This is a genomic window from Mesorhizobium denitrificans (assembly GCF_003403035.1).
Taxonomy (GTDB): domain Bacteria; phylum Pseudomonadota; class Alphaproteobacteria; order Rhizobiales; family Rhizobiaceae; genus Mesorhizobium_G; species Mesorhizobium_G denitrificans.
In genome coordinates, this window is sequence record NZ_QURN01000018.1 from 1 (window position 1) to 55,542 (window position 55,542).

The 55,542-nt window shown below is 62.8% G+C and carries 58 protein-coding genes and 3 pseudogenes; 37 read left to right on the plus strand and 24 right to left on the minus strand.

Annotated features, from left to right (window positions below):
- Positions 1-156 precede the first annotated feature (156 nt).
- Positions 157-597: a MarR family winged helix-turn-helix transcriptional regulator gene (locus DY251_RS18845; RefSeq protein ID WP_116625466.1), complete on the minus strand. Its 441-nt coding sequence runs from the start codon at positions 595-597 to the stop codon at positions 157-159.
- A 71-nt stretch (positions 598-668) separates the two neighbouring features.
- Here DY251_RS18845 and DY251_RS18850 point away from each other — a divergent pair, with 71 nt between their 5' ends.
- The 10 genes from DY251_RS18850 (at position 669) to DY251_RS18890 (ending at position 9,494) form a co-directional block, all read left to right on the plus strand.
- Positions 669-1,184 (plus strand): SgcJ/EcaC family oxidoreductase, encoded by a 516-nt coding sequence (locus DY251_RS18850; protein ID WP_116625509.1) that lies wholly within the window; start codon positions 669-671, stop codon positions 1,182-1,184.
- Positions 1,094-1,321, plus strand: a complete 228-nt coding sequence (locus DY251_RS18855) for an Rnf-Nqr domain containing protein (RefSeq protein ID WP_116625467.1) — start codon at positions 1,094-1,096, stop codon at positions 1,319-1,321. Before DY251_RS18850 ends, DY251_RS18855 begins: the two co-directional genes overlap by 91 nt.
- Positions 1,318-2,535, plus strand: coding sequence for an NADH:ubiquinone reductase (Na(+)-transporting) subunit F (gene nqrF / locus DY251_RS18860; protein WP_116625468.1), 1,218 nt, complete (start codon positions 1,318-1,320; stop codon positions 2,533-2,535). The genes DY251_RS18855 and nqrF overlap by 4 nt, the downstream gene beginning before the upstream one ends.
- A 4-nt stretch (positions 2,536-2,539) precedes the next feature.
- Positions 2,540-3,529, plus strand: coding sequence for an FAD:protein FMN transferase (locus DY251_RS18865; protein ID WP_116625510.1), 990 nt, complete (start codon positions 2,540-2,542; stop codon positions 3,527-3,529).
- A 9-nt stretch (positions 3,530-3,538) separates the two neighbouring features.
- Positions 3,539-3,706 carry a hypothetical protein gene (locus tag DY251_RS21675; RefSeq protein WP_199498878.1) on the plus strand — a complete coding sequence of 56 codons (168 nt, stop codon included), beginning with the start codon at positions 3,539-3,541 and terminating at the stop codon, positions 3,704-3,706.
- On the plus strand, positions 3,703-4,119 hold the full coding sequence (locus tag DY251_RS18870; RefSeq protein WP_116625469.1) for a CBS domain-containing protein: 417 nt from the start codon (positions 3,703-3,705) through the stop codon (positions 4,117-4,119). The genes DY251_RS21675 and DY251_RS18870 overlap by 4 nt, the downstream gene beginning before the upstream one ends.
- A gap of 202 nt (positions 4,120-4,321) precedes the next feature.
- Positions 4,322-4,717, plus strand: a complete 396-nt coding sequence (locus DY251_RS18875; protein ID WP_116625470.1) for a cupin domain-containing protein — start codon at positions 4,322-4,324, stop codon at positions 4,715-4,717.
- 257 nt (positions 4,718-4,974) lie between these two features.
- Positions 4,975-6,167, plus strand: a protein-coding gene (locus tag DY251_RS18880; RefSeq protein ID WP_245416038.1) for an IS3 family transposase whose coding sequence is annotated in 2 segments (ribosomal slippage) — positions 4,975-5,239 and positions 5,239-6,167 — 1,194 coding nt in all. Because the reading frame shifts where the segments join, the coding sequence is not laid out codon by codon here.
- 93 nt (positions 6,168-6,260) lie between these two features.
- The gene (locus DY251_RS18885) at positions 6,261-8,252 is read left to right on the plus strand and encodes a heavy metal translocating P-type ATPase (protein WP_116625471.1); all 1,992 of its coding nucleotides are present in this window, start codon (positions 6,261-6,263) and stop codon (positions 8,250-8,252) included.
- 306 nt (positions 8,253-8,558) lie between these two features.
- Positions 8,559-9,494, plus strand: a complete 936-nt coding sequence (locus DY251_RS18890; RefSeq protein ID WP_116625472.1) for an IS110 family transposase — start codon at positions 8,559-8,561, stop codon at positions 9,492-9,494.
- Positions 9,495-9,551: 57 nt separating this feature from the next.
- On the opposite strand, the gene DY251_RS18895 is transcribed toward DY251_RS18890, so the two are convergent.
- Positions 9,552-9,962, minus strand: coding sequence for a cupin domain-containing protein (locus DY251_RS18895; protein WP_116625473.1), 411 nt, complete (start codon positions 9,960-9,962; stop codon positions 9,552-9,554).
- A 100-nt stretch (positions 9,963-10,062) separates the two neighbouring features.
- Between DY251_RS18895 and DY251_RS18900 the strand changes: the two genes are divergently transcribed.
- Complete coding sequence (locus DY251_RS18900; RefSeq protein WP_116625474.1) at positions 10,063-10,956, plus strand: LysR family transcriptional regulator; 894 nt, start codon at positions 10,063-10,065, stop codon at positions 10,954-10,956.
- Positions 10,957-11,016: 60 nt separating this feature from the next.
- Here the strand turns inward: DY251_RS18900 and DY251_RS18905 are convergent, their stop codons facing one another.
- From DY251_RS18905 to DY251_RS18915, 4 genes and pseudogenes are all read right to left on the minus strand, one after another.
- Positions 11,017-11,661 (minus strand): DUF924 family protein, encoded by a 645-nt coding sequence (locus DY251_RS18905; RefSeq protein ID WP_199498879.1) that lies wholly within the window; start codon positions 11,659-11,661, stop codon positions 11,017-11,019.
- Positions 11,662-11,749: 88 nt separating this feature from the next.
- On the minus strand, positions 11,750-12,640 hold the full coding sequence (locus DY251_RS21905) for a heavy metal translocating P-type ATPase (protein ID WP_281004484.1): 891 nt from the start codon (positions 12,638-12,640) through the stop codon (positions 11,750-11,752).
- Positions 12,641-12,725: 85 nt separating this feature from the next.
- A pseudogene (locus DY251_RS21910) lies at positions 12,726-13,673 on the minus strand (heavy metal translocating P-type ATPase); the annotation flags it as partial.
- A 95-nt stretch (positions 13,674-13,768) separates the two neighbouring features.
- Positions 13,769-13,999: a heavy-metal-associated domain-containing protein gene (locus DY251_RS18915; RefSeq protein WP_116625476.1), complete on the minus strand. Its 231-nt coding sequence runs from the start codon at positions 13,997-13,999 to the stop codon at positions 13,769-13,771.
- Positions 14,000-14,095: 96 nt separating this feature from the next.
- On the opposite strand from DY251_RS18915, the gene DY251_RS18920 reads away from it, so the two are divergent.
- On the plus strand, positions 14,096-14,992 hold the full coding sequence (locus DY251_RS18920) for a LysR family transcriptional regulator (protein ID WP_116625477.1): 897 nt from the start codon (positions 14,096-14,098) through the stop codon (positions 14,990-14,992).
- Between the two features lie 297 nt (positions 14,993-15,289).
- On the opposite strand, the gene chrA is transcribed toward DY251_RS18920, so the two are convergent.
- The gene (chrA, locus tag DY251_RS18925) at positions 15,290-16,489 is read right to left on the minus strand and encodes a chromate efflux transporter (protein ID WP_116625478.1); all 1,200 of its coding nucleotides are present in this window, start codon (positions 16,487-16,489) and stop codon (positions 15,290-15,292) included.
- A 185-nt stretch (positions 16,490-16,674) separates the two neighbouring features.
- On the opposite strand from chrA, the gene DY251_RS18930 reads away from it, so the two are divergent.
- The 5 genes from DY251_RS18930 (at position 16,675) to arsH (ending at position 19,476) form a co-directional block, all read left to right on the plus strand.
- Complete coding sequence (locus DY251_RS18930; RefSeq protein WP_116625511.1) at positions 16,675-17,007, plus strand: ArsR/SmtB family transcription factor; 333 nt, start codon at positions 16,675-16,677, stop codon at positions 17,005-17,007.
- A 13-nt stretch (positions 17,008-17,020) separates the two neighbouring features.
- On the plus strand, positions 17,021-17,530 hold the full coding sequence (locus tag DY251_RS18935; protein WP_116625479.1) for an arsenate reductase ArsC: 510 nt from the start codon (positions 17,021-17,023) through the stop codon (positions 17,528-17,530).
- Positions 17,531-17,535: 5 nt separating this feature from the next.
- The gene (locus tag DY251_RS18940; protein ID WP_116625480.1) at positions 17,536-18,225 is read left to right on the plus strand and encodes an aquaporin; all 690 of its coding nucleotides are present in this window, start codon (positions 17,536-17,538) and stop codon (positions 18,223-18,225) included.
- The gene (gene arsC / locus DY251_RS18945) at positions 18,222-18,644 is read left to right on the plus strand and encodes an arsenate reductase (glutaredoxin) (protein WP_116625481.1); all 423 of its coding nucleotides are present in this window, start codon (positions 18,222-18,224) and stop codon (positions 18,642-18,644) included. Before DY251_RS18940 ends, arsC begins: the two co-directional genes overlap by 4 nt.
- A gap of 100 nt (positions 18,645-18,744) precedes the next feature.
- Positions 18,745-19,476: an arsenical resistance protein ArsH gene (gene arsH / locus DY251_RS18950; protein ID WP_116625512.1), complete on the plus strand. Its 732-nt coding sequence runs from the start codon at positions 18,745-18,747 to the stop codon at positions 19,474-19,476.
- Between the two features lie 34 nt (positions 19,477-19,510).
- Here arsH and DY251_RS21825 read toward each other — a convergent pair whose 3' ends face one another.
- On the minus strand, positions 19,511-19,615 hold the full coding sequence (locus tag DY251_RS21825) for a TetR/AcrR family transcriptional regulator C-terminal ligand-binding domain-containing protein (protein ID WP_245416039.1): 105 nt from the start codon (positions 19,613-19,615) through the stop codon (positions 19,511-19,513).
- 155 nt (positions 19,616-19,770) lie between these two features.
- On the opposite strand from DY251_RS21825, the gene DY251_RS18955 reads away from it, so the two are divergent.
- The 10 genes from DY251_RS18955 (at position 19,771) to DY251_RS19000 (ending at position 30,321) form a co-directional block, all read left to right on the plus strand.
- The gene (locus DY251_RS18955; RefSeq protein ID WP_116625513.1) at positions 19,771-20,097 is read left to right on the plus strand and encodes a c-type cytochrome; all 327 of its coding nucleotides are present in this window, start codon (positions 19,771-19,773) and stop codon (positions 20,095-20,097) included.
- 90 nt (positions 20,098-20,187) lie between these two features.
- Positions 20,188-20,634: a universal stress protein gene (locus DY251_RS18960; RefSeq protein ID WP_116625482.1), complete on the plus strand. Its 447-nt coding sequence runs from the start codon at positions 20,188-20,190 to the stop codon at positions 20,632-20,634.
- Between the two features lie 83 nt (positions 20,635-20,717).
- A complete protein-coding gene (locus DY251_RS18965) occupies positions 20,718-21,839 on the plus strand; it encodes a baeRF11 domain-containing protein (protein ID WP_116625483.1) in 1,122 nt (373 codons plus the stop codon).
- Positions 21,840-21,884: 45 nt separating this feature from the next.
- Positions 21,885-22,727, plus strand: a complete 843-nt coding sequence (locus DY251_RS18970) for a universal stress protein (RefSeq protein WP_116625484.1) — start codon at positions 21,885-21,887, stop codon at positions 22,725-22,727.
- 274 nt (positions 22,728-23,001) lie between these two features.
- On the plus strand, positions 23,002-23,697 hold the full coding sequence (locus DY251_RS18975) for a VIT1/CCC1 transporter family protein (RefSeq protein ID WP_116625485.1): 696 nt from the start codon (positions 23,002-23,004) through the stop codon (positions 23,695-23,697).
- Positions 23,698-23,699: 2 nt separating this feature from the next.
- Positions 23,700-25,679, plus strand: a complete 1,980-nt coding sequence (locus DY251_RS18980) for a heavy metal translocating P-type ATPase (RefSeq protein ID WP_116625514.1) — start codon at positions 23,700-23,702, stop codon at positions 25,677-25,679.
- 71 nt (positions 25,680-25,750) lie between these two features.
- Complete coding sequence (locus tag DY251_RS18985) at positions 25,751-27,109, plus strand: MBL fold metallo-hydrolase RNA specificity domain-containing protein (RefSeq protein ID WP_116625515.1); 1,359 nt, start codon at positions 25,751-25,753, stop codon at positions 27,107-27,109.
- Between the two features lie 72 nt (positions 27,110-27,181).
- Positions 27,182-27,595 (plus strand): hypothetical protein, encoded by a 414-nt coding sequence (locus tag DY251_RS18990; protein ID WP_245416040.1) that lies wholly within the window; start codon positions 27,182-27,184, stop codon positions 27,593-27,595.
- 36 nt (positions 27,596-27,631) lie between these two features.
- Positions 27,632-27,871 (plus strand): HP1242/YdcH family protein, encoded by a 240-nt coding sequence (locus DY251_RS18995; RefSeq protein ID WP_116625486.1) that lies wholly within the window; start codon positions 27,632-27,634, stop codon positions 27,869-27,871.
- A 95-nt stretch (positions 27,872-27,966) separates the two neighbouring features.
- Positions 27,967-30,321 (plus strand): phosphoketolase family protein, encoded by a 2,355-nt coding sequence (locus DY251_RS19000; protein WP_116625487.1) that lies wholly within the window; start codon positions 27,967-27,969, stop codon positions 30,319-30,321.
- Between the two features lie 18 nt (positions 30,322-30,339).
- Here the strand turns inward: DY251_RS19000 and DY251_RS19005 are convergent, their stop codons facing one another.
- The 4 genes from DY251_RS19005 to DY251_RS19020 all read right to left on the minus strand — a co-directional run bounded on the left by DY251_RS19005 (position 30,340) and on the right by DY251_RS19020 (position 35,743).
- Positions 30,340-32,127, minus strand: a complete 1,788-nt coding sequence (locus tag DY251_RS19005) for an acetate/propionate family kinase (protein ID WP_116625488.1) — start codon at positions 32,125-32,127, stop codon at positions 30,340-30,342.
- 156 nt (positions 32,128-32,283) lie between these two features.
- Positions 32,284-33,543: an MgtC/SapB family protein gene (locus DY251_RS19010; protein WP_116625489.1), complete on the minus strand. Its 1,260-nt coding sequence runs from the start codon at positions 33,541-33,543 to the stop codon at positions 32,284-32,286.
- A 215-nt stretch (positions 33,544-33,758) separates the two neighbouring features.
- A complete protein-coding gene (locus DY251_RS19015; RefSeq protein WP_116625490.1) occupies positions 33,759-35,087 on the minus strand; it encodes a sensor histidine kinase in 1,329 nt (442 codons plus the stop codon).
- A complete protein-coding gene (locus DY251_RS19020) occupies positions 35,084-35,743 on the minus strand; it encodes a response regulator transcription factor (RefSeq protein WP_116625491.1) in 660 nt (219 codons plus the stop codon). The genes DY251_RS19015 and DY251_RS19020 overlap by 4 nt, the downstream gene beginning before the upstream one ends.
- 142 nt (positions 35,744-35,885) lie before the next feature.
- Here DY251_RS19020 and DY251_RS19025 point away from each other — a divergent pair, with 142 nt between their 5' ends.
- The 5 genes from DY251_RS19025 to DY251_RS19045 all read left to right on the plus strand — a co-directional run bounded on the left by DY251_RS19025 (position 35,886) and on the right by DY251_RS19045 (position 40,640).
- Entirely contained in the window at positions 35,886-36,266 is a 381-nt protein-coding gene (locus DY251_RS19025) for a PepSY domain-containing protein (protein ID WP_116625492.1), read from the plus strand.
- Positions 36,267-36,351: 85 nt separating this feature from the next.
- Complete coding sequence (locus tag DY251_RS19030; protein WP_245416041.1) at positions 36,352-36,777, plus strand: cytochrome b; 426 nt, start codon at positions 36,352-36,354, stop codon at positions 36,775-36,777.
- A 226-nt stretch (positions 36,778-37,003) separates the two neighbouring features.
- Positions 37,004-37,474 carry a DUF2271 domain-containing protein gene (locus DY251_RS19035; protein WP_116625493.1) on the plus strand — a complete coding sequence of 157 codons (471 nt, stop codon included), beginning with the start codon at positions 37,004-37,006 and terminating at the stop codon, positions 37,472-37,474.
- Positions 37,475-37,486: 12 nt separating this feature from the next.
- The gene (locus DY251_RS19040; protein ID WP_116625517.1) at positions 37,487-39,694 is read left to right on the plus strand and encodes a PepSY domain-containing protein; all 2,208 of its coding nucleotides are present in this window, start codon (positions 37,487-37,489) and stop codon (positions 39,692-39,694) included.
- Complete coding sequence (locus tag DY251_RS19045; protein WP_116625494.1) at positions 39,675-40,640, plus strand: FAD:protein FMN transferase; 966 nt, start codon at positions 39,675-39,677, stop codon at positions 40,638-40,640. Before DY251_RS19040 ends, DY251_RS19045 begins: the two co-directional genes overlap by 20 nt.
- 213 nt (positions 40,641-40,853) lie before the next feature.
- On the opposite strand, the gene DY251_RS19050 is transcribed toward DY251_RS19045, so the two are convergent.
- From DY251_RS19050 to DY251_RS19070, 5 genes are read right to left on the minus strand one after another with little or no spacing between them, the layout of a single operon-like run.
- A complete protein-coding gene (locus DY251_RS19050) occupies positions 40,854-41,228 on the minus strand; it encodes a hypothetical protein (RefSeq protein ID WP_116625495.1) in 375 nt (124 codons plus the stop codon).
- Between the two features lie 14 nt (positions 41,229-41,242).
- The gene (locus DY251_RS19055) at positions 41,243-41,935 is read right to left on the minus strand and encodes an ABC transporter ATP-binding protein (RefSeq protein ID WP_116625496.1); all 693 of its coding nucleotides are present in this window, start codon (positions 41,933-41,935) and stop codon (positions 41,243-41,245) included.
- 1 nt (position 41,936) lies between these two features.
- Complete coding sequence (locus DY251_RS19060; RefSeq protein WP_116625497.1) at positions 41,937-43,070, minus strand: ABC transporter permease; 1,134 nt, start codon at positions 43,068-43,070, stop codon at positions 41,937-41,939.
- Positions 43,067-44,218, minus strand: a complete 1,152-nt coding sequence (locus tag DY251_RS19065) for an efflux RND transporter periplasmic adaptor subunit (protein ID WP_116625498.1) — start codon at positions 44,216-44,218, stop codon at positions 43,067-43,069. The genes DY251_RS19060 and DY251_RS19065 overlap by 4 nt, the downstream gene beginning before the upstream one ends.
- A gap of 3 nt (positions 44,219-44,221) precedes the next feature.
- Entirely contained in the window at positions 44,222-44,812 is a 591-nt protein-coding gene (locus DY251_RS19070; RefSeq protein WP_116625499.1) for a TetR/AcrR family transcriptional regulator, read from the minus strand.
- Between the two features lie 501 nt (positions 44,813-45,313).
- Between DY251_RS19070 and DY251_RS19075 the strand changes: the two genes are divergently transcribed.
- The 3 genes and pseudogenes from DY251_RS19075 to DY251_RS19085 form a co-directional block, all read left to right on the plus strand.
- Complete coding sequence (locus DY251_RS19075) at positions 45,314-45,865, plus strand: plasmid pRiA4b ORF-3 family protein (RefSeq protein ID WP_116625500.1); 552 nt, start codon at positions 45,314-45,316, stop codon at positions 45,863-45,865.
- A gap of 153 nt (positions 45,866-46,018) precedes the next feature.
- Positions 46,019-47,320, plus strand: a complete 1,302-nt coding sequence (locus DY251_RS19080; RefSeq protein ID WP_245416042.1) for an ISKra4 family transposase — start codon at positions 46,019-46,021, stop codon at positions 47,318-47,320.
- Between the two features lie 19 nt (positions 47,321-47,339).
- Positions 47,340-48,332: pseudogene (locus tag DY251_RS19085) on the plus strand (Tn3 family transposase); the annotation flags it as partial.
- Positions 48,333-48,674: 342 nt separating this feature from the next.
- Here the strand turns inward: DY251_RS19085 and DY251_RS19095 are convergent.
- Positions 48,675-48,926, minus strand: a pseudogene (locus tag DY251_RS19095) (Lrp/AsnC family transcriptional regulator); the annotation flags it as partial.
- A gap of 300 nt (positions 48,927-49,226) precedes the next feature.
- On the minus strand, positions 49,227-49,892 hold the full coding sequence (ric, locus tag DY251_RS19100; RefSeq protein WP_116625503.1) for an iron-sulfur cluster repair di-iron protein: 666 nt from the start codon (positions 49,890-49,892) through the stop codon (positions 49,227-49,229).
- Positions 49,893-50,079: 187 nt separating this feature from the next.
- Here ric and DY251_RS19105 point away from each other — a divergent pair, with 187 nt between their 5' ends.
- Complete coding sequence (locus tag DY251_RS19105; protein WP_116625504.1) at positions 50,080-50,541, plus strand: hemerythrin domain-containing protein; 462 nt, start codon at positions 50,080-50,082, stop codon at positions 50,539-50,541.
- 62 nt (positions 50,542-50,603) lie between these two features.
- Here the strand turns inward: DY251_RS19105 and DY251_RS19110 are convergent, their stop codons facing one another.
- The 3 genes from DY251_RS19110 to DY251_RS19120 are packed head-to-tail and all read right to left on the minus strand — an operon-like array spanning position 50,604 to position 53,491.
- Entirely contained in the window at positions 50,604-51,707 is a 1,104-nt protein-coding gene (locus DY251_RS19110) for an NnrS family protein (protein ID WP_116625505.1), read from the minus strand.
- Positions 51,708-51,741: 34 nt separating this feature from the next.
- Positions 51,742-52,275: a molybdopterin adenylyltransferase gene (gene mog, locus DY251_RS19115; protein ID WP_116625506.1), complete on the minus strand. Its 534-nt coding sequence runs from the start codon at positions 52,273-52,275 to the stop codon at positions 51,742-51,744.
- Positions 52,276-52,297: 22 nt separating this feature from the next.
- A complete protein-coding gene (locus DY251_RS19120) occupies positions 52,298-53,491 on the minus strand; it encodes a cytochrome P450 (RefSeq protein WP_116625518.1) in 1,194 nt (397 codons plus the stop codon).
- Between the two features lie 260 nt (positions 53,492-53,751).
- On the opposite strand from DY251_RS19120, the gene DY251_RS21505 reads away from it, so the two are divergent.
- Complete coding sequence (locus DY251_RS21505; RefSeq protein ID WP_158553282.1) at positions 53,752-54,045, plus strand: hypothetical protein; 294 nt, start codon at positions 53,752-53,754, stop codon at positions 54,043-54,045.
- Positions 54,046-54,072: 27 nt separating this feature from the next.
- Here the strand turns inward: DY251_RS21505 and DY251_RS19130 are convergent, their stop codons facing one another.
- Together DY251_RS19130 and DY251_RS19135 are read right to left on the minus strand one after the other, a co-directional pair.
- Positions 54,073-54,432, minus strand: a complete 360-nt coding sequence (locus DY251_RS19130; protein WP_037094324.1) for a hypothetical protein — start codon at positions 54,430-54,432, stop codon at positions 54,073-54,075.
- A gap of 164 nt (positions 54,433-54,596) precedes the next feature.
- Positions 54,597-55,451: a ferritin-like domain-containing protein gene (locus DY251_RS19135; RefSeq protein ID WP_037094322.1), complete on the minus strand. Its 855-nt coding sequence runs from the start codon at positions 55,449-55,451 to the stop codon at positions 54,597-54,599.
- Positions 55,452-55,542 lie beyond the last annotated feature (91 nt).

Genomic DNA, 55,542 nt, shown 5'->3' on the forward strand with positions numbered 1-55,542 from the left:
CTGTTTGTCCATCCTAACCGATGCCTACTTAGCACCGGCGGAGCGGGAGCCTTCCATCCCATCGATTTCGCACTGCTCTTGTTCTGACCCCTACTTGCCGGGATCAAGCCTGCACGAGAGAACGTGGACTGACAGCCCAGTACCTTCGCTTGACCATCAACGCATTCTCGGCTGCATTGCATCTTTTGAGGCGATACTCTGCAGAGCGGCGCGCAGTACCTGATAGGCCGGCTCCCCCAAAAGCTCACGATATCGACTTTCGATCCCCTCGTTGAATTCGTGAACGATCTGTATGACCTGGCGCGCCTTCGGAGCAGCGATGATGAGCTTGGCACGCCTGTCGGTCGGGTCCGGTGCGCGCTCGACATAACCGAGGCGTTCCAGTTCATCGATCAGTTCGCCCATCGCCGCCTTGCCCATGCTTGCCCGCTCGGCGAGCACGCTGGGACGCGTTCCTTCTTCCTCAATATTGGCAAAGACAGCGCCATGCTTCGACCGGATAGCCGGGTGGCCGCGCAGGTGAAGGGTCTGGGTGAGCGCATGCGCGGAAGCCTGATAGGCATAAAGCAGAAGCGATTGCGTGTAAGGCGTTGCCATGTTTCCAATTCGGTCCATTCGCTATATAGTACGGCATCCATACCATATAGTCGGAGACAAGGAGACTTAAGATGTCACCGGACTCAGATGCTGGACAAGCCACGCAACAGATCGTCGATGCGTTCGTCGCCGCCTGGAATACCCATGACGCCGAGGCCTTTGCCGCCATCTTTGCAGATGACGCCGATTTCACCAACGTGTTCGGGATGAAAGCAAGGGGCCGCGCATCGATCGAGCAGTTTCACAGGCCCATATTCGAGACGATGTTCAAGGACAGCCATCTGGAAGTTATGGACACGCAAGTACGCCCCATCCGGCCCGACGTGATTGCGCTCGACATGCACTGGAGCATGTTGCGCGCTCGCGACCCAGTGGGGAACGAATGGCCAAAGCGGCACGGGCTAATCAGCGTGGTGGTTGCGCGCGAACAGGACGCCTGGACAGTCGTGGTGATGCACAATATGGACCTGCCAGAGGATGGTATGGCTGAAGCTCAGTGCGAGTTGCATCGGCCGAGCGGCGCTACGATTTTGCAGAGGCGGCAGTCTACGGTGTCGGTAGCGGAGCGGGCTTCGCGCTGGCGGTGATCATGATCGCCGCGCTGCGCACACGGCTCGCCTATGCCGACCTGCCGGCCAGCCTGCGCGGGCTGGGCATGGCCTTCATCCTCGCCGGCATGATGTCGCTCGGTTTTGCGACCTTCGCGCAGATGGCGGCGCCATGACCGAGATTGTGCTGGGTTCAATCCTCGTTATAGCGCTGGTTGTTGGCATGGCGGCGGCGCTGATCGCGGCGCGCGGCAGGCTACTGCCGCAAGGCGCGGTGCGCGTGACCGTCAATGGAGGCAAAATTATCGAGGCCGGACGGGGCGATGAGCTCCTGTCGATCTTGCACAACGCAGGCATCGCTATACCGGCGGCCTGCGGCGGCAAAGGTACATGCGGTCTCTGCCGCGTGACGGTGACAGGCGATAGCGGCGAGTTGCAGGCGACGGAGCGCGGCCTGCTTTCGCCCGCCGAGCGACGCGACAATGTGCGGCTCTCCTGCCAGACGCGGCTGCGCGGGCCGGTCGAGGTGATTGTCCCGGACGATGTTCTGGCGGCCGAATCCTTTCCATGCCGGATCATCTCCAACCGCATGATGGCGCCGCTGATCCGTGAGCTGGTGCTCGAGCTTCCCGACGGTCGCGACTTCGCATTCCGTGCCGGCGGTTTCGCGCAGTTGACCGCGCCCGCCTACGAGCTCGATTTCGCGTCGATCGAGGTCGATCCAGTTCATGAACAGGCGTGGCGCATCGCCGGCTGGCCGGCGCTGAGATCGGTTTCCACGGGACCGGTGACGCGCGCCTATTCGATCGCCAACCGGTCCGACGATGTGGGCCGTATTGTCTTCAATATCCGGCTTGCCGTGCCACCCGCCGGCCGCGAGCACGACATCCCGCCCGGCACCGTTTCTTCCTATTTGTTCTCGCTGAAGCCGGGAGACACAGTTGAGGCCGGCGGCCCGTTCGGCGAGTTCCACGTCCAGCCGACGGAGCGCGAGATGGTGTTCATTGGCGGCGGCGTCGGAATGGCGCCGCTGCGCTCCATGATCCACGAGCAGATCGGGCTCGGCACCAAACGGCGTATGTCCTATTTCTACGGCGCGCGCACGGTCGGCGACCTGTTCTATGTCGAAGAATTCGAGGCAATCGCCCATGCGAATCCGAACTTCACATGGACACCGGCGCTGTCCGATCCCGCGCCGTCCGACCGCTGGACCGGCGCGACGGGGTTCGTGCACGACACGGTACGTAAGGCACTTGCCAACCATCCTGCACCCGACGAGTGCGAATATTACCTGTGCGGCCCGCCGGTGATGATCTCGGCCGTGCTCGCCATGCTCGACCGGCTGGGCGTGGAGCCGCATTCCATCTACAATGACGATTTCGGAGGCTGATGCCATGCGCGCCAGATCCCGCACTATCCATCGACGCGACGTTCTTACCCTCGGCGCCGCCGCGCTGCTGGTCGCCCGACCGGCGGTTGCGCTGGGAGCCGCGCCTGTGGTCGGACTCCCCGGCGACGCCTTTGGCACCGGCTGGCGCGTCACGCTTCCGGCGGGCGCGGATACTTCCCGCCTGAGGGCGCGGCTGGCCGCCTTGCTGGAGGATGTTGACCTTTCATTCTCACCCTGGCGGGCAGACAGCACCATCGCCCGGTTCAATGCCGGAGGAGAAGGCAGGTTCGCGGCTGGCGCTGAGATCGTCGAGGTGACTCGCGCGGCGCTGCGAATCGCCGAAGCGAGCGGCGGGCGCTTCGATCCCACTGTGGGGCCGCTCGTCGCTCGCTGGGGCTTCGGCCCGATCCGCAAGGGGGAAACCCCGCCCGATGGCTGGCGTCAGATCCGTGCGGAAGGCGACAGCCTTTCCAGGCGGAAGGGCGGCCTGACGCTCGACCTGTGCGGCATTGCCAAGGGTCATGCGCTCGACCGCATGGTCGCGCTGCTCGAAGAGGCCGGGCATGGCGACTTCCTCATCGACCTCGGCGGCGAGCTCGCCGCGCGGGGCCGGCATCCGTCGGGACGGGACTGGCATGTCGGCATCGAGGATCCGCGGCCTGACACGGACGACATGGCGGACGTGCTGCGGCTCGCCGACATGGCGGTGGCCACCTCCGGCGACAGGGCCAACAGCTATGCGGTCGGCGGCCGGCGCTACAGCCACATCATCGACCCCGCGACCGGCGAGCCGGTGGCGAGCGCTCTCGCCTCGGTTGCGGTCCTGATGCCGACCGCGCGGGAAGCGGACGGCTGGGCGACGGCGCTTATGGCGGCAGGCGAGGGCGGGCCGGAACTGGCAACCGGACTTGGCATTCCAGCTCTCTTCCTGTTCCGCGACGGCGAGCGCCTGCGCCGCGTCGCGACCGGCACGTTCGAACGACACCTGGCCTGAGGCGCTGAGATGGAAATCATTCTTGCAATCGCGATTGTCAGCCTTTCGGCAGGCGGCCTCGCGGTCGGTCTCATGATGGGGCGCGGCGCGCCGCGCATGGGTTGCGACGGCCTCGCCTGCATCGGCGGGACGCGCTGCCACGATTGTCCCAACCGCGACCGGGAAGGGCAGGCATGAACCCAGACACGATGATCGAGCGCGTCATGCGCACGGACTTTCCCAGCTTTTCGCCGCAAACGCCGATACGCGAGGCGGTCGCCATGCTGGCACGCCGCCATACGCCCGCCGCGCCGGTGATCGACGCCTCCGGCGCGCTTGTCGGCATCCTGACCGAGAAGGACTGTTTTCGGCCGATGCTCAACGCCAGCTACTATCAGCAATGGGACGGCAGCGTCGCCGACCATATGAGCCGCGACGTCCGCACGCTGCCGGTCGACCTCGACTTCGTGTCGGCGGCGGAGGAGTTCCTCGCCCGGTCGCACCGCGTCTATCCGGTGATGCGCGACAGCGAGGTCGCGGGCTTGCTGCACCGCTCGGACCTGCTCGAAGCGATCCTCTCTGCCTCGGAATTCGGCCCGCGGCCTTCATGAGCGGTATGCCGTCTCGGTAATGGAGTCGCATCGGCAGCTTTCACAAACTTTCAAGAATGCGGACGTTCATAGGCTCGCCTCGCTATCTTTTGAACCGGAACGGCCAGGTTTCTCCCATCGACGCGCTGCGCTTGACCCAGATCATGGTAGCGGTTCCAATGCGCTGCTTGGCTGCGGGAGTTCCAACAGGAAGGATCGAAGAATGAAGGGCTTTGTAGACGACATCGAAGCGTTGACCGAGGAGAACACCGACTTTCGGCGGGTGCTCTACACCGGCGCGAAGTTACAGCTTGTACTGATGGCGCTCCAGCCGGGCGAGGAAATCGGCGAGGAAGTTCATGAGGATCGGGACCAGTTCTTCCGTGTCGAGAAGGGGAAGGGTGAAATCGTCATCGACGGTGTAACGACCAGGATCAAGTCCGACATAGCGATGATCGTCCCCGCCGGTGCTCGCCACAACGTCAGGAACACAGGCGACAAGGCGCTGCGTCTTTATACGCTGTATGCCCCACCGGAGCATCTGGATGGCACTGTCCATGCCACAAAGGCCGATGCTGATGCATCGGACGAGCACTTTGACGGCAAGACCACGGAGTAGAAATTCTATCAAGTTGGCGAGGCAAGCGCGTTGCCTCGCTCAACTTGTCACCGTCTTCTCACTCATGCTGATGGAACACGTCCCGGCGTTGGCCGATAATGCAGCTACTCGCGGAGCTGCCATTGTCGACGAATGGTGTCGCATGTGCCATCAGCGTGCCACCGACAAACCCGACCGCGACATTGGTCTTCCCCCAGAAAGTTGGTCCGGTCTGAGAGTTAGAGTTTCGGCTATTTTGGGTTCGAAAGGAGCACGGAATGGCACGGAGGAATTATACAGCCGAGCAGATCATCGGGCTATTGCGGGAAGCGGAGGTTCGGCTTTCACAGGGTGAGAAGACCGGTGCAATCTGCCGAGGCTTGGGAATATCGGAGCAGAGCTATTATCGCTGGCGTCGTGAATATGGCGGTCTGAAGGTCACGCAGGCAGCACGGCTGAAGGCGCTGGAGAAGGAGAACGCCCGGCTGCGGAAGGCGGTGTCCAATCTGACGCTGGATGCCCTGATCCTGAAAGAGGTGATTGAGGGAAAGTACTGAGCCCTTCGCGACGCCGTGCTGGCGTTGCCCATGCCTGTGCGGCTCTCGGTGTATCCGAGCGCCGTGCATGCCAGGTGATTGGCCAGCACCGTTCGACCCAGCGCCGATGTTTACAGCCACGATCCGATGAGAAGCGCCTGACGGCAGATATTGTTCGCCTGGCTTCGAGTTATGGTCGTTATGGCTATCGCCGCATCACAGCCCTGCTACGGCAGGAGGGCTGGACGGTGAATGCCAAACGGGTTGAGCGCATCTGGCGTCGCGAGGGGCTGAAGGTTCCCACTAAACAACCGAAAAAAGGCCGTTTGTGGCTGAACGACGGATCGTGTGTGCGGTTGCGGCCGTACTATCGCGGCCATGTCTGGAGCTACGACTTCGTCGCCGATCGCACCCACGACGGCAAGGCCTTCCGGATGTTGACGGTGATCGACGAGTACAGCCGCGAGTGTCTGGCGATACATGTCCAGCGACAGATCAAAAGCGACGATATCCTGGCCGTGCTGACCGAATTGTTCGCAAAGCATCGTCCACCGGCGCATATCCGCTCGGACAATGGCGCCGAATTTACCGCGACTGCCGTCCGGGACTGGCTCGGCAGGATCGGCGTGAAGACACTCTACATCGAACCGGGTTCACCGTGGGAAAATGGCTATTGCGAGAGCTTCAATGGCAAGCTGCGTGATGAGCTGCTCAATGGCGAGATCTTCTACACCCTCAAGGAGGCGCAAATCCTGATCGAGAACTGGCGCCAGCATTACAACACCATCAGGCCGCACAGCTCGATCGGCTATGTTCCGCCAGCCCCGCCAGCCATCTTGCCTCCTGCCGCCACCCTGCTCTACCCTCCACCCAGGCCAGCCAATCTCGGCGACCACAACCGCCGGAACTCTAATCTAGCCGGTGGACCTCCCTAGTGGGGCAGGCCAATCTCTGATCCGGCTTTGCCGGATAGGATAGTTGTTCCCGGCGGGTTTGGTCGACATTTTGTGAGGCGGAGTGATACCGAAGTGCAGCGACTTTCCATCGATTCATCGATCGTCCTGACCGCCGCGACCGTTCTGGGCCTTGCGATCGCCCTTGTCGGCAACTGGTTTCTGGACGGCAATGCGAGCTGTATCGGCTTCGGGACGGCTCTCGCCTATCTGGCGGGTGGGGTTCCGACCGGCTGGCGGGCGCTAAAGGCCTTGTGGAACGAGCGTACTCTCGACATCGACCTGTTGATGATCGTCGCGGCAATAGCCGCCGCCGCCGTCGGAGCGGCGATCGAGGGCGCGGTCCTGCTGGCGCTGTTCAGCCTGTCGACGACACTGGAGGAACGCGCCATGGGGCGGGCGCGACGTGCGATCGAAGCGTTGATGGCGCTGCGTCCGGAAACGGCATTCCGAAAATCCGCGGACGGCGCGGTGGAGGAGGTGCCGGCGTCGTCATTGAGCGTTGACGATATCGTGGTTCTCCGCCCCGGCGCGCGGGTTCCCGCCGACGGAACCATCATGGCCGGGCGCGGCGCGCTGGACGAGTCGACCATTACGGGCGAATCCATGCCCGTCAGCAAGGAGCCCGGCGGCAAGGTCTTTGAGGCGACCGTCAACCTCGACGGCGTGCTCGAGGTGCAGGTCACGAAATCGCTCGAACACAGCACCGTGGCGCGAATGATCGCGCTGGTGACGGAAGCCCAGGCGGCCAAGGCTCCATCGGAACGCTTCAGCGCCTGGTTCGGCCAGCGCTATACGATTGCGGTGCTGGTGGGAGCCGTTGTCGCCCTTGGCGTTTTCTACTGGCTCGGGCAGGATTGGGAGACCGCGCTCTACCGCGCCGCGACATTGCTGGTCGCCGCAAGCCCGTGCGCCATCGTGATTTCGGTGCCTGCCGCTATCCTGTCGGCCCTGTCGGCCGCCGCGCGTGGCGGTGTGCTGTTCAAGGGCGGGGCCGCGCTGGAGACGCTGGCCGCCGTCGACATATTCGCCTTCGACAAGACCGGAACCTTGACTACGGGCCGTGCTGAAGTGACCGGGATCGTTGCCGTCGACGGAAACGAGACGGATTTCCTGACGGCGCTTGCGAGCGTTGAAGCGCATTCCGAGCATCATATCGCCGATGCGCTCCGGCGCGAAGCCGCGCGGCGCGAGCTGGAACTTCACGATGTTCATGATGTGAAGGCAATCCCGAGCGCCGGCATCGTCGGGCGGGATGCCGGTGGACCGGTCTGGGTCGGCAACCGGCGCATGGCACAGATGATGGGAGCCTCGCTCGATCATGACGATTTTCAGGCGTTGCAGGACAGCGCCGAGACCGTCGTCTATCTCGGGCGTGAAGCGCGCGTTCTTGGCGCCGTCAGCGTAGCCGACACATTGCGCGACACTTCTGCCAACGCCTTTGCCGCCTTGCGTGAGAGCGGCGTCAAGACCATCGCCATGATGACGGGCGACCGTCAGCCTGTTGCGTTGCGCATCGGCGAGGCGTTGGGGCTGAAGCCGGACGAAATCCATGCCGACATGCTGCCGGAAGACAAGGTACGCCTCGTCGGCGAGATGGCGCGGGACAGAAGAATCGCCTTTGTCGGCGATGGGGTGAACGATGCGGCTGCGCTGGCGCGCGCCGATGTCGGCATCGCTATGGGGGCGGCTGGTTCGGACGTCGCCCTTCAGGCCGCCGACGTCGCGTTGCTGTCGGAAGATATGGAACGGCTCGCGGCCGCGCACCGCCTTGCCCGGCGCACCGCGTCGATCATTCGCCAGAATCTTGTATTCGCCATCGGGGCGATGCTGATCCTTGTCACCGGAGCGGCCTTCTTCGAACTGCCGTTGCCGTTGGCGGTGCTGGGTCATGAGGGCGGCACGGTCCTCGTCGTTCTCAACGGGCTGAGGCTGCTCAACGATCCGATCCGCAAAGGACGGGGGTCTGCTCCGGAACGCATGACTCCGGAACAGGCCGCACGTCATGAACATTCGCCCGCTCAGGATCGGGTTGCCATTGACCCGCTGCGCGCGCGGACGGGCTAAAGCGCGTCGCGATCTTCCAGATTCGCTCCATGCGCCTTAGCCCTTTGTTTTTGCGCATGTCTTTGTCCCGAAACCGGTTCCCACTTTCGGGAGACATGCTTGTCTTATGACTTTCGTTGCCGAACTGGCGAGAAAGGGAACCGCTGTGAGAGGGTTGCCGCCCTCCCTCAGCGGCGAGGGTCGGATCGTTGACATGCGGACCGTTTGACGGGTCGAGCTAGAGTAGGATCGCCCTCGTCTTTCTCTTGAGGCCTGAACGGATACCCGGAGTTCGGCTCCGAACGACAAGCACAGGACAAGCGAAAGATGACCAACGATACCATCGGCGTCGACATCTCGAAAGATCATCTCGACGCCCACCGCATGAGCGACAGCGCGAGCCGCCGCTTCGCCAATGACAGTGTCGGCCACAGAGCTTTCATCGGCTGGCTGGGACAGCCCGACGCGCGCATCGTCTATGAGCCGACTGGTCCCTATCATCGGGCCTTCGAGCAGAGGCTGGCAGAGGCGGGATTGGCGCTGGTCAAGGTCAACCCGCGTCAGGCAAGGCGATTTGCCGAAGCCACCGGCACGCTCGCCAAGACCGATAGGCTGGACGCGGCCATGCTGGCGCGTATGGCCGCCCTCCTCGACCTCGAGGCACGGCCGGCGCGCAGCCCGGTTCTCAACGATCTCAAGGACATGCACATGGCCCGCGAGGCGCTGGTGAAGAACCGCACGGCAGCGAGGAACCGGGCAAAGAACCTGACCCTGGCCATCCTCAAGCGCCACAATGGCGAACAACTCAGGCGAATCGAACGTCAGATTGCCGCGATCGAGAAGGAGATCATGGCGCTCATAAAGACCTATCCGGACCTCGCCCGCCGCTTCGCCATCCTCGTGACAATCCCAGGCGTCTCGGCTATCACCGCCTTCGCCCTCCTCATCGACATGCCCGAACTCGGCACGCTCCAGAGCGGCCAGGCCGCCTCCCTCGCGGGCCTTGCTCCCGTCGCCCGGCAATCCGGGAACTGGACCGGCCGCGCCTTCATCCGCGGCGGCCGGGCCAATGTCCGGCAGGCGCTGTACATGCCGGCTCTCGTTGCCATGCGTTTCAACCCCGACCTCAAGGCAAAATACAACCAGCTCAAAGCAGCAGGAAAAGCCTCAAAACTCGCAATCACCGCAATCATGCGAAAACTCATCGTCCTCGCTAACGCTCTGCTCAGGGACCGTCGGAAATGGACCGCATCACTTACTTGACCAACACGGATACTCTAGCTGTCCCGGGAATGCCGGACCCCCCGCATCGGAAATGCTCTATTCGCTTACCGGATCGGCGAAGGGTGTGTCGGGCGCGCAGACGTAGAAAATCGCCATCCGCGCCGGCACGTCGCCCCTGTTGAACCCCGTCATCTTGATGCCGGCAGGCTCGACAAGAACGTCTCCCGCTGTGACCGCCACGGGTTCGCGCCCGTCCAGTTCCAGCGTGAAGGTGCCTTCCAGCATATAGACGGTGACCGGAAAGCGGTGCGAATGACGGGGCGTGACTTCACCGGGAAGCAGGGTTGAGGCAAGCACCCGAACCTCCTGTTCCGGCAGCGTCGGCATACCCTGAACCACCTCGCGGTGAAGCGGGGTCAGCTTCGCCATTCCGCTTTCCTGAGCGCTGCGTGTCAGCCCGACGGTCAGGCCCGCGATCATGGTTTTGACATCGCTTTTGGTGTGCATGGCCGTTCTCCCGGATTGATCGGAAGAATTTAGCTGGGCCGGACAGTGTCCGGCAGCAGAGAATCTGCAAAACCGGCGCGCAAAAGTGCATAATGGCCCGATGTTCGACTGGAACGACCTGCGCCATCTTATCGCCGTCTCGCGTCATGGCAGCACCCTTGCCGCCGCGAAAGCGCTTGGCGTCAACCAGTCCACGGTCCATCGCAGATTGACCGAACTGGAAAGCCGGATCGGCCTGACGCTGGTGAAGCGCCAGACCACCGGCTATCGGCTGTCCGAACTGGGCGAGGCCCTGATCGACAATGTTTTCGCCGTGGAAGCCGCTATCGGCGTTCTGGAGCGCCAGGTTCAGGCGCTGAAGCATGATCTCAGGGGCGTGATCCGTCTGACCTGCCCGGAGCCGACCGTCTCGCGCATTGCTGCCACGGGTCTGCTCGACCGCTTCTACGAACGCTATCCCGGGCTTTCAGTCGAGTTCGTCACCAGCGACCGTTATCTCGACATTGCCAAGGGCGAGGCAGATGTCGCGTTCCGCTCGGGCGAGCCGAACGATGACAGTCTGATCGGCCGCAAGATATGCGATTCCGTCTGGGCGATCTATGCCAGCAAGAGCTACATCCAGCAGCACGGGCGACCCGCCAGCATTGCCGATCTGGTCGATCATGCCATGATCGGCTTCGATGGGATCATGCAGAACCACCGGGCGGCGAAATGGCTGCCAGTGGCGGTGCCCAATGCGCGGGTGGTCAACCGCAGCAACAGCATGCTGGGCACGCTATCGGCGGTGAAGGCGGGCATAGGCGTTGCGCCGCTGCCCACCACGCTCGGCGACGCGGAGGAAACGCTGGTGCAGGTCCTGCCGCCGGTGGAGGAACTCACCCGGGGCTGGTATCTCCTGACCCACTCCGACCTGCGCAAGACACCGCGCATCGCCGCCTTTGTCGATCATGTGCTGGGCGATATCCCCGCGCTGAGGACGGCATTGATCGGATAACGGCCTTCCGAAGTAGCCGCGTCGTCAGGGGGCATCCCCGGCGACATATGCATCGGCCGTTCAGCGAAACGCTTTCCGATGCGGAAACTCGCCCTTGGCGATATATGCCTCTTCTTCGGCGGTCGATGTGCGGCCGAGCACCATGTTACGATGCGGATGCCGGCCGAACGCGGCAATAATTTTACGAACGTCGCTGGCCTGTTCGACCAGCGCTGCATAGATGGGCCGCAGCGAGATCGGAGCTTCCGCCGCTATTTTCCTGCGCAAGCCGATCAGGAGATCCAGGCGCTGCAAATGGTCCGGGCCTTCGCAATGACCGAGCGGCAAGCCAAACACCACCTGGAACCACGGCGTTTCCAAAGACGAATAATGCCCGTTCGCAAGGCCCTCTGTCACCAGCGTCAGCGCGCGGGGATCTTGTGCATAGGCGCGCGCGCTGTCTCGCCAGACGGAGCGTGAGAACTGGTCGAGGATGACGATCAGCGCCAGCCGTCCATGCGGGTCCAGCGCCCAGTGATCGAGCGCGCCGGCGGCCTTTCCGGCAAGATCGGCAAAGCGGGCCACGATCAACTCATCGGCACCACCTTGCATCCTCCAGAACCAATGTGCACGGTGCGTCTGCGCATCGACATTCAGCGCGCGCCGCTCAGGGAACCAGAAGTCGAGAACCTCGTCCCATTCCTGGGGGTTCTTGTTCGGCTTCACATCAAACTCCGCTTCCAAAATTCCGGGCAATTAATTTCGTAACATGAAACCAGCGCCGATGAGACAGGGGTTTTTGCCCCGACCGCTTCTAAGCGGCAACGCGTTCAGCGGCCTGCTCGATGGCTGTCCTTTGCCTTTCGGCACCGGGAACGCGCAGCAGGCGCATGCCGTTTAGGATGACGATCAGCACCGACAGCTGGTGGACCAGCATGCCGCCGGCCATGTGGATCGAGCCGGTATAAACGCCAACCAACAGGCCCAGCACAGTCAGCACCGCGATGACCAGGTTCTGGCGCATATTGGCCAGCGTGGCGCGCGAGATCTCCATTGCCTCGGCGATCTTGCCCAGATCGTCGGTCATCAGCGCGATGTCCGCCGTCTCGATGGCGATGTCGCTGCCGCTGGCGCCCATGGCGATGCTGATATCGGCAGCCGCCAGCGCCGGGGCGTCGTTGATGCCGTCACCAACCATCGCCACACGCAAACCCTCGGCCCGCATGACCCTGATCTGCTCGAGCTTGTGGTCGGGCATCATGGCGGCGTGGACCTCATCCACGCCGACGGCGGCGGCGATCGCTTCGGCTGCCGGGCGCTGGTCGCCGGTCAGCATCACCACCCGGTTGACACCCAGCGCATGCAGCCGGTCGATCATCGGCCTGGCGCTGGGACGCGGCATGTCGGCCAGTCCCAGCAGGCCGGCGACCCGGCCATCATGGGCCACGATCACCACCGTGCGGCCAAGCCCATGCAGGCGGGCAATGCCAGCCTTGACCTCAGCATCGAAGGCGATGCCGAGATGGTCGAACAGCCGGTGGCTGCCGACGGCGATCTGCGCGCCGTTGTGGCGGGCAATCAGGCCCATCCCGGCGATTTCCTCCAGTGCCTCGGCGGTGGGCAAATGGCCTTCCGCGCGTGCGGCCTCGATGATCGGGCGGCCAAGCGGGTGGTTGGAGCCGGTTTCGGCAATCGCCGCCCACAAGCAGCACGTCCTGCCTGCTCTGACCCGCCAGCGCCACGATCTCGGCCAGACGCGGCTGGCCTTCGGTCAGCGTGCCGGTCTTGTCAAGCGCCAGCGCGGTGATGCGCCCGGCATTTTCCAGATGCTCGCCACCCTTGATCAGGATGCCGGCGCGCGCCGCCCGCCCGATCCCGGCCACCACGGAGACGGGCGTCGAGATGACCAGCGCACCGGGGCAGCTGACCACGAGCAGCGTCAGCGCCAGTTCGATGTCGCGCGTGACGATGTAGCTGACGACCGCCATCACGAACACGCCCGGCGTATACCAGCGCCCAAAACTTTCGATCATCCGCTGGGCCGGGGCCTTGGCCTCCTGCGCCTCCTCGACGCGGCTGATGATACGGGCCAGCGTGGTATCGGCGCCGACGCCGGTGGCGCGCAGATGCAACAAGCCGTTTTCGGCCAATGTTCCGGCAAAGACGCGCGAGCCGGGCGCCTTTTCCGCCGGGATCGGCTCGCCGGTGATGGCCGCCTCATTGACCGCGGCGGTGCCCTCGATCACCTCGCCATCGACCGGCAGGCGCTGGCCGGCCTTCACCAGAACCGTTTCGCCCAGCACCACCTCATGGGCGGCGACCTCGACCGACTGGCCATCGCGCAGCACGGTTGCGGTGACTGGGGCGGCGTCGAGCAGCGCCTTCAGCGCCCCACGGGTGCGGCTCATGGTGCGCGATTCCAGCCACGCCCCCAGCATGAACAGGAAGGTGACGGCGGCGGATTCCCAGTGATTGTCGATGAACAGCGCGCCGATGGCGGCGACGATGACCAGCATCTCGATGCTGAGATGGCGCAATCGCAGCGATGCCCAAGCGCGCAGCGCGATGTCATATCCGGCCAGCAGGGCGGCAATCGTCATCAGCGGCGCCCAGGGGGCGGCCAGCTCAAAACCATAAAATGCGATCAACGCGGCCGCAATGAACAGGCCGCTGACGATGGTCAGCCATTTGCGCCGGTCGGCAGGATTTCGGTAGACGGCGAGCAACCGGGAAAACATATGTCGTCTCTTTCACGAGCAAGACCCCGCCGCCGGCGCGACGGGGTTCAGGATGAGGGACTGCCATGCGTGGGAAGCAGGCAGGGCGATCGGGATCAGAATGCCGATGGCCTGGCGACGTAGCCCACCTTGGCGACCGAATTGATCAGCGCGGCCACGTCGGTGAGCGCCGGATCGTGCTCGACCTCGATGCGGCCGCTGGAGAATTTCACCTCGGCCCTGGTCACGCCCGGCAGCGCCAGCAGCGACTTTTCGATCTTAGGCACGCAACTGGGGCAGGACAGCTCATCGCTGCGCAGCAGGGTCTGGATGGGTGTTGCGGTCATGGTTTGCTCCTTTCGGTTGATCGTGGTTGCTTCTGAGATAGAGATAGGTGCACGATCGGCGCACAGGGATTGGCAAAACCCGAAAGGTCGACTTGCATGAATGCACAGGTTGCGAATTGGGATGATTTGCGGGTGTTTCTTGCGGTGGCGCGAACCGGGAGCCTGTCGGGCGCGGCGCGCAGTCTGAGCGTCAACCATTCCACGGTGTTTCGCCGGATTGCCGGCTTCGAGGCGGCGCTGGGGGTGCGGCTGTTCGAGCGGCTACCGAACGGCTATGCTCTGACACCGGCGGGTGAGGAAACGCTGGGCATCGTCGAACGGATCGAAGCCGATGTCGCCATGCTAGACCGCACCGTCACCGGCCAGGATTTGCGGCTGAGCGGCACGGTGCGCATCACCGCCATCGACATGCTGGCATTCTGGCTGCTGCCGGATCATCTGGCGCGGTTCCACGCCGCCTATCCGGGCATCGAGATTGAAATGGTGGTCGGCAACGAGGCGCTGAACCTGTCGCGGCGTGAAACCGACATCGCCTTGCGGATCGGCAATACGCCGCCCGAAACGCTGGTGGGGAGGCAAGTCGGGCGGTTGGATTTCGCCATCTATGGCGCGCTGGCCTATTGTGCGGCCCGCCCCGACATGGATCTGACGCAGCAGGATTGGATCGGGCTGGACAATGCCCACGCGCCACTGGCCCGCCGTTTCGAGACGTTCCTGCCGGGGGTGCGGCCGGTCATCCGTTCCAATTCGGTCGCCTGCACCGTACGGCTGGCCAAGGCGGGGCTTGGCCTCGCGGTGTTGCCATGCGTCATCGCCGATCAGAAGCAGGACTTGATCCGCGTCGCCGAGGTGCCCGACACGTTCAGCCTCGATCTGTGGCTGCTGACCCATGAAGATTTGCGCCACACAGCCCGCATTCGCGCTGTGCTCGATTTCCTGGCGGCGGCGCTTTCGGAAACGATGGAAAGTGTCGGCAAGGGCGCCAAAGCTTAGCAGAGCCGATCTTGGCGGAGCGTCATCGGGCTGTCATCCACGGTTGGCAGGGTCACGATGACGATGACGGTGATGGGGCCCCGATCATCTGGCGCCACGACTATCTAAGGAAAATCAGGAATGCGTCGTCGGTTCATGCGACCGGGCAATTTCATTACCTGATGCCTGGCCAGGGCAATGCCTGCTCGATGGGACTAAGTATGGCGGGTTGGCGGAATCTCCAGCCTGATGATCTGCATCATCACGATCGGGATGGTCCACCTCCGCAAGGCGACCGCCCGCTTTGAGGCGATCGACTCAGGCGAGAAAGCTCAGCGCCACCCCGCCTGTGGCGGCTAGCACGACGACGGTCCATGGCGGGGCTTTCCACGCCATCAGGGCGGTGAGACAGACCAGAGCCAGCGCAAAATCCGGCATCCTGCCAATCGCGCTGGTGAAGACCGGATCGTAAAGCGCGGCGCCGAGGATGCCGACGACCGCCGCATTGGCCCCCTGCATCGCCGATTGTGCCCAGGCCTGGCGACGGAACCGATCCCAGAAGGGCAGGGCGCCGATCAACATGAGGAACCCTGGCAGAAACAGCGCCAGAAGCGCTATGGCCGCTCCGAGGATTCCGTTCGGCTCCAGCTCCATGACCGCGCCCAGCCAAGCCGCGAAGGTGAAGAGCGGCCCGGGCATCGCCTGCGCCGCGCCATAGCCCGCCAGGAAGCTATCCTCGGTCACCCAGCCTGGCGCGACCGTCTCAGCCTGCAACAGCGGCAACACCACATGCCCGCCGCCGAAGACCAGCGAGCCTGCGCGGTAGAAGCTGTCGGCCAGCGCGAAACCCTGCCCCAGTCCAACAAGCAGCGGCAAGCCCGCCAGCAATGCGGTGAACACCACAAGCGCCGCCACCCCGGCCGTGCGCGAGACCGGCACCGGCAGGTGCGCGCCTGTCGCTGCCTGCCCCCGGCCTAGGCCCAGGCCGGCGATAGCTCCCAACAGGATTGCGCCCATCATTCCGATGGCTCCGGGCGCGACAGCCAGCAGGATGATTGCGGCAACGGCAATAGTCGCGCGTTCCCTGTCGGGGCACAGGCTGCGCGCCATGCCCCAGACCGCCTGTGCAACGATGGCGACGGCTACGATCTTCAGTCCATGCAGGACACCCAGCCCCAGCGGGCTTTCGATCCGCGTCGCCATCAGGGCCAGAGCTAGCAGGATCAGGGCCGACGGCAGGGTAAAGGCTACGAAGGCGGCAATCGCGCCGCCCCAACCTGCCCGCAGCAGGCCGAGCGCGAAGCCCACCTGACTGGAAGCCGGGCCGGGCAGGAACTGGCAAAGCGCCACCAGATCGGCATAGGCCGTATCGCTCAACCATCTGCGCCGTGTCACCAGCTCGTCGCGAAAATAGCCGAGATGGGCGATCGGGCCGCCGAAAGAGGTGAGGCCAAGCTTCAGGAAGACTTGGAAGACTTCGGCTACGCTTCCTTGCGCGTGTTGCGGGCTGTTATCCATTCGGGCGATTCTCATTGTCGACGTCAATGGCGTCACTTACCTGCAGTCGGAAACCGCTTCATAACAGGATCAGGTCGCCCTTGGCAGGGCTGGTTGTCAGATCTATCGCACGCATTTTGGTTTCGGTTCTGGCAATTCGGCTGAGTTCGGCTTATAGCGTCTTATGAATCGGGATGTATGGATATATGGATAAAAAACATGCATTGGCGGTACTGGCTGCTCTCGGCCAGGAAAGCCGCCTCGACATCTTCCGGCTGCTCGTTCGCGCAGGCCCCGAAGGTGTCCCTGCGGGTGAGGTGGCATCCCGTCTCGGCGCAGTCCAGAACACCATGTCGGCCCATCTGAAGATTCTCCATCACGCCGGGCTGGTGCGTCCGGAGAGGGAGGGTCGCGTGGTCCGCTACGCCGCCGACATGACGGGGTTCCGCGACCTGCTCGCATTCCTGATGGAGGACTGCTGCAACGGATCTCCAGACCTGTGCCGCCCCGTCATCGAAGCCGTCACCTGCAATTGCTAGGGAGGAATTTCCAATGAGCGACCAACCCTTCAACGTCCTGTTCCTCTGCACCGGGAACTCGGCCCGTTCGATCATCGCCGAGGCGATCCTGAACCGGGTAGGACAGGGCAGGTTCAAGGCGTATTCCGCAGGTTCGTATCCGAAGGGCGAGGTTCACCCCTATACGTTGCAACTCCTCAAGACAGCGAACCACGACGTCTCCGCCGCCCGTTCGAAGAGCTGGGACGAGTTTGCCACGCCCGACGCGCCGAAGATGGACTTCGTCTTCACCGTCTGCGACGACGCGGCCAACGAGGCCTGCCCGGTCTGGCCAGGCCAGCCGATGACCGCGCATTGGGGCGTTCCAGATCCTGCCGCCGTTGAGGGAACCGACGCGGAAAAGCACTTTGCCTTCGCGGACACCTACCGGATGCTCAACAACCGCCTCTCGATCTTCGTCAACCTGCCGATGAAGTCGCTTGACAGGCTTGCCTTGCAGAAGCGGCTCGACGAGATCGGCCGGAAACTGCCCGAGGCGGGCTGAGACGCATGGCTTTCGACCTGCCACGCCGTCTGATGGCCGAGGCGCTCGGCACGGGAATCCTTGTCGCCACTGTGGTCGGGTCCGGCATCATGGCGCAGCGGCTGACGGATGACACAGCACTTGCGCTGCTCGGCAATACGCTGCCCACCGGTGCTATCCTGGTGGTGTTGATCGCCATTCTCGGCCCGCTGTCCGGCGCGCATTTCAACCCGGTCGTCACGCTGGCCTTCGCACTGCGGCGCGACATGGCTGCAAGCGTGGCGCTTGCCTATGCCGCGGCCCAGATAGCGGGCGGCATCGCGGGAACGCTTCTCGCACATGTCATGTTCTATCTGCCGATCTGGCAGGCCGCGCAGACCGTGAGGACGGGATCGGGGCAATGGCTGGCCGAAGCAGTCGCCGCGTTCGGGCTCGTCTTCACCATCCTCGCCGGCCTGCGTTTCCGTTCCGACGCGATCCCCTGGCTGGTCGGCCTCTACATCACCGCCGCCTACTGGTTTACCGCTTCGACATCCTTCGCCAATCCCGCCGTCGCCATCGCGCGCGCCTTCACCGATACGTTTTCAGGGATACGGCCGGTCGACGTTCCGGGGTTCATCCTTGCCGAATTCCTCGGCGCCGTTCTGGCGCTGGCGCTCGCCGGTTGGCTGCTCGCCGAACCAAAATCGATCAGACAGATGAAAGCCGCAGAATGACGATCACCATCTACCATAATCCCGATTGCGGGACGTCGCGCAACACGCTTGCCATGATCCGCCAGTCCGGCGAGGAGCCAGATGTCATCGAGTATCTGAAGACGCCGCCGTCGCGCGCAAAGCTGGTGGAACTGATCGCGGCCATGGGCATCACGCCCCGCCAGTTGCTGCGCGAGAAAGGTACGCCTTACGAAAAAATCGGGCTCGGCGATCCGAAATGGACGAATGACGAGTTGATCGATTTCATGCTGGCGCACCCGATCCTGATCAACCGTCCGATCGTCGTCACGCCAAAGGGCACCAGGCTCTCCCGGCCATCGGAGGCCGTTCTCGATATCCTGCCCAATCCGGATATCGGTCCGTTCACCAAGCATGACGGCGAGGTGGTAATCGATGCCGATGGCAGGCGCGTGCGCTGACTTTTCCGACGTAGCCGAACAAGCACCTTCCTGACCCGGCAGGAGGCCTGATTTCGCAATTGTGTCGCTGCGGGAGGTGCGGCACCACCTGGAGTATGTGATGCCCGACGCTGCCCATCCGATCGACACCGTCCCGAACATCGACGAGGACCGGTTCCGGCCTATCGACCCGGTTGCGCTTTTCGATGCGCCGCGCGCCACGCATCCGGCGCGCATCCTGATGCTCTACGGCTCCCTGCGGGAGCGCTCCTATTCGAGGCTCGCAACGGAAGAAGCTGCGCGAATCCTGCGAAAGCTCGGCGCTGAGGTGCGCATCTTCAACCCGGCAGGACTGCCGCTTCCCGATTCGACCACGGCCGACCATCCGAAGGTCAAGGAGCTTCGGGAGTTGTCGCTATGGTCTGAGGGGCAGGTCTGGTGCTCGCCTGAACGTCACGGTTCCATGACCGGCATCATGAAGGCCCAGATCGACTGGCTACCGCTGTCGCTCGGCGGCGTCCGCCCCACGCAAGGGAGGACGCTCGCCGTCATGCAGGTTTCCGGCGGCTCCCAGAGCTTCAACGCCGTCAACCAGTTGCGGGTGCTTGGCCGTTGGATGAGGATGTTCACCATTCCCAATCAGTCCTCGGTCGCCAAGGCCTTTGCCGAGTTCGATGACGATGGGAGGATGAAGTCGTCCGCCTACTACAACCGTATCGTCGACGTAATGGAGGAGTTGATGAAGTTCACCCTGCTGTTGCGCGATCGGACAGACTACCTGACCGACCGCTATTCCGAGCGGGTCGAGAGTTCGGAGGAGGTTTCCAGACGAGTAAACCAGCGGTCGTTGTGAGGTTGGACCATTCATCATCGAGTTGGCCGCGTGGCTAATCCAGCAGCCTTAACGCTTCCCCGATCACCCCGTCGGCGAATTCACGGTTGAGCGGCATATGGCCGGCCAGCAGGCGGTAGAAAACCGGCGCATAGATCATGTCGAGCAGGATTTCGATGTTCTGGGGACCGTCTATCTCCTTGCGCGTAATGTGATTGAGATCAAAGCGCTCTATTTTCCCCTCTGCTGTTTTGACAACCGAAATTGCCGGCCGCGAATGAACATGAACGCAGCGAATCAGGAGAAAAGGCGCGGATGCGTCGGATCGTGATAGGATTAGCGGGCTTCGTCGGCCTGCTGGGCATAGGCGTAGCCCTGGCCGATCAGGATGATGATATCACGCGAGGGAAAGCGCTTGTGGAACTGAACTGCGTGCGGTGCCACGCCGTAGATCGAAGCAGCGAAAGCAGTCACGCCAATGCGCCCGCGTTCCGGACGCTTTCGCACCGTTATCCGTTGGACGCGCTGGAGGAGGCATTTGCCGAGGGGATTTCCACAGGGCACCCCGACATGCCAGAGTTCACGGCAACGCCCGAACAGATCAACGCCATACTCGCGTATCTCGACAGTGTTGGCGATTAGGTCCGACGTTCTATGCGCGTCATTTCGCCACCTTGGGTTAATCTATCGAAATTCCCAGTTCAAGCTTTAGACAAATAGATAGGGTTAGAGATGTACACGCATCTTCTCATTGCCGTCGATGGATCCGAACTTGCCGAAAAGGGCGCGCGCCATGGGCTGGCTTTGGCAAAACCATTAGGAGCAAAGGTTACGGTGCTGACAGTGACCGAGCCACTTGGCGCGCTCGCCATGGAGGCCGCGATCGCCGGCGGCGTCAGAGACCCGCTTGTATCGTACGACTTGCAGATGGATGAACATGTGCACCGGATCGATCAGACGATATCGGCGCATGCGGAGGAATTGGGTGTCGAGATCGAACTTGCACGTGAGACCGATGAATCACCGGCGGAAGCGATCGTTCGCGCTGCCCAGTTGAAAGAATGCGACCTGATCGTGATGGCTTCTCACGGACGGCGGGGCCTGAACAGGCTCTTGCTCGGCAGCCAGACTACGAAGGTTCTTGCGAGCACGACAATCCCCGTTCTGGTGGTCCGCTGAATAGGTGGCTCTGACAAGCCCAGCTCATTCTTTCTTGCTTCTTGTGTAACAGACCCATTGACGGATCCCGATCTGAGGTAGCCATGTTGTATGTCGATATTCCAACCCATAGTGAGATCGCCTATCTGGGCCGGCATCGGGCGGATGCATGCGTGTCGATCTATCTCGAAACCACGCCTCAGACACAGCATATCGATGCGGCCCGGATCGCTTTCGCCAATCTGTCGAGGAATGCCCTGCACCAGCTGGAAGCTGTCGGATTCGACAAACGCAACGCGTCGGCCATTAGCGATCAGTTGCAGGCGTTTGGCGAGGACGATGAATTTTGGGCCCATCAGGGGCACAGCCTGTGTGTTTTCGTAACGCCGGAAACCTTGCGCTCTTATCGGTTGGCAAATCGCTTGACGACGGGCGTCCATGTCTCGGACCGTTTCCATCTGAAACCTCTCCTGCGCAGTGTGACCTTTGCCGGCAGCGGGTTGGTTCTGGCGCTCGCCGAAAACGGCGTAAGGCTGATCAGGCTGTATGCGGACCAGCCGGCAGAGGAAATCCGCGTTGCGGACATGCCGAAAGACGCGGCGTCCTATGCCGGCAAGTCGACATTGAATGACCGCACGGATGTTACACGCTCCGGTGGCCCTGACGGTCAGAAAATGCGTCTGCGCCAATATGCAAGGCGGATCGACGAGCTGCTGCGTCCGGTATTGAAAGGGAGTGAAACGCCACTTATCCTTGCAGCCACAGAGCCGTTGGCCTCGATCTACCGTTCAATCAATAGTTACGAGTATCTTGCCACGGAAACCTTGGCCACAAGCCCCGGCGAAATGACGCCCGCGCAGCTTGAAACAACTGCTCGTCCGGTTCTGGACGGTCTTTACGCCGAAGAAGTGGAGAGGATTCGCAGACTCATGGACCAGCGTTCCGGCCAGGGCCGTACGATCCTGGACGTAGCTCATGCCGCCCGTGCAGCGACGGCATGCGCTATCGATACCTTGATGGTGGACATCGACGCGGTGGTCCCTGGCTTTGTCGATGAAGCATCGGGCCTCGTGACCTTTGCCGAAAAGGACGATGCCAGGGCCTATGACGTTATCGACGAGGTGGCGGTGCGGGCACTGTTGTCAGGCGCTCGCGTTTTGGCGGTGCGGGCCGAAGACCTGCCGGAAGGAGCAGCAATCGCTGCAATCACGCGATATGCAATCTGATCACCGCTGATCTATTGCGCAATACATCCTGGGAGAGAAGCTGACATGCACGCAGGCAGCCGCTTTCGAAGCCTTCTTGTGGGGATCACGGCGGATGAGGATCCGGCGCAAGCCCCGGCCTTGGTCTATGCGACGGAACTGGCCTCGAACTACCAGTCGAAACTTACGGTCTATGTGGCTGCTCCTCCTTTGATGCAGCCTTTCCCGCTGACACTCGGCTCGTCGTCGATCTGGATCGCACAAGAGACGGAGCGGATCGAAGACATGTCGCAAAAGGTCATCCAGACTATTCATCGACTCCTGTCTGATCGAGGTGTGAACGCCGGCATCGAGCATGCTCATTCACCCTTTGACGGCCGATTTCAGCGGCTCATCGATCTGGCGCGCTTTCACGACCTAACGGTCCTGAATGCAGCCAAGTCCTCCGGCGGTTGGGGCAGACCGGCGATCGAACATGCGATTTTTGATACTGGGCGACCGGTCATGGTGACGCCCCATGGCCGTGAAAAACTTCGAAATGTTGCCATTGCATGGGATGGCAGCGCCCGCGCTGCCCGCGCTGTTCGTGACTGCCTTGATGTCCTCCTCAATGCCGATCAGGTCGCCATCGCCACCGTCCTGGATACCAAAGGTTCTGACGGGTTGAAATCGGCAGATGGACTTGTCGACTATCTGGCTCTCTACGGCATCAAGGCCAGCATCTCGGTAATCGCAAATCCGCCCGGCGATGATGAAGGTCAGCCGTTGCGGGAATTCCTGATGAAAGAGGGGTTCGAGTTGCTGGTCATGGGCGCATTCGTGCATTCCCGGCTACGTCAGGCCGTCTTGGGCGGCATGACCCGCTCGCTGCTCGATGAGTGTCCGGTTCCTGTTATGATGGCCTATTAGGTCAGAGTTGGCGCCATCGCCGCTTCTTGATCAATGGTGCCGGCTCCAGGCGTATGCATCATCGCCGTTCGATTGTGTCTGGAGCTTTCGCGTCGTGCAGGCGTCCGTGAATGGGGACGACCCTTCCATGGACTCATCGCGCCTTACGGTGTTCATTTGTTTAGAATAGTTCTAATGAGAATGCTGTGAAGCCATTCCCCAACTTCTCCGGGATGGCTCCTCATGAGCGGCACCATTCCCATTGAACATGCGACCTCTGTCCGGAGCACCATTCATGCGCGCCCTTCACAAAGAAAATCACCTCATCGAGCGCATTGGTTGGCTTCGAGCGGCTGTGCTGGGGGCCAATGACGGGCTGATCTCGACTTCGAGCCTCATCGTCGGCGTGGCGGCCGCTACGGCCTCTTCTCATGAAATTCTGGTGGCCGGTGTTGCAGGACTTGTAGCCGGGGCGATGTCGATGGCGGCGGGCGAATATGTCTCGGTCAGTTCCCAGGCCGATACCGAAGAGGCCGATATGGCGCGCGAACGCCAAGAACTGGCCACGCAACCCGAGGCGGAATTGGCCGAACTCGCAGCGATCTATGAGCAGCGCGGCGTGACCCCAGAACTGGCCCGACAGGTCGCTGAGCAGATGATGGCAAAGGATGCCCTCGAAGCCCATGCGCGGGACGAACTCGGACTGGCGAGCCATGTGATGGCGAGGCCCGTCCAGGCAGCGTTCACCTCGGCGGTGACGTTCGCGGCAGGCGCCGCCCTACCACTGATCGTTGCCCTGCTTGCGCCGGCTGGAACGGCCGCATGGACCGTATCCGTCGCCTGCCTCTTCGGCCTTGCCGTCCTTGGCGCGGTCGGTGCCCGGGCCGGCGGTGCCAGCATCTGGAAACCAACCCTCAGGGTGGTTTTTTGGGGCGCGGTCGCGATGGCCTCGACGGCGATCATCGGCTCCCTGATCGGCCGGGCGGTATGACCATGAAACGCGTATCGTTTGATTTTCAGACCGTCATGTCCGGCCTGGCGGTCCTGGGGATGATCCTGGCCATAGTCGGGACCTGGCCCCCGGTGGAAGGGTTTGCCGCCCTCAGATGGCCCGGCCTGGCATTGGTCTATCTCGCGGGCGGGCTTCCGACCGCCTGGAGCGCCCTGTCGGCGCTGTGGCGTGAGCACATTCTCGACATCGATCTGCTGATGGTGGTTGCTGCCGTGGCCGCCGCTGCCGTTGGGGCGCCATTCGAGGGCGCGGTGCTGCTGACGCTGTTCAGTGTTTCGACCACGCTCGAACATCAGGCGCTCGGGCGTGCGCGCCGTGCCGTCGAGGCGCTGATGGCGCTACGCCCGGAAACAGCTTTCCGCAAGGGCGAGGACGGCACTGTCACCGAGGTTCCCACCGTGGAGCTTGCCGTCGGCGACGTCGTGGTGCTGCGTCCGGGCGCCCGCGTGCCGACCGACGGGTTGATCCTACACGGCCGCGGCGGCATCGACGAAGCCAACATCACCGGCGAATCCATGCCCGTTTCCAAGGAGCCCGGACAGCAGGTCTTCGAGGCCACGGTCAATCTCGAGGGGGTTCTGGACGTGACTGTCACCAAAACGGTTGGCGACAGCACGATCGCGCGCATGATCCAGCTCGTGACGGAGGCCCAGGAGGCAAAGGCGCCGTCCGAGCGCTTCAGCGCGTGGTTCGGCCAGCGCTATACCGTTGGCGTCCTCCTGGGCGCCGGTCTCGCATTTGTCGTTATCTATTGGCTTGGCCGTGACTGGGAGCAGGCCCTCTACAGGGCTGCTACGCTGCTGGTCGCGGCCAGTCCCTGCGCAATCGTCATATCGGTCCCTGCCGCGATTCTGTCGGCGCTCTCGGCCGCGGCGCGAGGCGGCGTGCTGTTCAAAGGGGGCGGCGCGCTCGAGACGCTCGCCGCGGTCGACACCTTCGCCTTCGACAAGACCGGAACCTTGACCAATGGCCGCGCGGCGGTGACGCGCGTCATCGCGTTGGATGGGGAGGAACGCCGCTTCCTGTCCCTCTTGTCCGGGCTCGAGGCCCATTCCGAGCATCATATAGCGGCCGCCATTCGTCGCGAGGCCCTCGTTCACGGTATCGAGCCGGCGGAGGTCGTGGACGTGACGTCTCACCCGAGCGCCGGCATCGTCGGCCACGATGCATCCGGCCTGATATGGGCAGGAAACGTCCACATTGTCGCCGAGATGGGCGCCTCCGTCGATCATGCCGCATTCCAGGAACTCGCCGATAGCGCCCAGACCGTGATCTATCTCGGGCGTGGTTCTACTGTTCTGGGCGCCGTCAGCGTGGCGGATGAGGCCAGGGCCAGTTCCGCTTCGGCTCTGGCCGCGCTTCGCGCCGGCGGTGTGAGCCGCATCGTCATGATGACCGGCGACCGCAAGCCGGTAGCCCTGCGCATCGGCGCGGAGCTTGGCCTTGCTCCCGATGAGATTCATGCCGAGATGCTTCCACAGGACAAGGTGCGCAAGGTCGGTGAACTCGCACGCGATGGCAAGGTCGCCTTCGTAGGTGACGGCGTGAACGATGCCGCCGCATTGGCCCGCGCCGATGTCGGCATCGCGATGGGAGCGGCCGGCTCGGACGTCGCGCTTCAGGCGGCCGATGTCGCCCTGCTGTCGGAAGACATGACGAAGCTGGCCGATGCGCACCGCCTGGCACGGCGGACAGCCGGGATCATCCGGCAAAACCTCGTCTTCGCGATCGGGGCCATGTTGGTGCTGGTCATCGGCGGCCTGTTCTTCGATCTGCCGCTTCCGCTCGCTGTGATCGGTCATGAGGGAGGCACCGTGCTGGTCGTGCTGAACGGCTTGCGCCTTCTGTCGGACAGAATCCGCACCGACGATGAGAAAACCCGTCCCCATCGCCAACCCGATCTTCCAGACCCGGCGAGCAGCAGGCTTCGATCGCGGGTGACATCTCCCACCGCTTCATGATCTGGCCCGGCGCGCCGAATGCGCCGATGCCCGAGTCTTCTCCTGCCCCAGGAACCGCAGAAAGGCCGCAAATGCCAACATTGAAATCGCTCGGCGCGGCTGGGACCGTTACTGGGTCGAAACATCTCCTCACACATGAGGGCCACCACGTCCTCATTGATTGCGGCCTGTTCCAGGGGCTCAAGAACCTGCGTGAACTGAACTGGGAGGAGCTTCCGGTTCAACCGGGGGCGATCGACGCGGTCATCCTGACGCATGCCCATCTCGACCATTCCGGATACCTGCCCCGGCTCGTCAGGGACGGCTTCCGTGGCAAGATCTACGCGACAGAGGCAACGCGGGACGTCGCCGAGCTGATCCTGATGGACAGTGCCTTCCTGCAGGAGAAGGATGCCGAGTTCCTCAACCGACACCATCTGTCGAAGCATTTACCCGCCTTGCCCCTCTACGGTACGCATGACGCACGGCGGGCTCTCGAACAATTCTCGACCGTTCCGTTCGACAAGACCATCTCGTTGCCCAATGGCCTGACGCTGCGCTTCCGCCACGCCGGCCATATTTTGGGCGCCGCGCATGCCGAGATTCGCTGGGGCGATCGCAGCCTGATCTTTTCAGGCGATATCGGGCGCTACGACGATGCGCTGTTTCCAGACCCGGTCTCCGGTGGTGAGCCCGACTACGTCGTGGTCGAATCGACCTATGGCGACCGGGTTCACTCGGCGGACGATCCGGCCGAGGCGCTGGGCGCCATCGCGGAACGGACGGTCAAGCGAGGCGGCACGCTCATCATACCAGCCTTTGCCGTCGGGCGGGCGCAACAGCTTCTCTACTATTTCTGGACGCTGAAGCGGGCCGGACGTCTCGCGTCCATACCCATCTTCCTCGATAGCCCAATGGCCACCGACGCCACCGACATGATGCGCCGCCACCCGCGCGATCATAAACTGGACCATGCGACATGCCGTGAAGCTTTCGGTGTCGCCCAGTACACCAAGGATGTCGAAGCTTCGAAGGCGATTACGGCAAGCCCATTTCCGAAGATTGTCATCTCTGCTTCCGGTATGGCGACCGGAGGGCGCGTGCTGCACCATCTCAAGACATTCGGCCCCGATCCGAGATGCACGATCCTCCTCTCGGGGTTCCAGGCTCCTGGAACACGCGGGCGTACACTACAGCAAGGGGCGAAAGATCTTAAGATCCATGGCGCTTGGGTGCCGATCAATGCGGAGATTGCGCAGATCGACATGCTCTCGGCCCATTCCGACAGCAACGGATTGATGCGTTGGCTTTCAGGTTTCAAGCGAGCGCCCCGGCGTGTGTTCATCGTCCACGGTGAGCCGGAGGCCTCCGAGGCTCTCCGGGTCAGGATCGAGCGCGAACTGGGCTGGCCGAGCGTCGTGCCACGACAGGATCAGAAGTTTCGCCTGTAACCGCGCGCACCTGGTCAGACTCGCCACGATCTCATTTGCGCCAGATCAAGAAAATGCCATCGCAAGTCGCGTATGAGGAAGAAAAAGAAGGATCGGATTGTGGTTGAAGCCAAAGAACTCCCCCCCACTTTCCGCCATGTGCGGCTGCTTCTTGCGCGCGACAAGGGACATCCTGACGGGGACCGCGACGAAGGCTACGATCTTCTTTTACCGCTCGATCGCGAAGGATTTCTCGATCCGCACGAGTGGAAGAAGTCTCAGGAAGCCTGCCGCGTCCGGTATTTCCAGAATGGCGAGACCGTCAGGATCGGCCGGTTACGGCGCAAGCCCGGCGGACAATGGTATTTCGACTATGAGGAGGGGGATCGAGACGACGAGATCGGTTTCCGCCTGGGCGAAGAATGTTTCCGCGTTGGTGAGTATGTCTCGGTCGGTCGCGGAGACGAGTTTCATACCTATCAGGTCGCGCGCGTCGAAAAGCCCTGATACCGGGCAACAGCTACTCGAAAGGAGAGCAAAACCTTGTCCAATACCCCCCACACGCTTGGCGACGAATTCCCGAACCAGATAGATGCCATTCATGCCCTGAAAGCGAACAGTTCGGAATTCGCGCTTGTTCTGACGGAATATGATGAGGTGAATGACAAGATTCATCGCGCCGAGACGCGTCTGGACGCCATTTCCGAAGCAGCGGAGGCGGCGCTGCGTCGTCAGCGCCTGATGCTGAAAGACAAGATCGCCGCTGCACTCACCAAGGCGTGACCGCAACCGCGTGGCCTCCTTCTGCGGCCACGCCCGTTCACACGCGATTTCGGGAAGAGCAGCAGGCTATTCTCCCAGAGAAGGAGCCGGAGACGATGAACACACAGTTCGAACTGATGAACCGCTATTGGCGGGCGGCGAACTATGTGTCCGTCGGGCAGATCTACCTCATGGACAACCCGCTGCTCGCCGAGACGCTGCGAGCTGAGCATGTCAAGCCGCGCCTGCTGGGCCATTGGGGTACGACGCCAGGCCTGAACTTCATCTACGTGCATTTGAACCGGCTGATCCGTGAGCGCGACCTCGATGTGCTCTATGTCTGCGGTCCGGGCCATGGCGGCCCGGCCATGGTCGCCAACACCTGGCTGGAAGGCAGTTACAGCGAGATCTATCCCGAAATCGGCCGTGACGCGGCCGGCATGGGCAAGCTTTTCAAGCAATTCTCCTTTCCCGGCGGGGTGCCCAGTCATGTCGCGCCGGAAACGCTGGGCTCGATCCACGAGGGTGGCGAACTCGGCTACGCGCTCGCCCACGCCTTCGGTGCGGCCTTCGACAATCCCGACCTGCTCGTCGCCTGCGTCGTCGGCGACGGCGAGGCTGAAACCGGACCGCTGGCTGCGGCGTGGCACTCCAACAAATTCCTGAACCCGAAGGTGGACGGTGCCGTGCTGCCTGTCCTGCACCTCAACGGCTACAAGATCGCCAATCCGACGCTGCTGGCGCGAATGGATGATGCCGAGCTGAAAAGCCTGTTCGAGGGCTATGGCTATGAGCCTCTGTTCGTGGAGGGCCACGAGCCGATGGCCATGCACGCGCTGATGGCGGGGGCGCTCGACCGGGCTGCTGACCGGATTGGCGAAACCCAGCGGCAGGCGCGCGGCGACGGCTGGTCGGGTGAGCGGCCGCGCTGGCCGATGATCGTGCTGCGCAGCCCGAAGGGCTGGACCGGGCCAAAGGAGGTCGACGGCAAGAAGGTCGAATGTTTCTGGCGTTCGCATCAGGTGCCGGTTTCTAATGCGCGCGGCGATGCCGCGCACCGCAAGATTCTTGAAGATTGGATGCGCAGCTACCGGCCCGACGAATTGTTCGATGCGGGCGGCCGTCTCCTGCCCGAACTGGCCGCTCTTGCGCCGGAAGGTCTGAAGCGTATGGGCGCGCAGCCTTATGCCAATGGCGGGCTTCTCAAGAAGGACCTCGTGCTGCCGGACTGGAAAAGCCTCGCCGTCGAAGTGACGCGCCCCGGCGCGACGAACCTGGAAACGACCCGTTATATGGGCGCTTATCTGCGCGAGGTCATGCGGCTCAACGCCGATGCCCGGAATTTTCGCCTGATGGGACCGGACGAAACGGCATCGAACCGGCTTGACGCCGTCTTCGAAGTGACTGATCGCGTCTGGATGGAGGGGATCGAGCCCTACGACGTGCATCTGGCGCGCGAGGGCCGGGTCATGGAGGTGCTGTCCGAGCATCTGTGCCAGGGCTGGCTGGAAGGCTATCTGCTGACTGGACGGCATGGCCTATTCTCCTGCTACGAGGCCTTTATCCACATCGTCGATTCGATGGTGAACCAGCACGCCAAATGGCTGCAATCCTCGTCCGCTCTGCCATGGCGCAAGCCGGTCGCCTCGCTGAACTACCTGCTCACCTCGCATGTCTGGCGGCAAGACCATAACGGTTTCAGCCACCAGGACCCGGGCTTCGCCGATTTTGTGGCCAACAAGAAAGCCGACATAGTGCGGCTGTATTTCCCGCCGGACGCCAACACGCTCCTGTGGATCACCGACCACTGTCTGCGTACCTGGAATCGCATCAACGTCATTACCGCCGGCAAGCAGCCGCAACCGCAATGGCTGACCGCGACGGAGGCGGAAACGCACTGCCGCGCTGGTGCCGGCATATGGGAATGGGCCTCGACCTGTGCCTCGGAAGAAGAGCCGGATCTGGTCATGGCCTGTTGCGGCGACGTGCCGACGTTGGAGACGCTGGCGGCCGTCGGCATGTTGGGCAAGGCGCTGCCGGAGTTGAAGATCAGGGTGGTCAACGTCGTCGACCTGATGACGCTCCAGCCCGATTCCGTCCATCCGCACGGCCTTTCCGACGCGATGTTCGACGCTCTGTTCACGAGGGACCGGCCGGTGATCTTCGCCTATCACGGCTATCCCTACCTGATTCACCGGCTGACCTATAGGCGCGCCAACCACGATAACCTCCATGTCCATGGCTTCCAGGAAGAGGGCACCACCACGACCCCCTTCGACATGGCGGTACTGAACGGGCTGGACCGTTTCCACCTCGCACTTGCGGCGCTGAGGCGCCTGCCCGGCATCGGCGCACGTTCGGCGTCCCTCGCTGTGCTGCTGGAGCGCAAACTGGCCGAGCACAGGGCCTATGTGCGCGAGCATGGCGAGGACATGCCGGAAATCGCAGGCTGGAGTTGGCCAGCCAGGTAACCCGGCCAGGTAACCTCGTCAGGACCGGAGCGTGGCCGCATGCCCGGGCACGATCTCGCCTTCGGCACAGGCGCCGATACCGGCAGCATTCGCCTCGTCCGTATCGATGTGCATCTCGGTGAATGAGGTTTCTCCGACGCGCACCAGCGTCTGCGCGAAGGTCACCCTACGCGGCCCGTCACCGACATACACGTCGATCAGTTCTCCATCTGTGAGGCCCAGTCTGGCGGCGTCATGCGGGTTGGTGTGGATGTGGCGGGCCGACACGATCAGACCGTCACTCGCGAACGTGCCGGCCGGACCGACCACCGTCACCGACGGCGTGCCGTCCAGCTTGCCGCTTTCGCGTACTGGCACGTCGATGCCGAGCACGAAACTGTCGGTGCGCGAGATCTCCGCCTGCGTACGCATGCGCAGTGGCCCGAGAATGGCGACGTTCTCCAGCCTTCCTTTCGGCCCTTCCAACGTTACCCGCTCGCGCGCTGCCCAATGGCCGGGCTGACGCAGTGGCTTTGCCGGTGTCAGTTCGTAACCCTTGCCGAACAGGGCATCGGCCGCTTCGCGCGACAAATGGACATGGCGCCCCGAGACGGCCACCGGGATAGTTTCGACCGCCGGCGCCACCCGAGCGAGGGCCTGGGCCGTCTCGCGTGCAATCATCAATTGCTCCGCCGTTTCCGTGACGAAGACGCACACGCGCGAGCCATAGGCCTGGATTTGCGGCGCGGCGCGACCGGAAAGGTCCGGCGCGGCGTTGCGGTCGAGGTCGAGTTGCAGGCCCATGAAAGCAAGGCCGTCGCAGATGCGCCTGCGCATCGAGGCAGAGTTCTCGCCGATGCCGCCGGTAAAGACCAGGGCATCGATGCCGCCCATCGCGGCCGCATAAGCGCCGACATATTTGCGCGCCCGGTAGGCGTAGATTTCGATGGCGAGTTGCGCCTGCGCGTCGCCTGCGGCGGCGCGATCCTCGATGTCACGCATGTCCGACGAGCCGGCTAGCCCCTTGAGACCACTGTCATTGTAGAGGGCGGTTTCGATATCGGCGACGGAAAGGCTCAGTTGTCTGGCAAGGAAACCGAAGGCGCCGGGATCGAGATCGCCGGAGCGCGTGCCCATGACCAGTCCTTCAAGCGGCGTGATGCCCATGGAACTGTCCATGGACCGGCCACGGTTGACGGCGCAGACGCTCGCCCCATTACCGAGATGCACGGAGACGATCTGAAGATTGGAAAGGGGCTGGCCGGTTTCCTCGGCCGCGCGTAGCGCCACGTATTTGTGCGAGGTGCCGTGGAAGCCGTAGCGGCGCAGGCCCGCCCGGCGCCAGGCCTCCGGCACCGCATAGGTGGTGGCAAAAGTCGGATTGGTTAGGTGGAAGGAAGTATCGAATACCGCGACTTGCGGCACGGCCGGCCACAGCGCACGACATAACTTTATGGCCTCGAGATTGGCCGGATTGTGCAGCGGCGCCAGCGGCGATAAATCCTCGATCTTCACGACGATGGCGTCTTCCAGGATCGCGGGTGCGATGAATGTGCTGCCGCCATGCGCGACACGGTGGCCGATCGCGTCGGGCGCGGCCAGGCCGAATTGCTTCAGCACGCCGGGGATGGCGGCGATGGCCTCGTCGATGCTCGCATGGCTGGCCGAACCGCGCTGGTCGGCTTTGCCGCAGCGAAAACGGAAGTCACACATCCCCTCGCGAAAGCGTTCGAACGATCCCTTGAAAACTTCCCGCGTGTCTGAAGCGACGTCGAACACTCCGAATTTAAGGCTGGAGCTGCCGGCGTTGAAGACCAGTGTTCTCATTCGGTTTGCCTGCTCGTTGATAAAGGATCTGGCCTAGGAAGCTCGGGCTATTCTTTCACCGTGCCTATTACCATAGCGATCTTCTTGTTCGGTGACATGACGGTATGAAATCGGGTCTCTCGCAAGTCGGGTTGGGCGCCTACCCTGAAGTCCGAGTTAATTAAGATGCACTGACGCCGCTACGCCGGCTGCAACGCCGAACAGACTGAAGGTGCTTACGCGCGAACCGAGTTTGAATCCTCCGACCCATGCCGCCATCACGGCCTTGGCAAGCGTATTCATGGCCACAGCGATCAGGATCGCCTGTGCCGCAAGCTTCGGCTCGACGGTCTGTGAAGCCATCCGTGCCATTGAAATCGAAATGACGTCCACATCGGCTATCCCTGAAACGGCGGCGATTGTCAGGATACCCGCATTCCCGAAAAACTGCTGAAGCAGCTGCGACATCACCATGACCACAGTGATGAGCGCGCCCATTTTTAGAGCAGGCGCCAGTTCGAGCGGGTTGGTGATCTTGAGTTCCGGCCGTTCCGAGGCGCCTCGACTTTGCAACAACAGCAGCCCGGCGCCAATGGCGAGCACGCCGCCGCCGATAAGCAAGGGCCATTTGAGGTGAGGAAACAAGGACGGGTTCAATGCGGTCGCCACGACTGCGACGCGAATGATCATGGTCAACCCCGCCAGGAGAACTCCGCTGGAAAGCAGCGCGCTGGAATCCGGATGTCGATGGGCAAGCCTTGCTAAAGTCAAGGTAGTGGCTGTCGACGAGGCCAACCCGCCCGCAATCGCCGTCATCAGTACGCCGAGCCGGCCCCCGAAAATGCGGACAGCCACGTAGCCGGCGAAAGATACGGCAGCGATCAGGATCGTCAGCAGCCAGATCTCGTATGGGTTGACGACATTCCAGGGATCGATCGTTCTGTTCGGCAGGATAGGCAACATCAGAAACGTCATTGCCAACAGCGTCAGGCCCGATCGGATCTCGCTCCAGCTCAGTGACGCGACCCAGCGGTGCAACGGCTCGCGCAGCGCAAGCAGCATGGCGGTAGCCACCGCCCCGGCGATAGCGGCTGTAAGATCGCCCACAACAGCGAGAGTGCCGAGCAGGAAAGTCGCCATGCCGGCGATCACGGAGGTTGCACTGTAATTTCGCTCGGCCTGCGCTTCGAGCCAGTGGTACGCGGTGAACGCTGCGGTGAAACCGAGGAAGACAAGGCCGATCACGACGCCAGAGTCGAACTGCTGGGCCAACGCGCCGGTAAGGCCGCCGATCAGGCCGGTCAACGCGAACGTGCGCAAACCCGCCGCGCGTTGATGGTCTTCCTCGTCGCGGGTGCGCCATCCGCGCTCCAGACCGATGAGCAGGCCAATCGAAAGCGATACCGCCAGGCGGCTCAGCAGAGCGTCTCCGTCCATGATTTCCGGGTTTTCCCCTCAGGGCCTGGTTTTACTCATTTCTTGTGCACATCAATATCAACCGGACGCAGTTTGCAATTCGGAGAAATCGGCTTTAGCAACAAGCCGGTCCCCCGCCAATATTTCATGTTCGGTCGGTGAGAACGTGTGAGTAGACGAACCGTGGTCAGGAGGCGGCGAGTGGCGAAGCGCTTCTCCCGATACGAGGCTCGCCGTCATTTGCCGACGACGAACCTTGCTTCAAATCCATCTTCCCGGTTGCTTGCGGGAGAAGTCAGTTCAAGCTGTCCACCGGTTCCGGTAGCAATGGTCCTGGCGATGGCCAGACCGAGACCGGCGCCGCGCACCAGAGCCTGACCTCGCTCGAAGGGCTCGCTCAGCCGCGCAAGTACTTCGGGAGGCACGACCGGGCCGGCGTTCGCAACACGCAAAACGCCGTCGGCCGACAACGCGACGCGGACCGGTTCATCCTGCGCCCCATGCTTGAGGGCATTCTCGATCAGATTTCGTGTCAGGATCGCGAATGCATCGGCATCGATGCTCGCGAGCACTGGTACATCTGGCAGCGTCAATTCGATACGTCCTACGGTATCGACGTGTCCGCCAAGTTCGCTCACGACCATCCGAAGAATGGTGCCGATGTCGACTGGCGTCTCTGCCAGAAGACGCCCGCCCTCGGACCTCGCCAGTTGCATCAGTTTTTCGGTCAGGCGGGAAAGACGCCGCAAGGCGGTCTGCATATCCTCGGCGCGTTCACGCGTGGCGTCGTCCGGTGCATTTGCAATCATGAGCTGCGCCTGTGCGAGGGCCGCCGCCACCGGCGTGCGCAGTTCATGGGCGGATTTGGCCGCCAGGCTGCGCTCAGCCTGCAAGGTACGCCTTAGCCGGTCCAGGAGGTGGTTTACTGCCTTTGCGACAGGGTCAATCTCCGAGGGCAGGTTGTCTGCGGCAATTGGAGCAAGATCCCCGCCACCCCGCGCCTCGATTTGTGACCTGAAGCTACGCACCGGCGTCATAGAGACACGAACGATCGCCCAGATGCCTATCAGGCCGAGCGGAATGATGATTGCCAGCGGCAGAGCGAGCGCCAGCAAGGCCCGCCCGGCACTAATGCGGCGATGCGACAGAGGCTCTGCGATCATAATGGTAAGACTCCCTTGGAGGGCGGCATCGGAATAAAGGCGGTGTGTGGGCGTGTCGGCGAAACCCATTCCGGAAAAAGGCGGAAACACGGCCAAGTCGGCGCTGTGCGAGCGCAGCAGAACCTTCCCTTGACCATCACGGACCAGATAGGTGAGATATTCGTCGTGCCGGCGCAGCGTCGCCACGCGCTGTTCCGCATCGTCAGCATCGCGACCAACGATCTCGATAGCCGCAAGAGGTAAAATGCGCTGCGCCGTTTCCTCAAGCGCGCTGTCAAAAACCTCGTCCATCTCATGGCGCAGCATCTGCGCGGTCACGATAGCCGCCATCGCCCACAGCACGGTCATACCCAACCCAAGCGACAGCGAAAGCCGCCACTGCAAGCTTTTGGGCTGCATCATCGGGCGTTTCCGAGCCGGTATCCGATCCCGCGGACGGTATCGATCACGGGATGACCGAGCTTCTTGCGTAACCTGCTGACATGAACCTCGATCGTATTGCTCTCTACCTCGGCGCCGAACGCATAGAGCCGGTCTTCGAGCTGTGCCTTGGTCATCGCAACGCCGGGTCGCTGCAGGAATGCCTCGAACAGGGCCCATTCGCGGCCGGTAAGCTCCACGGGGCCGTCGCCACGCCTTACGGTTTTGGCGGCAAGGTCGATGCGCAGATCGCCGATTTCGACAAGGGGGTTGGGGTTACCGCTGTAGCGCCGCGCCACGGCGTTCAGCCGTGAAGTGAGTTCCGAGAGGTCGAACGGCTTGATCATGTAGTCGTCAGCGCCCGCATCGAGGCCCGCGATGCGGTCGGAGATCTGGTCGAGAGCCGTCAGGATGATGACCGGCGTCACGCTGCCCTCGGCTCGCAGCCTTTTCAGGAAGGTGATTCCCAACCCGTCTGGAAGCATCAGGTCCAGCAAAATGAGATCATAGGCGGCGCTCTGGAGATGTTCACGCGCCGCATCAAGCCGTGTCACCCAATCCACCGAATGGCTGGCTGCAACCTGCTCGCGCACAGCCTTACCGAGGATAGCATCATCTTCGACCAGCAAAATTCTCATTTAAAGATCACCCGCTTCCTTGTCTCCTCACCTATCGCCCGAAGCTGTCGGTTTGCTGAAGAGATGCCCATCAGCGCATCAGGCGTTCGTCAGAAAATACTGCCATAGTCACACCAAAGGCGCGTTGATCAGGAGCAATGAAATGATGAAGCACATGGCGGCCGCGATCTTCGTTCTGGCGCTGGCGGCTCCCGGCATCGCCAGGGCTGACGACGATTGCTATGTTTCAATGGACCGATGGAAGCCGCGTGAGGCCGTAGAGACGATGGCCGCCGGGCGAGGGTGGACCGTCACCCGGATCAAGATCGACGACGGCTGTTACGAAATCCGGGGCGCCGATGAGAACGGCCGGGCGTTCAAGGCTAAGGTCGATCCGGAAACGCTGGAAATTGTCAAGTTCCGGCACAGGGATCGCGATGACGATCGTCACGGGTCGAGGCATGAGAGACCTGGGACGACGGAAGGTGGTGCTCCAGGCGGGACACCCTCGAACACCCTGTTCGAGACGATCGCGCGGCCGTAGGTTGTCGTGAAATAAGTACCGCTCACCTCGCCGAAAAAAGCATGATCGTCATCCACTGGCTGACTGCCCTGCTCATTCTCGGGGCATGGCTGACATCGACGGGTGGTCGGCATATGGCCGAAAACCCGCCTTTGCAGCATTTCTCGTTCGGGCTGGCGGTGCTTGTCCTTGCGCTTTCGCACCTGATCCTACGGTTCGCCGGAGGCACTGCGCCAATGGTCGTCTTGCCGTCGCCGCCAGGCTCGGCCACGCGGTGCTCTATCTGTTCCTGATAGCCCTGTCGCTGAGCGGTTGGTACGCCGCTTCGCGCCTCGGAGTCCCCGTTTCCTTCTTCGGCATTCAGCTTCCGGCCATTGCCGAGCGGGTGCAGGGCGCGCCGGGTCTGGTCACGGACGTTCACGAGAATGCCGACGCGATCATCCTTTACCTGGCCGGCCTGCATGCGGCCCTTGCCATCTGGCACCAGTTCGTGCTGCGCGATGGCACGCTTGAGCGCATGTCCTCGCGCTAACGACTTTCCAAGCGTTGTATCAAGCCTTTGCGGTGGGCCTGCTAGCCGGTCCGCCGCTTTTGCGCGCGGCAGGTGTCGCGGGCGGGCCTTGCATTTCCTGACGAAGAGCTGAAGCAAAATCACTGTCGCCGTCAGGCGGGGCTCAGGCTGTCTTGCCACAGTGATGAAGACGGGCCGACTTCGTGTGGCGGCCCGGAAATCGTTTCTTCGAAGAAGGCAAACCGACATGAAATTGCTTCTCGCAGCTCTCGCCATGACGACCGCGCTCACGCTGCCTGGTTCCGCCATGGCGCGACCCGTGACACTGACCGCCACGTTGAGCAATTATGGTGGCGACGGCGCTTATCTCGCGCTGTATGTGACCGATCCTCAAGGCGAATACGCCGGCACGCTTTGGATCGCCGGCGGCAAGTCCAAATACTATGAGCATCTCTCGGGCTGGTATCGCGCCAGCGGCGGCAATCGTGCCGAGATCGACGGCATTACCGGGGCCAGCGTGGGTGCCGGGCGCACGCTGGAGATCTCGCTCGATCTTGCGGATGTGCTCTTCGACGCGGGTTACACGCTGCACGTCGACGCAGCCGTCGAAGATATGCGTGACAGCCCCAACGAGGTGGCGGTTCCCCTGACCTCCGCCGGCGCGCAGACGCCCGTTCGGGGCCGGCGGTATGTTTCGACCGTGACCTACTCCTTCTAGGCGGTGAATGACATGATCCGTGTCGTTCACCGTTGGCCGGGTCTTCTGGCCGCTCTCCTATTGCTGGTCCTGAGCCTCAGCGGCGCGGCTCTTTCGCTGTTTCCCGCCGCCGAGCAGCTGTCCGTGCCGCAGGCGGAGGCCGGCCTCTCGGTGGCGAGGCTGACTGAGCGCGTCCTCGCCGTCCATTCCCAGGTCGAGCAGATCCGGCGCGCACCCTCCGGTAAGATCACCGCCTATTGGTTTGAGAACGGCGTACCTGAAGCGGCCGTCATCAATTCAGTGACCGGGCAAGGCGTTGCATCCGCTGATCCGAACACCGTCGAGCGCTGGCTGACCAGTTTACACCGATCGCTTTTTCTCGGTGACGGCGGGCGCATGGCGACGGCGGCGGGGGCTGCCGCGATGCTAATCTTGTCTCTGTCCGGTGCAATGCTCGTCGCACGCAGAGCTGGAGGCTGGCGACGGTGGTTCGCGCCGATACGCGGGCCGTTCGCCGGCCGGTTGCATGTCGAGATCGCCCGCGTTGCCGTCGCCGGCTTCTTGCTGTCCTCGGCCACCGCACTATGGATGACGGCATCGACATTCGACCTTCTGCCCGATGCAGCCGCGTCGTCCATTGCCCGGATCGAGACGAGTGGCCGGACGGGCATGACAGCGGCGGAAATGGACCTGTTGAAACGAACGCCAGTTGCCGAGTTGCGCAGCTTGACGTTTCCCGATCCGACCGATGCGATGGACGTCTTCACGATCAAGACAGATCGCGGCGTCGGCTATCTCGATCAAGGCACGGGCGCGCTCCTGGCCTGGAGCAATCCGACCGGATGGCAACGTATTTCGGAAACCGTCTATATGCTCCATACCGGGCAGGGGGCGGCAATCCTTGGGCTGCTCCTGGGCATGATGGCGCTTGGCGTGCCAGCGATGGCGGCCACCGGCTGCATTCTTTGGCTGGCGGGCCAGCGCGGACGGCCACGCATTTGCGGCAATGCGGCGGCCGGGCGTGCCGACACAATCCTGCTCATCGGTAGCGAGGGTGGCAGCACATGGGGTTTTGCCGCAACGCTGCACACCGCGCTGACCGCGGCGGGGCAGGCGGTCCATGTCGCACCGATGTCGTCCTTCGATCCGGCGCGTTACCGGCATGCGCGGCGCATCCTCATTCTTGCCGCCACCTACGGCGACGGCGATGCGCCCGCCACGGCGCGGGGGTTCCTCGATCGCTTGAAAACCTTGCCGCCGGCGCCGGTCGTCCCGATGGCGGTCCTTGGCTTCGGTGACCGCAGTTTCCCGGCCTACTGCGCCTTTGCCGAGGCGGTCGCCAGGGCAGCCGAGGCGCGAGGATGGAGCATGCTGGTTCCATACGACACTGTGGACCGCCAGTCGCCACAGGATTTTGCTCGGTGGGGACAACGGCTAGGCGAGGCGACAGATATCGAGCTGGAGCTTGTCCATCAGCCCGCCCTACCGGCTGCCCGCCCGCTGACACTCGTTTCGCGGCGTGAATACGGCGCCGAAGTTCAGGCCCCCACCGCCATCCTGCGTTTCGCGCTGCCAAAGGTTTCGCTCTGGCAATGGCTGGCGGATCGCGGATTCGGCCGCTTTTCGGCAGGCGATCTTCTCGGCGTCTTGCCCGAGGGTTCGTCCGCCGCCCGGTTCTATTCGCTGGCTTCGGGGCGGCGAGACGGCTTCGTCGAGATCGTTGTCAAGAAACATCCCTCCGGCCTGTGTTCCGGACAGCTCTTCAATCTGAAACCTGGTGAGACTGTTTGCGCGTTCATCCGCCTCAATCCAGGCTTCCATGCCGGCCGGAGTCGTACGCCGCTGATCCTGATCGGAGCCGGAACGGGTATCGGGCCGTTGGCAGGCTTCGTGCGCGCCAACGCACAGCATCGTCCCGTCCACCTGTTCTTCGGAATGCGTCACCCCGCCCGTGATTTTCTCTACGAGGAAGAATTGACGGGTTGGCATCGAGAGGGCCGCCTTCGTCAGCTCGTCACGGCCTTCTCGCGCGGGCGAATGCCTCGCTATGTCCAGCATGCGCTGCGTGAAGAGGCCGCCCAGATTGTAGCTCTGGTTCGTGGGGGCGCGAGGGTCATGGTCTGCGGCGGGCGCGGCATGGCCGCCGGCGTTTCGTCGGCGCTCGCCGAGATTCTCACGCCCGCCGGGTTGACGCCGGCTCTACTCAAGGCGGAGGGGCGCTATGTCGAAGACGTCTACTGATCCAATCCGGCACGCGCTCAACGGACCCACCATGGGAACGCGCTGGTCAGCGCTTTTCTACGCGGCGACGGGGTTCGATCCAAAGCCGATTCAGGACGCATTTCAAGCGGCGGTAGACGAGGTGGACGCGCAGATGTCCACCTGGAAGCCCGATAGTGATCTGATGCGGCTGAACGCCGGCCCCGTCGGCGAATGGATTGGGGCGCCCGATCGGCTGATGAACGTGCTGCGCCTCGCGCTTGGCATCGGCCGGATTTCTGGGGGAGCTTTCGATATTGGCGTGGGCGATGCGGTGAACGCTTGGGGTTTTGGCCCGGCTGCGGCCGACGAGCGCCAGATCCGAAAGGCGTTCGCTGTCCCACGCCAGCCTGCCCACGAAGTGCTGGAACTGGATTCTGTCAACGGAAAGGTACGAAAGATCGCGCCGATTACCCTCGACCTCAACGGCATCGCCAAGGGATATGGCGTCGATCGGCTGGCCATGACCCTCGACTGCTTCGGCATCACTTCCGGGATGGTCGGTATCGACGGTGAGATGCGGGCGCTCGGCCTGCGTCCTGACGGTGAACCGTGGAGCATCGCCGTCGAACTCCCGAACAGGGAACGCCGTGCGCCGCATTCCATTCTCGCCTTGCAGGATGCCGCGGTTGCGACCTCAGGTGACTATCGACACTGGACCGTCGTGAACGGGCGCCGTCTCTCGCACACCATGGACCCCCGCCGCGGAGTACCTTTGCCATCACCGCCCGCTTCGGTAACGGTCGTCGCGCAAACTTGCGCCGAAGCCGACACCTGGGCCACCGCGTTGATGGTCCTCGGCCCAAAATCCGGGTCCGAACTTGCCCGGCGCCTTGGCCTCAATGCATTGTTTCTCATTCACGATGACGAAAGCGGGATCCGGCAGGAAGCGGTAGGGCCGCTGTTCTCAAAGGAAAGTCACGGATGATTGTGCGTGCTGAACGTGGTTAGTGCAGCTTTGCTCAAGAATGATATATGGAGCTAATTTCCGGTCATCGCCATGCCGAGGACGGTGGCGAGCGTACGGACCAGCGGCAGGTCAATGGGCAGAAATCGTTTCATGTCAGGTTCCTGGCTGGCGTGGTCGCGTTCTCGGGAGGAGAGGGGGAGCCCACCGTTGCTGGCTGGGTGACGGGTTATGTCAGGCTTTCTTACGCCGCAACACAAGTGCGGCGATGGCAATCCAGATGCCGGTGCGCAGGATCATAGCGCCCATGGTGCGCGCCTCCCACGCACCGCCGAAGCCGACATGCCACAGGAAGGCTGCAAACACCGCCGCCGTCGTCACGGCGATGCCGAGCGACAGCATCGGCGCCCAGCCCGCGCCGCGCCACAGGCCGATCCCGGCCAGAACATAGGCAAACCCGGCAAGGAAGTTGAACCACAGCACGAACGGCACCACCGCACCCATGTCGGCGCTGCCGAACAGCGCCCTCCCACCTGAAACGATGGTCAGCAGGCCGAAGATCACCGCGACGGCGACGGCGATGGACAGGGTACGGGGTCTCTCGGTCACGGCATCCTCCGGGGTCAGGCGTTTGCGAGGCGGCCATCGCGTAGATGGACCAGCCGGTCGAAACGGTCAAAAATCTTCTCGTCATGGGTGACGGTGACGATGCAGGCCTCCTGCTCGAGGGCGAGCTTGCGCAAAAGGTCCATCACCAGCCCGGCCCGCGCGCCGTCGAGCGCGGCGGTCGGTTCGTCGGCCAGAATGATGCGGGGACGGTTGGCGAGCGCCCGGGCGATCGCCACGCGCTGCGCCTCGCCGCCCGAAAGCAGCGCCGGCTTGACCGTCGCGCGGTGGCCGACCTCGAGATAGTCGAGCAGTTCGCGCGCCCGTGCCCGGCCATCGTCGGCGGGCCAGCCGGCAAGATCCAGCACGACCGAGACGTTTTCCTGCGCCGTGAGAAAGGGTAGGAGGTTGTGCGCCTGGAAGATGAAGCCGATCTTGTCGAGCCTGAGGCGTCTCAGGTCGCGCCGTAGCCATCTGCCGTCGAACACCGGCTCCCCGTCGAGTACCACCCGCCCCTCCGAGGGGGCGAGGATGCAGCCGATGATGTTGAGCAGCGTCGTCTTGCCCGAACCGGAGGGACCGAGCATCGCAATCACCTCGCCGGCGTGCACTGTGAGATCGACCGAGCGTAAGGCATCGACGCGGGTTTCGCCCTCGCCGAAATGTTTGGCCACGCCCGCGACCTCGATGAGGATATCGCCGAGCGCCATGTCAGCTCCCGAGCGCGGTGGCGGGGTCGACCTTCATCGCCGCCCGCACGCCCAGCGCGGAGGACAGAAGGCAGACCGCGGCGATGATGGCGGCAAGGACCATGGCGTTGAACGGCTCCAGCACGACGCGGCGGGGAAAATAGTCCTTCACCGTCAGGATCAGCACCAGGCCGATCCCCCAGCCCGAAGCACCGAGGATCAGCGCCTGCTGCACGATCAGCCCGACGATGGTACGGTCGGGCGCGCCGATCAGCTTCAGCGTGGCGATCTGTTTCAGCTTCTCCATGGTCATCGTGTAGATGATGAGGGCGATCACTACGGCGCTGACGGAAAGCAGGATCCCGAGGAACAGGCCGATCTGGCGCCGCGCCAGATCCACCACCGAGGACAGAAGGATTTCTTCCTGCTCGGCCTGCGTCAGGGCTGCCAGATGTTTCCACTGCCGCACCGTTGCGGCGAGCAGATCGACGTCGGCGCCGGGCGCCATGCGAGCAATGACGGCGGCGACGGATGCGGACTTGACGGAAACGGCCCCACGCGCGGCCTGTACCCGCTGGGCGGCCGGGTCGAGTTCGGTCTGGAGCGCCATCGCATCGGAAAGCGTCACATAGACCGCCGGATCACCGCCCGCGTTCATCGCCCCCTCGACCAGCCCGACCACGGTGAAGCGGTTGCGCCCGAGCCGGATCGTCTCGCCGGGCAGGAGGCCGGTCTTGCGGTCGGCGACCAGTTCGAAATGGCTGGCGCCGATGCTGCGCCCCTCGGCGATTGCCCGCGGTCCGCCTGGGCGGCCGGGCTCGTAGCCGATGACGTAAAGCCGCAAGGTTTGCCCGGCATGGGAAGCCTCGACGTTCTGGTAGTTGACAGCCCCGGCTTCGGCCACGCCGGGCATCCGCACCACCGCATCGCGGGTGGTCAGCGGGATGTTCGAGGCTTCGGCAAATGGCCCTTTGGTGCCAGCCTCCACCACCCAGACATCGGCCGCTGGCGCTTTCACCACAGCCAGAGCGTCCGAAACGAGGCCGTTATAGATGCCGATCATCGCCAGGACGACCGTCATCAGCAGCCCCAGCCCGAAGCAGGTGAGGACGAAGCGGAACAGTCCGTGGCGAATGTCCTTGAGCGCGAGGTTCATGGCGCGTCCCTGATGCGGGCGCGCCGGCCATCGGTCGCGCCCTTCGGCGGCGGCCGGGCGACGATCACGGCACCTTCGGGCAGGTCGCCCGTGACCTCGACGCGGCCGCGATCGTCGCGCGCGCCGAAGGTGAGCTTCGCCCGGGCGAGGCGCCCGTCCCGCACAACCCAGACCGTGCCGCGATAACCGTCGAAGCCGGTGATCGCCACCTCGGGCACCATCAGCGCGGTCGCGCGCGTGCCAGTCAGGATGCGCACTTCGGCCTGTTCGCCGAGAAACATTTCATTGGGGCAGTCGACGCAGGTCAGCCAGACGCGGCGCTCCTCGTTCACCCTGTCACTTTCGAGGCCGACGCGGGCGATGGCGCCATTGAATTCGACGGAAGGCTGAGACCGCAGCCGGATCGTGCCGGACTGGCCAAGCGCAAGCTGGCCGGCGCGCTCTTCATCGACATAGGCTTGAATCCATATCGAGGCGGGGTCGACAAGGGTGAAGACCGGATCGCCGGCCTTGACCACCGTGCCTGCCTCGGCATGGCGGGCGACGATCAGCGCATCATAGGGTGCGGTCAGGCGGTGGTGGCCGAGAAGGGTTTCTTCCTGCTGCAAGGCCGCCGCCGCGTCCAGTCCCTGTGCCCGGATCACCGCGAGATCAGCCTCGGCCACCGCCAGATCGGCGCGCGCCACGTCCTCGTCACGCTGCGCTTCCTCGGCGCGCTGGACCGAGGCGATATCGCGCTGCGCCAGTCCCTGCTGGCGCCGGTTCGCCGCCTCGCGCTGCGCCAGCATGGCGCGAGCGCGCACAACCGCTGCATCGGCCTTGGCTAGATTGGCCTCGTTCGCCGCCACCGCAGCGCGGGCGCGAGCGACGCGCGCTTCCTGCTCCGCAGAGTGAAGAACGGCCAGTTCCTGTCCCCGGATCACGATGTCCCCGGCATCGGCGGCAAGCGAGGTCAGGGCGGCGCCCACCTCGAAGCCGACGCGGCTGAGAATCCGCGCCTCGACGGTGCCAAGCCCGTAAATGCGAAGCGCCACTTCGCGTTCGGGCTGCACCACGCTGACCGTGAGCGGTCGTTCCGTCAGAAACAGGACACCTGCGCCCAGAACCAGAACTGCGGCCACCACACCGTAAAGCCACCGACGCCGCATGGCCTAATCCCTTTTCACGGCCAGAAGCCCGAGTTGCACATTGAGAAGCCGCACCCCCTCCTGGATCAGGGAGAAGTCGCGCGCGCCGAGCGACCAGCGGATCGCCATTCCCTGCACCAACGAGGTCAGCAGTATGGCGACGTCGGCGGGAGCCAGATCGCGGCGCAGGCAACCGGCCTCCTGCCCACGCGCCACCTCAGTCACGATCAGGGCCTGAAATTTCATAAGCAGGCCCCGGAAGGCCGCGCGCAGGTCCTCGTTGCCGACATTCAGCTCGCGCGAGAACAGCAGCATGGGCAGCGCAGGCTTGGCCATGATCTGCGCCAGTTGCGCAGCCACCAGCGCCTCAAGCCTTCCAACTGGTTCATCGGCCCGGGCATTATCCCAGGCGGTCGTCAGTTCCTCGGTCACGTGATCCGCCACAGCAAGCCACATCGCAGCCTTGGTCGGGAAATGCCGGAACAAGGCGGCCTGGCTCACGCCAATTGCCGATGCCGCCGCACCCGTTGTCACCCGGTCCGGTCCGATCTTGTCGGCCAGATCCAGGACCGTGGCGACAATCTCGGCCTTGCGAAGCTCCGCCGGCTTGCGCATGAGATTTCCTAAATCTAGTTAGTAATCAATCACAAACTTATATGCACGATCCGTGCCGTCCGTCAATCACTGGATGGCCTCTAGGCCCGGTAAGCGTCCAGACGGGCACGAGGAAGGTAAAGATTGTTGTCGTTGCCTGCCCCGCGACGAGCGCGAAGTTAGCTGCCACTTCGCCGACATGCCAGTCTTACGCAATCTGACGATGCCGGCCACGATTCCGGCAAGGAGGCGAGCGCTAGCCCGGCAGCGCCCGCGCGGGCTATAACAACGCGCGCCCTCGAATCCGAGGTGGCAAACGCCGCCGCACCCGCTAGGAATTGGCGTCGTTCCATTTGCTTCTCTCCCTGAAGCTATGATGTTCGCCGCGCAGTCGGAGCCTGTGCGAGTTGTTGTCTCACCCATTCGACGATTTGTTGGGTGTTCATAGCACCGGAGATACGCCCAATCTGGGGAGCATAAAAAAGCTGGGGGTCATTTCGGCAATGCGGTAGCGTCGTCACTATGTCTGACGATGACACGATGGTTGTGTATCAGCTCAAGGTGAGCTTACGAGGAATTTCGCCAATGATCTGGCGCCGGTTGCTCGTGCCAGCGCGAATGACCCTCTACGAACTGCATCGCGCAATCCAGATCGCGTTCGGTTGGGAGGACTATCATCTGCATGCGTTCAAGTTGCACAGCCGTGAGTACAGCACGACAAGGACAGGTGAACGCCACCGCGATCCGTCTGGCAGCGAGGTCATGCTCGCCAACCTGCAGCTACGGCTCCGTCAGCGCATCATCTACGAATACGATTTTGGTGACATGTGGGTTCACGAGGTACGCGTTGAAGCGAAGCTGAGACAAGAGGACGGCAAAACTTGTCCGGCCTGCATTGGTGGCGCGCGTGCGGGCCCGCCCGAGGACGTAGGCGGTCCATTCGGCTATTACGCACTGCTCGCTCGATTGGCAGACGAAGAATATGAAGACGATGGACTATCGGCCTACGATGCCGAACGGTTCAGCCTGCGTGAAGTCAACGCCGCTCTGAAGCGCGAACTGGCAGAGCGCTGACGGCCGACGACAGGGTATCGCTCCGCATGCTTTCATCTCCTGGTGGAGAAAGGGAGGGCGTGAATGCGGTTCGCAATTCAACTCGTAACTAGCAAGGCCGACACTGCGGTTGAAACGCAAGAGATCTTCAGCTTCGACCGGATGGATGAAGAGTTGTCGATCCACGATCTCGGTCTGGCGCTGACTGAAGCAAAGTCTGCTTTGGCGGCGCTTCAGGTCGCGATCGCCAATGCGCAGGTGATGAACTACTCGCTGCGCCAACGACCTTGCTCAAGTTGCCGCTGTCTCAGGTCACTGAAGGATAATCGCACAATCACAGTGCGCACGTGCCTGGGTAAGATTGTCCTACCGAGCCCCCGATACGAACACTGCCGATGTCGATCCGGGTCTGGGGCTATTGCGCCCGTCGCTTCCGCTCTACCCGAACGCGTCACGCCAGACCTTCTTGCGCTTGAGGCGCGTTGGGCCTCCCTCGTTTCTTACGGCGTGACGGCTGCTCTACTGTCGGATGTCCTTCCGATCGGTGAGGCTGTGAATGCTTCAACGATCCGGAACGACGCGCTGCGCATCGCAGAGCGGCTTGAATCCGAACTCGGACCAGAACAGGAGGTTTTCATCAGCGGCCATCGAGCGGAATGGAATAACATGCCGATCCCTGAACCACCGGTGACGATTGGCATCGACGGCGGTTATGTCCGCAGCTGGACCAACAGACCAACGAATTTCGAGGTGATCGTCGGCAAGTCTGTTCCCGAGGAAGGGCCGGCTCGTCGATTTGGCTTCGTTGTCGGGCACGACGAGAAGCCCAAGCGCCGGCTCCACGAGATTCTCGTCGATCAAGGTGTTGCGATGAACCAGGAGGTGACGTTCATGTCGGACGGTGCCTGCAACTTGCGTGATCTCCAACGGTACATGCGCCCCAACGCGGAGCACGTCCTCGACTACTTCCACATCACAATGCGCATCACCGTGCTGCAACAGATGGCGCGCGGCATGCCTGCGGAGCTCAGTGCGATATCGCCCGCGGCAGTCGCCGTGCTCGAAAGCATCAAGCGGCATCTTTGGCATGGGAATGTCGACCGGGCACTCGCACTCGTGGAGGATTTTGGTGACGGCTTTGATCTCATCCGTGATCCGCCGCCTGAAGTGCGCAAACTGCGCCGGTATCTGGAAGAATTCAGTCGCTACATCGGCAACAATGCCGACTTGATTCCCAATTACGCCGAACGCCACCGCTATGGTGAGGTCGTCTCGACCGCGTTCGTGGAGTCGACCGTCAACCAGGTCATAGCCAAGCGCTTCGCAAAGAAACAACAGATGCAATGGACCCAGCGCGGCGTTCATCTGCTCATTCAGTTGCGGACACGCGTGCTCGACGGCACCCTCGACACCGACTTCAAGCGCTGGCGCGTGCAGCCGAGCTTGCCGGAAAATGCAATCAAACTCGCGGCCTGACGACCCCCAGCTTTTTCATGCTCCCCAGATCGGGCTGTATGCGATTTATCTTCTGTTTCGCGAGGCGCAGTTGACGGATGCGATGGTCGATCTTCTGATCGAGACGGTCCACAAGATCGGCACGCGCTCGAAACGCAAGGTCGTGAGCGATATCGCAAAGGACATCGAGCGGGTCTACGGAAAGGAACGGCTGCTGGTCGAGATCGCCAGCGCCTCGATCGAGGAACCGTCCGGGCGCGTCTGCGATGTGATTTTCCCGATTGTCGGCAAGGATAAGCTGGCGGCGATCGTCAAGGAAAGCCAGGCGAAAGGGGCGCTTGATCGGCGTATATATAAGGTGATGCGCTCTTCCTGGGCCAATCATTACCGGCGCATGCTGCCCAGCCTGCTTTCGGTTCTGGAATTCCGGTCGAACAACACCATGTGGCGCCCGGTGCTTGCGGCGCTCGACTGGATTCGGAGCAAGATGGATGACGGCTGCCGGTTCGTGCCGGTGCAGGACGTTCCGATTGATGAGGTTATTCCCGCCAGGTGGCGCAGCTCCGTCATCGACGACGATGGGCGTGTTAACCGGATCAGCTACGAGCTTTGCGTTCTCACGTTGTTGCGCGACCGCATTCGCTCCAAGGAAATCTGGGTCGTTGGCGCGGACCGTTACCGGAACCCTGACGACGATCTTCCCAAAGACTTCGAAATCCGGCGTGACGCCTACTATTCCGGCCTCAACCTGACACCAGACGCGAGGACGTTTACGTCTGCCATCTGTTCAGAGCTTGAGCGGGAACTGTTGCTCCTCAATGCCAATATCCCGGACAATGATAAGGTCCGGCTTCTGTGGCGTGGCGAAAACCGCATCTCGATCACACCGTTCAAGCCTGCACCCGAGCCGAAAGGCCTCGATGCGATCAAAGGCGAGATCGGCGGACGCTGGCCGATGACCGGGCTGCTCGACGTGCTGAAGGAGGCTGCACTCGATACCGGCTTTCTGCCGGAGAAGCCGCCGTCCGCCGCAATAGCCCTGCATCTGATCATCGAGAACTTCAACAAACATGGCCGGGGCAGAAAGCCCGCTCGTGAGCGCATTGAGGCGATGCTGAAGCGTGATTATCAGATGCAAAAGACCGGTAACTGTGATTACACTCTGACCATCACCTATGACCGCGAGCCCGATGGCGTCAGCCTGGATGATGAAATCGAAAATCTCCAGACAGAGATGTTCAACATCGCCGAGAGCTACAGGTGCTCCATCGAGGTCGATATCCACGAAATCGATGGTGACGAACGGTCCTGGTAGGCACGAACGTTCAACATTCGTTCTTCAACTTGGCCAAAATCGCAGCTTCGGGCCGACTGGGCCGGCCAGGCGGTCGAGCACGCCGAGTGAGGGCGTGCGCTTCAGCGTCACCAGCAGGAAGGCCTGGATGTGGCCGTCGTGGAATTGGCCGGTATCGGCGCGGTAGCCCCGAATGACGCCGGCCTTTCCCAGCCGCGTGACGCGCTCGGTGCGCGACAACCCGATGCGCCCGGCTAGCGACTTCATGGGGATGCGCGCTTCCTTTGTGAGAATGCTGAGGATCGTCCGGTCGATGCTATCCGCGCCCTCCATGATGCAGTACGCCTCTTCGGGCTCCGGTCTGTCGGGCGCAACGCCCGGTGAAAGGTTATTACGTCACGAGACGGCAAAGCATAAATTCAAGTGACGGACTCGGGGGCCGAGCGCGGAGCCACGCCATGCCGCAGCCCGCACATGGGCCGCAGAGGCGCGGGATGTTGCCTACCGCATCAAGAGCAAGCCGGCCCGCGATGTCCTGAATGCGCTCTACAGTGCTATTGCGAGCCGAAAGCGACGGAGAGCAGCGAGCTCGCCACCGTGGGAAAGCACTGACGCCTTCTCCGCACACCGCCGTCACATGGCGGGCTCTTCGAAGCGCGGGAAGAGGACCTTGTCCTCAAGATGCATGTGCTCCACGACATCGTCGACGAACTTCCGCAGGCCCGTATATAGCGCGGTCCACGAGCCACAGGCCTCAGCTGGCAACGCCATGCCGTGGGCGGCGTGCTCGATGTCGCGCAGAAGCCGGGCGGCATCCTCATGCTCATGGCGCATCTGCGTGAGCGGCTGGGAGATGCGCACGGTATGGCCCTGCCGCATCAGCGGGAAGACGATCTGCTCCTCGCTCGTCATATGCCTTTCCAGTTCCTCGCCGAGCGCGCTCAAGGCCCGCGCGAGCCCGGACGGCGCAACCGGATGATCGCCGTGGACGCGCTCGACCTTCTCGGCGAGCGGGATCAAGAAGGCGAGTTCCTGCCGATGGGTGTCGTGATAGCGGGAGACGAGATGCTCGATCAGCGCTTCCGTCTCCTGCGGCGCATCGCGGCCCGCCGCCTGCTGGAGCGCAGCAAGCTCGGAGAGCAGATCCTCCGGGGACAGGCCGGCACGCTCGGCCGCCTCGCGCAGCGGCACATTGCCCCCGCAGCAGAAATTGATCGCCGAGCGACGGAACAGATCGGCGGCCCCCGGCAGCTCCGTCGCGACGATCGTCACGGTCATGTCAAGTGAAAGCGTTTCCATCCTGGCTCCTTTGCTGTTGCGCGTCCCTTTCCCCCATCTTTTGCGCAACCGGAAGTCCCCTGTCTTTGACCCGGCACAAAGAGAAGGCAAGCGCGGTGGAGGATGATGAGCACCATCGGCTTTGCCTCGTGCCGGGCACGCTGCAGCGCGCCGCCGTACTTTTCCTTTCAGGCAACAGGAGGATACCATGAACGATGACACGCTCTCCGCCGCCGACATTCGCCGCCTGGAGACGCTCCACCAGAGGCTGCTCGACCTCTGCCTGATGCTTGAGGAAGCCGCCGGCGAGCCGGATTTCGGCGGCGAGCTTTCGAGTATCGCCGAGGCAGTCCCTCCCGCCCTGAAGGCAGTGCAGGATATGGAGGAACGCCTGCTCTTTCCCGATTTCGACCGCCATGCAGGCTCCTGCTTCGCCGCCATGACCATCGAGCGCCTCAAGGCCGAGCACCGTTTCGACCGGCTGGCGGCGGACGAGCTTTCCCTGACGCTGAAAGCCGCGTCGGACGGTCGCTGCGCGCTATCGCACGAGACCCTCGCCCGCATGATCACCGGCTTCCAGGAGGCGCTACGCCGTCACGTATTCTCCGAGAAGGTCGTTCTGGAGGCCTTGCTCTCCGCCAAGGCCGAAACGCGCAGTGTCTTCGCCTGAAAGACGACCTGACCCTCCCACCGCCTGAAGGTCGCGGACGCGTCGGTTCAGGTGCGGACGCGTCAGGAAGGCTCTCGCGCCTCATACCGCATCGCACTCAGCACGGGAAAAGGGGCGGGCTTCAGCAAAGCCGGCAGATGGGCCGTAAGAAACAGCATCCAGGCGGCGGACCAGCCGATACCCGCCACGGTCAGCCATATCGGCGTTTGCCCGGGCAGTTCCGCCAGCACGCGCGCGACGGCCGCACAGAATACGAGCCCAAGGCCCCCCCAGTGCCGGCGGCGGGGCTGAAGCTCCGCCCCCGCCGGCCGCCGCATCGTCACGCGGGCGGCGACCGCAAGGATCATCGGCCCTATGGTCGCCATGGTCAGGCCGTGCACCTCAACCAGTTGCGGCACCATCCCTGACCGCGCCGCGGCGATGGCAAGCACCCCGGGAACGAGGCCGGCATAACCGAGGCACAGCATCCGGTTCGCCTGCCCGAGCCGGAGACCGTCGAGGCTATGGACGACGACCCAGAGCATCGCGGCAATTAGCGCGAGCGTTCCGAGGATGCCCTCCTGCAGGAGGCCTGCTCCCAGCAAGGCAGAACCCAGCCAAAGCGGGGGTCTTTCCAGTGCGCCAAGACCGCGTCGGCGACGCGCCTCGGTCACGAAGGACGGGACGAACCGCCCGCCGATGATGAAGACGAGGGTTGCAATGGCCACGGGAAGAAGTCCGGCAAGATCCGGCCGGTCGAGAAGCCACGCCTCTGCCGCGACAAGCATCAGCGGCACCATCGCCAGGGGCACCTTATCCCATCGTCTCGCCTGAAATACCGGCCACGGGATCATCAGGGCCACCGGCAGCGACAGCAGCATGAGCGGCCAGAGGTCCCTCGGAAAGCCCAGCGACGTCAATCGCGCACCGAGGGCGAGCGCCGCCATGAAAAGCGCCGGCATCGGAGGCTGGCGTCCCGTCCAGGCCTTCTGTGCCGTCAGGACATAGCCGCAGATAGCCGTGCCGGCGAAGCCGAACAGTCCCAGCCTGGCATGCGCAAGCCTTGGGTCCTCAAGCGAGAGGAGCCAGAGCCACGGGAGCGCCGCAGCCGTGAAGGCCGCAAGCGCAAAGAACACGCCCGCCGGATGGAAAATCAACAGCAAGCGGCTTTTAACAGCGTCCTTCATTCGCTATGCCTTCTGGCACCGTCCGCAGGGCGCCTCAGCTTGACGACGAGGGCGCGGGCCGGAAAGCCCTCACGCGAGCCGGATCCGTATCGATCCATCCCGCCCCGATCAGGTCGAGGCAATAGGGCACCGCGGCGAAGACAGCATCGAGGCTGAATCGGATTGAACCCGGCTTTCCCGGCAGGTTAATGAGCAGCGTCTTGCCGCGGGTTCCGGCCAACTGCCGCGAGAGAATTGCGGTTGGCGTCTGCTCAAGGCTTGCGCGCCTCAACTGCTCGCCGAAGCCCGGCAGCTCCCGTGTCACCACTTCGCGCATGGCCTCCGGTGTCTCGTCACGCGGAGCGGGTCCCGTTCCGCCGGTCGTGAGGATGAGGTCTGCATGCTCCTCGTCGCACAATGCCAGAAGCGTGTCGCGGACCGGCTCGACACCGTCGGGAATGGTCCGCCTGACGATTTCAAACGGCGTCACGACCGTCTCTCGCAGCCATGCCTCGACGGCGGGACCACTCAGGTCCTCGTACTGTCCGCGGCTGGCGCGATCCGATATCGTAACGACAGCGATAAGCATGTCTGGTCTCCGGGAGCGCCCGTCAAGCCGGCGTCAGGAAGAGGGAGGAAAATCCGCTGGCGGGGTAGACCGCGCGGACCGGCTCGGCGCCGGGGAGAAGCGAGAAAGGTTCCAAGCCTTCGAGCAGTTCGTCGAAAACGATATTCAACTGCATCCTCGCCAGTTCCGCTCCCGGACAGATATGGATGCCCGCGCCATAAAGCAGGTTCTGCGACTGGTCGCGCCGGAGGTGGAACTCTTCCGAATCTGCGAAAACTGAGCCGTCGCGGTTTGCCGACGCCCACATCACCGTTATCCGATCCCCGGCCTCAAGCGTCCGCCCGCCGATGGTTACCGCTCGCGTGGCGACGCGGCGATTGGAGATCAACGGCCCGTGAAGTCGCAGGATTTCGTCGATCGCCTGTGGAAGCGCGCCCCGATCCCGGTGAAGCCGGTCCTGGATATCGGGGCGCCCGGCGAGGAAATGCAGGATAATACCAACGCAGGCCGCGATGGTCCCAAGCTCGCCCACCGTCCAGTTGCGCAGGATGCTGACGATCTCGGCATGGTTCAGCCGCTTGCCGTCGACGGTCTGGCGGAGCAGGCAGGTGGTGAAGTCGTCGACGCCGGCAGCGCCGCCCCCTTCGCGCATCGCGAGTTGCGCGCGGATATGACCGTCGAATTCAAGCGCGACGGTCGCCATCGCCTCGGTATCGCGGGCAAGCGTCGCCGCACGGTTCCGGTAGATCCATTCCAGCAGTGGGACATGCAGGCTTTGGGGCCAGCCGAGAAAACCGCACTGGATGCGCACCGCATAGGGCTCGGCGAAGTCCCTGATGACATCGCAGGACGGGTTGGCGCGGAGATGCTCCACTAGCTCACGCGCGATCCGGCGGAAGGCGGGCTCGAACGCCGCGATGTATTCCGGCGCGAAATAGGGCTCTATCATCCGGCGGTGGGGCGTATGCTCTGGCGGGTCCATTCCGTTCGGAACCGAAGGGTGCCGTGAAACGACATTACTGAAGGTTTCGTGTTCGCCGAGAACGCGCAGGACATCCTCGTGACGGAAGAGGGACCATCCGAGATAAGCGCTATATGCGACCGGACACGTTTCGCGCATCCGGTCATACGCGCCGATTTGGTCGCGCTGGATCTCGGGGCTTCGCGGGTCCCAATCAGCCGGGCATTTATTGATCTGTTGCCCTGACCCGCAGGCCTCGCGGACGTCCGTTGCCATTCTTTCCCACCGCTTCTGTTGTTTGCGGTACGTAGTGCAGCAGGGGTTGACGTTCTTTGTCGTCACACAAAGAATTTTGCAATAGTGATACTTCGGCATGGAAATGAAAAGAAAAGCGGAAATGCTCTAGTGCAAGTGCGAGGTGCCTTGCGCAGAATGCCGACGAGATCGTTTGATGCAATCACCGGCCACAATGGCAGCCAGCATCAACACGCCTATGCCGCATAATAAAGGGCAAGTGTGCGCTGGAATTCCCTTTCATGGAAATTACGCGCTTCCAAGCCCTCGGGATCTCCTGCAAAAATGCCCAGGGCCTCCGCCGTTACGAAAAACCCGCGGGCGGGCAGCCTTTGCTGCAATCTGCTGACACAAAGCGCTGCAAGCAACGGTCGACCGGCCAGGGCATCCTCCGCCATGAGAACTTCGAGCGCCTGCGCTACGCGATGAATGGTTTGCGGCGGCGTCAAGCCAAGTCGATCGGCGAGTTCCCTGTAAGTGACCGGCTCGCCGGTCCGGGCCTGCTCGATGAGAACCACTCGCAAGCGGTCCTTTAGCATCCCTCCGTCTTCGCTGTGCATCATCTATACAGCCGCCTGCCACGCCGCGACACGGACGAATTCCGGATCATCGGCATGGTCCAACAGCATGCGCGCCACACGATCCTGCCAGTGCTTCGCGAATCGGGCCTGCTCTTGCCGTCCGCCGATCCCGCTGCGACCTTCGGGAAGAGCATCCTCATCGCCGCATCCCGCTGCACCCGTGGAGCTTTCCGCCGGAACCCAGGGCAATCGATATCCGAACGGCCATGGAACGCGCCGTTTCATGTCGTCAAAAGAGTCGTCCGGATGGCAGCGGTCGTAATCCTCCCGCACGAGCGGTTCCAGACGGGCGCGTTCGGCATCGTCCCAGGTGTGGGCAGGTTCCTGGTAATTACGCGGCATTTTGCTCACTCCTTCTCATTCGTAACGCCCTCATTCGTAACGCCCGTTTGCGCGCAAGCGGCGCACGAAGCCTTAGATGCGAAGGCCCAGTGGTCGCCTAGCCCCTATTGTCAGGCTCAATCAACCTCGCTGTCATGTGCACGTCGCCAGATAAAGACCCACCCCTAAATCTCAGCGCGCCTCCCGGAGCGGAGCGTACGTAGGCTATCGATCAATTCCGCCGCGAAACCCTGAGCGCGATCCCGTTCCAACTCGTCGGTCGCGGTCTCGCCAAGGTCGAGATAACAATCGGTTAGAAGCTCGCAGAGCGATAGGATCTGCTCAGTTGCCGCATCGGGCACCGCTTCAAGAAGCGGTGCAGATGCAAATGGGGTTCCGGCAAGCGATTCAGCACGCAGCCGGGCTTGTTCGGCCAAGGTCTGCAATTTACCGATCTTCTGCTCACCAGCAACCTTGGCGAGGTGTCGGAACTGCTCGGCAAGCCGCGTTTCCAGCGCCCGCAAATTGGTGCTCGCAGCGTCGGTCGTCCTGCGACGCTCACGATGAAAGGCACGCCTGCGTTCGCTCCTGAGCTTTGCGACGTGGCCCAATTCTTCTCGCGCCATGCGCTCGGCAGCATTGCGGATCGCGTCGGATTTCGCGTGCGCGGCGACATAAGTCCAGAACGCAAAGGCACGTTCTTCATTTCGCACCGCCATGGAAAAAGCGCGGTAGGCGCTGAGCATGTCAGGTGCGACCATGCTGGCCCCCTCGTCGTCAAAAACGTCTTCGGGAGGATGTATCATCGCCTCACGCGGCTGACCGGACGCCTCTTGCCAATCATCCACCTTTGCGAGATGACCCTCTTCCTCTACAATTAGTTTTTCGAACACTACGGCGAGATCGGGACGATCCATGCTTCTCATGCGCGCCGCTAGCGCGACATAGCCATCGATGGATTCTTGCTCCATAGAGCGGGCTAATGCCAACAGTTCATTCATCGATGCGACCTCCCAAGGATCGCTTTCCGTTGTCGGCATGTTTATCTCCTTCGTCGTGCAATCGTTGTCGCATAGACCGTGTTTTGCAACAATTTGTTTTGGAGCGTTTGATTTCCCTCATAGAAGCTCT

Coding starts and splice junctions, on each gene's coding strand:
- DY251_RS18845 (WP_116625466.1), bottom strand. CDS start 597: ATGGCAACGCCTTACACGCAATCGCTTCTGCTTTATGCCTATCAGGCT.
- DY251_RS18850 (WP_116625509.1), top strand. CDS start 669: ATGTCACCGGACTCAGATGCTGGACAAGCCACGCAACAGATCGTCGAT.
- nqrF (WP_116625468.1), top strand. CDS start 1,318: ATGACCGAGATTGTGCTGGGTTCAATCCTCGTTATAGCGCTGGTTGTT.
- DY251_RS18865 (WP_116625510.1), top strand. CDS start 2,540: ATGCGCGCCAGATCCCGCACTATCCATCGACGCGACGTTCTTACCCTC.
- DY251_RS21675 (WP_199498878.1), top strand. CDS start 3,539: ATGGAAATCATTCTTGCAATCGCGATTGTCAGCCTTTCGGCAGGCGGC.
- DY251_RS18870 (WP_116625469.1), top strand. CDS start 3,703: ATGAACCCAGACACGATGATCGAGCGCGTCATGCGCACGGACTTTCCC.
- DY251_RS18875 (WP_116625470.1), top strand. CDS start 4,322: ATGAAGGGCTTTGTAGACGACATCGAAGCGTTGACCGAGGAGAACACC.
- DY251_RS18890 (WP_116625472.1), top strand. CDS start 8,559: ATGACCAACGATACCATCGGCGTCGACATCTCGAAAGATCATCTCGAC.
- DY251_RS18895 (WP_116625473.1), bottom strand. CDS start 9,962: ATGCACACCAAAAGCGATGTCAAAACCATGATCGCGGGCCTGACCGTC.
- DY251_RS18900 (WP_116625474.1), top strand. CDS start 10,063: ATGTTCGACTGGAACGACCTGCGCCATCTTATCGCCGTCTCGCGTCAT.
- DY251_RS18915 (WP_116625476.1), bottom strand. CDS start 13,999: ATGACCGCAACACCCATCCAGACCCTGCTGCGCAGCGATGAGCTGTCC.
- DY251_RS18920 (WP_116625477.1), top strand. CDS start 14,096: ATGAATGCACAGGTTGCGAATTGGGATGATTTGCGGGTGTTTCTTGCG.
- chrA (WP_116625478.1), bottom strand. CDS start 16,489: ATGGATAACAGCCCGCAACACGCGCAAGGAAGCGTAGCCGAAGTCTTC.
- DY251_RS18930 (WP_116625511.1), top strand. CDS start 16,675: ATGGATAAAAAACATGCATTGGCGGTACTGGCTGCTCTCGGCCAGGAA.
- DY251_RS18935 (WP_116625479.1), top strand. CDS start 17,021: ATGAGCGACCAACCCTTCAACGTCCTGTTCCTCTGCACCGGGAACTCG.
- DY251_RS18940 (WP_116625480.1), top strand. CDS start 17,536: ATGGCTTTCGACCTGCCACGCCGTCTGATGGCCGAGGCGCTCGGCACG.
- arsC (WP_116625481.1), top strand. CDS start 18,222: ATGACGATCACCATCTACCATAATCCCGATTGCGGGACGTCGCGCAAC.
- arsH (WP_116625512.1), top strand. CDS start 18,745: ATGCCCGACGCTGCCCATCCGATCGACACCGTCCCGAACATCGACGAG.
- DY251_RS21825 (WP_245416039.1), bottom strand. CDS start 19,615: ATGATCTATGCGCCGGTTTTCTACCGCCTGCTGGCCGGCCATATGCCG.
- DY251_RS18955 (WP_116625513.1), top strand. CDS start 19,771: ATGCGTCGGATCGTGATAGGATTAGCGGGCTTCGTCGGCCTGCTGGGC.
- DY251_RS18960 (WP_116625482.1), top strand. CDS start 20,188: ATGTACACGCATCTTCTCATTGCCGTCGATGGATCCGAACTTGCCGAA.
- DY251_RS18965 (WP_116625483.1), top strand. CDS start 20,718: ATGTTGTATGTCGATATTCCAACCCATAGTGAGATCGCCTATCTGGGC.
- DY251_RS18970 (WP_116625484.1), top strand. CDS start 21,885: ATGCACGCAGGCAGCCGCTTTCGAAGCCTTCTTGTGGGGATCACGGCG.
- DY251_RS18975 (WP_116625485.1), top strand. CDS start 23,002: ATGCGCGCCCTTCACAAAGAAAATCACCTCATCGAGCGCATTGGTTGG.
- DY251_RS18980 (WP_116625514.1), top strand. CDS start 23,700: ATGAAACGCGTATCGTTTGATTTTCAGACCGTCATGTCCGGCCTGGCG.
- DY251_RS18985 (WP_116625515.1), top strand. CDS start 25,751: ATGCCAACATTGAAATCGCTCGGCGCGGCTGGGACCGTTACTGGGTCG.
- DY251_RS18990 (WP_245416040.1), top strand. CDS start 27,182: ATGAGGAAGAAAAAGAAGGATCGGATTGTGGTTGAAGCCAAAGAACTC.
- DY251_RS19000 (WP_116625487.1), top strand. CDS start 27,967: ATGAACACACAGTTCGAACTGATGAACCGCTATTGGCGGGCGGCGAAC.
- DY251_RS19005 (WP_116625488.1), bottom strand. CDS start 32,127: ATGAGAACACTGGTCTTCAACGCCGGCAGCTCCAGCCTTAAATTCGGA.
- DY251_RS19010 (WP_116625489.1), bottom strand. CDS start 33,543: ATGGACGGAGACGCTCTGCTGAGCCGCCTGGCGGTATCGCTTTCGATT.
- DY251_RS19015 (WP_116625490.1), bottom strand. CDS start 35,087: ATGATGCAGCCCAAAAGCTTGCAGTGGCGGCTTTCGCTGTCGCTTGGG.
- DY251_RS19020 (WP_116625491.1), bottom strand. CDS start 35,743: ATGAGAATTTTGCTGGTCGAAGATGATGCTATCCTCGGTAAGGCTGTG.
- DY251_RS19025 (WP_116625492.1), top strand. CDS start 35,886: ATGATGAAGCACATGGCGGCCGCGATCTTCGTTCTGGCGCTGGCGGCT.
- DY251_RS19030 (WP_245416041.1), top strand. CDS start 36,352: ATGGCTGACATCGACGGGTGGTCGGCATATGGCCGAAAACCCGCCTTT.
- DY251_RS19035 (WP_116625493.1), top strand. CDS start 37,004: ATGAAATTGCTTCTCGCAGCTCTCGCCATGACGACCGCGCTCACGCTG.
- DY251_RS19040 (WP_116625517.1), top strand. CDS start 37,487: ATGATCCGTGTCGTTCACCGTTGGCCGGGTCTTCTGGCCGCTCTCCTA.
- DY251_RS19045 (WP_116625494.1), top strand. CDS start 39,675: ATGTCGAAGACGTCTACTGATCCAATCCGGCACGCGCTCAACGGACCC.
- DY251_RS19055 (WP_116625496.1), bottom strand. CDS start 41,935: ATGGCGCTCGGCGATATCCTCATCGAGGTCGCGGGCGTGGCCAAACAT.
- DY251_RS19060 (WP_116625497.1), bottom strand. CDS start 43,070: ATGAACCTCGCGCTCAAGGACATTCGCCACGGACTGTTCCGCTTCGTC.
- DY251_RS19065 (WP_116625498.1), bottom strand. CDS start 44,218: ATGCGGCGTCGGTGGCTTTACGGTGTGGTGGCCGCAGTTCTGGTTCTG.
- DY251_RS19070 (WP_116625499.1), bottom strand. CDS start 44,812: ATGCGCAAGCCGGCGGAGCTTCGCAAGGCCGAGATTGTCGCCACGGTC.
- DY251_RS19075 (WP_116625500.1), top strand. CDS start 45,314: ATGTCTGACGATGACACGATGGTTGTGTATCAGCTCAAGGTGAGCTTA.
- ric (WP_116625503.1), bottom strand. CDS start 49,892: ATGGAAACGCTTTCACTTGACATGACCGTGACGATCGTCGCGACGGAG.
- DY251_RS19105 (WP_116625504.1), top strand. CDS start 50,080: ATGAACGATGACACGCTCTCCGCCGCCGACATTCGCCGCCTGGAGACG.
- DY251_RS19110 (WP_116625505.1), bottom strand. CDS start 51,707: ATGAAGGACGCTGTTAAAAGCCGCTTGCTGTTGATTTTCCATCCGGCG.
- mog (WP_116625506.1), bottom strand. CDS start 52,275: ATGCTTATCGCTGTCGTTACGATATCGGATCGCGCCAGCCGCGGACAG.
- DY251_RS19120 (WP_116625518.1), bottom strand. CDS start 53,491: ATGGCAACGGACGTCCGCGAGGCCTGCGGGTCAGGGCAACAGATCAAT.
- DY251_RS21505 (WP_158553282.1), top strand. CDS start 53,752: ATGGAAATTACGCGCTTCCAAGCCCTCGGGATCTCCTGCAAAAATGCC.
- DY251_RS19130 (WP_037094324.1), bottom strand. CDS start 54,432: ATGCCGCGTAATTACCAGGAACCTGCCCACACCTGGGACGATGCCGAA.
- DY251_RS19135 (WP_037094322.1), bottom strand. CDS start 55,451: ATGCCGACAACGGAAAGCGATCCTTGGGAGGTCGCATCGATGAATGAA.